This window comes from Alteromonas sp. G4i35, from assembly GCF_054960375.1.
This window is the reverse complement of sequence record NZ_JBHNZD010000006.1, coordinates 115,343-173,013: the sequence shown is the minus strand read 5'-3', so window position 1 is coordinate 173,013 and position 57,671 is coordinate 115,343. Positions and strand designations below refer to the sequence as shown.

Genomic DNA, 57,671 nt, shown 5'->3' with positions numbered 1-57,671 from the left:
CGGTGTTATTCTTTTTGATTTCACTAGCCTTAGGCATGGCGATTTCCTATTTTTGTTCTCTTCAGGCAATCCGCCCGAGGTCATCTGTAAAACTTCATTTTCAGCGATTTTTTCTTACTTAGGAAGTATTTTTACGTGGTTAGTTTTCGATTAACGCTTTAACGTTGGTTAGCGTGTCAGCTTCGGCGGCGGGTTTATCCCAACGAATACGGTGAATGCGAGGGAAGCGCAGCGCTACCCCCGATTTATGTCTTGAGGAAGGATGAACCGCGTCGAAAGCCACTTCTAACACCAGATCTTTCTTTACCTCCCGCACAGGGCCAAAGCGTCCCACTGCATTGCGCCGTACCCAGTTGTCTAGCTTCTTAAGTTCTTCGTCGGTAAATCCAGAATATGCTTTTCCTATTGGCAGAAGCTGGTCGTCTTCCCATGCACCGAACGTGTAATCGGAATAGAAGCTCGATCGTTTCCCGTGCCCTCGCTGCGCGTACATCATTACCGCATCAACCACCAGCGGGTCGCGCTTCCACTTGAACCATTGCCCTTTGGGACGGCCGGGGATGTACTTGCTATCTAAGCGCTTTATCATCAACCCTTCCACCGCGCGATTTTGACAAACGTGGGCATGAAGTTCACGAAGGCTTTTAGGAGAGCTCGCAGAAAGGGTTTCCGATAAAAACAAGCGCTTGCTTTTGTTATGGTTAAACCATTCGTGGAGCGCCTGGCGACGTTCCTTCAACGTTTTCTCAGTTAAATCTTTGCCATCTAGCACCAAGGCATCGTAGACAATAAGTCCAACAGGTGAAGACGCTTGCAGTGCTTTACTTGGCTTTTTCTTGTTGAGGCGTTGCTGAAGTGCATTGAATGTGTCGACATTCGGCTGTGAAGCCATAGCGTCATAAGCGTCGCCTTTTACGTTATGAATAACCAGTAGTTCGCCGTCTAACACCATATTTCCTTTTACCGTTTCAAGTAGGTCGGGAAAAGAATGGCTAATGTCATCTCCTGTGCGTGAGAAAAGCGCCTTATCCGGCGTCTCTTCATCTATTGTTTGCCCTTTTTTGTTATCGTTCTGGTCTTTTCTTGTGGTGCATTTACTGGCAAAAGGCTCCGATTTAACAGCAAGCTGAACGCGAATACCGTCGTACTTGTTTTCAATTTGCCACGTGTTTTCCGTAAAAGCATCAATATCGCTGTCCTCAATAGGGTGGGAGAGCATCACGGGGTGGAAAGTAACTGCATTTTCAATGTCAGGTTTGTCAGCTTTGCCTTCTAACCAAGCAAGCATGTCGGTGTAGGGTGGTGTAACCGCGTGCCACAGCGTCTCAATTTCTTTGATATCTTTATTGCCATAATCGGCTAATATTTGTTTAATGGAGCGAGCCGACACGCCTATGCGCAATCCGCGGGTGCCAAGTTTCAATAAAGCCCAGCGCTGTGCAGGGGTCATTATCGTCAGGTAGTTGGCTAGCGTTTCCGACACCTTCTGTTTACTCACAGACGCAAAGGTTTCTACGACTTCAGTAAGACTTGGAAGATTATCCGTAGGTTCACTGTAAGGCCATAAATGCGCCACGGTCTCGCTAACCTCTCCCACATAATCGTGGCTCATTGCAAAAAGCGCAGAGTCAGTGTGTTCGGTAATGAGCTTTTTCACAGTGTTACGCTTAAAAAAATCAAATCGCAACGTACCGGCCATAGCGGCTATAGCCCAGCCACGATCAGGGTCAGGTGTGTTGGCAATGTAATCAGCCATGAGTTGCGCTTTGGCTTTGTTTCCCGACGTGTAATAAAGTTGCTCAAGCAAATTACTAAATGCTTTCATTAGTCGCCTCCTTGCTCTTCTTCATCGTAGCCGACAAGCGATAATGCCCTAGCTTTGAACCCCATTTTTTCAGCTTGATACATTAACGCGTCTTCTCTACCGTGGGTCACCCATACTTCTTTGGGATTCACTTCTTCAATGGTTTGTAATAATTCTGGCCAATCGCAGTGATCGGAAATAATAAGCGGTAGTTCGGCATTTCTTTGCTTCGCACGGGCGCGAATTTGCATCCAGCCAGACGCCATAACAGGGCGCACATTGGGTAAGCTTCTCGACCACCTGTCGGCCAATGCCGAGGGGGGCGCTAATACAATCTCACCTGCCAGTGCTTTTTTATCTGCGACGTCGGATACAGGAATTAAAGCGCCTAGACTTATTCCAAGCTGTTCATATAAATCGCATAGCTTTAGCTGCGCACCATGTAAGTAGATGGGCTTTTCGTACCCCGCTTCACGTAGCGCTAAAATAACCCTCTGGCATTTCCCTAGGGCATACGCACCAACAAGGTGGCATCGTTCGGGAAAAACACGTAACGAGTGAAGGAGCTTATCTATTTCGTGCTCTATAGGTGGATGTTTAAATACAGGAAGGCCAAAAGTGGCCTCGGTAATCAATACATCGCAAGGGACAACTTCAAACGGCGGGCAGGTAGGATCGTGGCGACGTTTGTAGTCGCCGGAAACTACAACGCGATAACCTGCATATTCGATAAGAATTTGAGTAGAGCCTAAAATGTGTCCGGCGGGGAAAAAAGTGACCGCAACGTCATTAAATGTCACTGACTTACCTAGCGTTATGGCGTGTTGGTGTGTTGCCATTTCATCGCCGTAGCGGGTTTTCATAATGGCCAGTGTTTCTGCGCTGGCATAGACACTGTGGTGGCCTGCGCGAGCATGATCAGCGTGTCCGTGAGTGACCAGTGCTGTGGCCACTTCATTCATCGGGTCAATATAGAATTCACCCGGCTCGCAATACAGGCCAGTGTCGTCAGCTTTAAGCCATGTTGATGGATGCACTACACATAATTTCCACGAAATAAACAATGCTCTTACTACGTAGTGAGTACCTAAAATCGACCATTTGATATTCGTTCGTTGAGGATTTTTTCGAACTGTAAAGCGCTTAAGCACTTTGTTTGTCGCAGTAGATATGGACTTGGATACAGCTTCGGAAGAGGCACTTTAAAAGTCTCTCACATTACATGTGCGGTTGAATCAATGGAATACTTTCCTTGATGAGAAGTAACACTGATAAGGATGCTGTAGTCTTATAACGTGCTATTCGAGCTACCTATTGTACAACCTCAAGTTGTTGGGCTTCTGATGCTGTTGCCTCGAGCGTCGCTTCGGAGAGGTGTGGATTATTAAGTTTGAGTACGGTTCTCTCTGAAAGCTTCAGCGCTTTTTCAATATCTTTAAAACTAATGTACTTTTCAAATAACGCGGCGAAGCTTCCGTCTTGTCGAGCAATATTTAATCCCCGTTCTATGCGCTGCGCTAATTCAGGTTTCGATTGTGAAACGAAGAAGAACATGTAAGACGGGTAATACAATAAAACTGAAGGCTCTATGATAATGTCTGGGTCGTTTAGTGATTTCGCCTCTACCACCGCCTCATGAGCCGCACGTGGAAAGTAATCAATTCTACCAGCCTTTAAAAGCTCAATGATAATGTCGTAATTACTGGTTCCTAACGTAGTAAATCCGTTGTGCTCTAGAATCTGAAAATCGGGCCAGTCGTGACCTTGACCTGCAATAAATCGCTTTAGGTCAGGCGCGCTACGAACATTGTTAAACTCACGTAGAGTACTTTGGCGGATCAAAGAGACGCGATAGCCCATGATTCCGTTCAATAGAGGAACCCGCACCGGAATGGCTTGCTGTTCACGTAGTTTTGACGTCACTGTCCAAAAAACGTCAATTCCCCCTTCTTGGTTTAGTTGGCGCAGAACGCGTTCTTGCACCAAATTGCCGCTACTCTCTACGAGATATGTTGGTTTAATAGGGTCTTCTGTTTTGCTAAGCGCTAATTTAAGTAATGCAGAGTAATAGGCATGAGAGGCATAGTCGAGCTCACTACTTTCGACTATCTTAACTTCGTAACTGCTAGGGGGGAGCTGTGATGTTTGCGCACTGTCCAACACACTTCCAAAAGCTTGTTGACAGAAAAGGTGCCGAATTATCATCACCGCTACTATTGAAAATAGCCCTACTCGACGTTGATTTTGTATCATGCCTATTTACCTCAATGGCTAAGGAAAAGCCATTGGACCTGCTAACCTTTAACATTGAGTAAAGCTTAGCAGGCCTACTTATTTAGGTTACGTTTACCGTTCAGTATAGACACAATTTTCAAGATGCAAGCGACATGGCCTCAGGTGAGCTGCTCTACTTCATCATGTTTCAATTTTTGCTTTTTGTGAAAACTGCGCAAATACATTTTTCGCCATAGGGCTTCAAAGGGACCTTGGTTGAAGTGCTTAGTAATGGCGTTCGCCAAAATAACTTGTACTGCGGTAAAGGTAATGGTGACCAGAAGCAAATCAAGCAACGTTACGCTGTAAATAAAGTTTGGAAAATAAGCGGGCATGACGATGCGAAATAGCACAGCGAGTGCTATTGATTGGGTTAGGTAGAGCGTGAACGCAACTTTGCCGCAGTTTATAAGCGACTGATACCACCACGTCGAAGTATGTCTTATGTTTATCAATAGGTGAGCGTATACCAAAGCACAGAAAATGGCTGGAATGCTAGTGAACATGGGAATCACATCTAATGTTACCTGTTCGAATAAAAATTGCGGAAGTGCAGTAATGATGGATGTGACGATAGCAACCAATACTAACTTCTTAAATATCAGTGACGAGAAGCCGTGATTGAAAAAGCCTGCCCTATACAAATAAGCGCCAAACATCATAAGCCCCATAGACTGCCACAGCATAGTGAATGGCGCGACAATAACCGTAGACAGCATAAATGACGCTTGAATACCAAGTTGCGTTAAATAGCCGCTTTGCCACAAGGCGACTTCTTCGTTAAATGTTTCACTGGGTCGCGTTGGCAGTTCAGCCCCCATGTCGAACACAAACGCCATGACGAGCCCACCAACTAACATAATTGCGCTTCCCACAATAAGGTAATGAATACTTTTCTTTTTGAGTTCATCTTGAGGGAGCGTGAAGTGTTTTAAAATAAAAAATGCGCACAGGCTGTAATAAAGCAAAATGTCGCCGCTGAAAATAAATACGCCATGCAGTAGCCCAAATACAAACAGCCACTTAAGTCTGGCTTGTGAGAAATCTAAAAAATGGTGTCCGCGCTTTTCGCAGGACTCAAATTGAATTGCCAGACCTGCACCGAACAGCAAGCAGAACAGAGAACGAAATCGTCCATCCAAAAACAGCGTGTTAAAAAGTGAAATAACCGTGTCTGATAATAACGGCTCTTCAAAAAATGCATAGTTAGCGTAACCGTTTTGGTGAAACGTAATGTTCATGAATAAGATGCCAAGAATGGCTAAACCTCTAACGGCGTCTATTGAATGAATTCGCATGTACGGTCCTTGTAAGAAAATCGCTAATTCGTGAAGCATAAGAAGGTCAAAAACTCTGCGCTGAAGTTTACGCTAAGAAAATGCATAAGGTCGAAGTGAAAAATGTATCTAAACATTAAACGCGCTGAGGATGATTACATTGTGCATCTATCGTAAGGCGTGACAAGTAAACCTAACCAAGGTTTTGCCGTATAAGTGCTAAAAGTATTAACAAGAACCATCAATGACTCCACTTCCTTCAGTCTTTGCCCATTGGTTTGAACAAAAAGGCTGGCAACTACGCGATTATCAACACACCATGCTGGTGGAGAAAGACCAGCATGACTGTACATTATTGATTGCGCCAACCGGCGCTGGCAAAACCCTGTCGGGCTTTTTACCTAGCCTAGTCGAACTTGCAGAGACATTTGGTATGAGCGAGCTTGCTGAGGCATTCGGTACGAGTGAACTTGCAGAGATGTCGGAAAACGGGGAGCTTGTTAAGGAGACCGGAACCAGTGAACAAGCCGAAACAAAAGCAATAAACAAACAGGCAACAAAAGGAAAAGAAAAGGATGGGTTCAACGGCCTACATACCCTTTACATATCGCCGCTGAAAGCACTCACGCAAGATATTCATCGTAATTTGTTACAGCCCATTGAAGAGATGGCGCTGCCGATAACGGCAGAAACACGTACTGGCGACACGCCTTCTCATAAGCGCCAGCGTCAACGTAAAAAGCCGCCAAACATACTGCTTACCACACCAGAATCGCTCATGCTGATGTTGAGCTACGCCGATGCCGATAAGCTTTTTGGCAAGCTTAAACGCGTGATCATCGACGAAACGCACAGTTTAATGGCCAACAAGCGCGGAGACTTTCTTTCACTCGCCCTCGCGCGGTTAAGCGTTCTATCACCGCATTGTAAGCGTATTGGCTTATCAGCCACCGTCGCTTTTCCCGAAACGCTAGGTGCGTGGCTGGCTGGCAGTGACGGTGTAGCTAATATTGTAAAAGTGAAAGCGGGTGAAAAACCTAAGGTGGAAATGCTGCACTCTAAAGCGCGCATGCCTTTTGGCGGCTTTATGGCTCGCTACGCCATCGATGATATTTATCAGGCTATTGAAAACGCCAAAACCACGCTGGTTTTTGTGAATACGCGAGCTCAGTCAGAGCTGTTGTTTCAAATGTTGTGGGAGGCAAACAAGGCTGCGCTGCCCATTGCGCTTTATCACGGCAGCTTGAGCAAAGAGCAGCGTCGTAAGACCGAAGCCATGATGGCAAGCGGCATGCTGAGGGCAATTGTATGTACGTCGGCCTTGGAGTTAGGTATCGACTGGGGTGATGTAGACAAGGTCATACAAGTTGGCGCACCTAAAGGTGTAAGCAGGCTGCTGCAAAGGATAGGGCGAGCAAACCACAGGCTCGACGAGCCAAGTGAAGCGTTGCTCGTACCGGCAAACCGTTTTGAAGCGCTGGAATGTCAGGCGGCGATCTCCGCTATTGAAAAAGGGGAGCTAGACGGGGAAAGCCCACAGCCAGGGGCACTGGACATTGTCCCGCAATTTATATTGAACTGCTTGTGTAGTAGGGCTGATAGCCCAGATACCTTGTATAAAGAGATACTTACCGCCACGCCATACCAAGGACTCGATAGAGATGATTTCGACAAACTATGGCAATTTACCCAAGACGGGGGCAGTGCGCTTAATGCGTATGAAAGATATCAGCGGCTGACGAAAAACGACGATGGCACTTACTCGCCAGCGAATCGGCGGGTTATTCAACGGCACAGACAAAATATCGGCACAATCGTTGAAGCGGGTCGGCTTAAAGTAAAGCGTATACGAAGAGGAAATCAGGGCAAGATAATTGGTGAAGTAGAAGAGTATTTCGCTCAGCAGTTAACGCCCGGAGACACCTTCTATTTTGCAGGAGAAGTATTGCGTTTTGAGGCTATTCGCGACATGCAACTACACGCTAAGCCTGCAAAAGCAAAAGAGCCGAAAATACCAAGCTATGCGGGTGGCCAAATGCCGCTATCTACCTATTTGGCGGAAGGGGTACGGGCAATTTTGGCTACTCAGAAATCATGGAGAGCACTGCCTGCACAGGTACAAGAGTGGCTTAAACTTCAACAGGCGTTTTCTCAATTGCCTAGTCCTGACAACGTGCTTGTAGAACAATTTCCGTTTAGACAGGCGCACTATACCTTGTACTACACCTTCGACGGACGCAAAGCGAACCAAACCTTAGGTATGTTGCTAACGCGACGAATGGAAAAAATGGGCATTAAGCCTTTAAGCTTCAGCGTGACCGATTACGGATTATCGGTGGCTTCAGTAAACGCCATCACACAAGGGCAGCTCCAGCAGCTATTCCAACCAGATATTTTAGGGGACGAGTTAGAAGACTGGATGTTGCAGGCACCTATGCTTAAGCGCTCGTTCAGGCAAGTGGCGGTGGTGAGTGGGCTCACTGAACAGCGCTATCACGCCAGCCAAAAAACCATGAAGCAGGTCACGTTCTCCACGGACCTTATTTACGATACGTTGCGTGAACACGACCGCGACCATATCTTACTTAAAGTAGCTCGGGCCGATGCAGAACGTGAGCTACTTGATTTACGGCGACTCGCTAATTTACTTATCCGCTATGTAGATTCAGCGACATTAGTGAATCTTGAAAAGCCGTCGCCCATGGCCATTCCAATAGTGCTGGATGTGCGTAGTGAACAAGTGAAAGGCGCTGGCGCACAGGCTATCATCGAGCAAGCTAATTTATATGCCGAAGCTGAAACCATGTTAGATGAAGTGCGCGCATTGTTATCAGGGGCTAGCGTTGAATAACGTGAAGATAAACACGACCTTTAGGCTTCGCTTTCATATCTTGGCGATGCACTTCACGCCTGATACCTTGCTCAACTAACTAGAGCGGTCAGAATGCGGAGGCTACGAAGCGTAGTCCCGCAAAATTAACGAGCGGTTTCAAACCGATAATAAAAAATCACAAACGAAGAGCAAAAGAGGAAATTTTGGCAATAACTGACGCGTGGCTAACCGAAAAAGTAAGCCAGCGCCACATCACTATCACAAAATATGCAGACTACTTGTGGCTGTTAGACGCGCGCGGTGTGGCGTATTTACCCGCATGCGATTGGCTTGTAGTGTCTGATCTCCACTTAGAAAAAGGCAGTTATTTACGCAGTTATGCGAACCCGTTGCCGAGCTTGGATTCCACCGCTACGTTAACGCGATTAGAGAGCATCATCGATGATTACAAGCCACTGCGAGTAATCAGCTTAGGTGACAGCTTTCACGACAAACACAGCATGTCGCGCATGACCACTGAGGACCGTCAGCACTTATGTAGGCTTGTTGACAATGTGAACGAGTGGATGTGGGTAGAAGGTAATCATGACCCAGATTTACCCGACGGCATACCGGGTACGCCGTGTTTTGAAATAGTGTTAGATAATATGGTATTCAGGCACGAAGTAGAAACGAGTGAAACTCGTGCTCAGGTTATTGGCCATTATCACCCTAAAAAGCGCACAACCATCACCCGCCGCCGATACTCAGGCAAATGCTTTACTAACAACGAAAATGTATTTGTGATGCCAGCCTTTGGTCAGTTCACTGGTGGGCTGGATATAGATGAAGAGGTAATGCTAACGCTTCTGCCTAAACGCTCACGACAGGTATTCATGCTCTACGACAAGATTATATTTAAAGTGTAACCACCAAAATGGGGTCAGAGTACATTTCCACCGCGGCAGAATTAAAAAAGGGGTCAGAGTACATTTTGTGACATAGATTTGTCTTGGAAAATGTACTCTGACCCCATTATTTAGGTTAATCGCGCCAGCGCTTGGTTAGTTCGTCGTAGGCGTCTATGCGGCGGTCGCGGAAGTAAGGCCAAATGCGCTTCACCTGTTCGGTTCGCTCCATATCAAGCTCTACGGTTAGCGTGGTTTCACCTTCAGCTTCGGCTTTGGCCAAAATCTCACCTTGCGGGCCTGCTACAAAGCTTTGTCCCCAGAACTGAATACCTGGATCACCTTCAACAGGTGACGCTTCAAATCCAGTGCGGTTTGCCACGATGACTGGTACTGAGTTTGCCACAGCGTGAGAGCGTTGAATGGTTTCCCATGCACCGTGCTGACGGGTACGCTCTTCTTCTGTGTCAGTTAAATCCCAGCCGATTGCGGTAGGGTAGAACAACAAGTCCGCACCTGCCATCGCCATTAGGCGCGCCGCTTCTGGATACCACTGGTCCCAACACACCAATACGCCAAGTTTACCCACGCTGGTTTCAATAGGCGTGAAGCCCATATCGCCCGGTGTGAAGTAAAACTTCTCGTAAAAGCCTGGGTCATCAGGAATATGCATTTTACGATATTTGCCCGCAATTTCTTTACTGCGGTCGAACACGACTGCGGTGTTGTGATACAAACCTGAACCGCGCTTTTCAAATAAAGATGTCACCAACACGATATTGTGTTTTTCGGCTAGTTCACCAAAAAATTCTGTCGCAGGTCCAGGAATTGGTTCAGCCAAATCAAAGGCGTCAGTATCTTCTTGCTGGCAAAAATACAGGGTGCTGTGTAGTTCTTGAAGCAAAATACACTCGCATCCTTCAGCGGCTAATTTGGCAATTTGTTCGGCACTTTTATTCCAGTTCGTTGCTTTGTCGTTATCGGCAACGGCCTGTTGTACCAGACCCACTTTTAGCTTAGCTGGGCGCATGTAATGACACTCCTTTCTTTAAGGTGGTGATAATCGAATCTTTTAATGTATTTGTGGGAACCTGCATGGAAATGCAATGCAAGCTGCCGTATTGTCTTACGAGTACACTGCAATCGATTGGTTCAACAATATGATTGGGATGTGCTCTTTGTACAGTCTCAATGGCTTCTGCGTCTTCCTCTTCACCGTAAACAGGCAATAATATTGCGTTGTTACAAATCAAGTAATTTGCGTACGATGCCGGCAGGCGATCCCCTTCGTCATTTACAATATTAGGCAGCGGCAGATGAAACTGTTCATGCTCAGGCAGCTCAAGGGCGCACTCGTCGCACAACGCTTTCAACCCTTCAAAGTGACTGTCATTAGGACGGTTGTTACACGCCTGGATCACTAGGCCTTTGTTCGGCGTGAAACGCACTAATGTGTCGATGTGACCGTCAGTATCATCGCCTTCTAAATGACCATGCTGCAAAATAGTAACTTTGCTGCAGCCTAGCATATCTTTAAATGCATCTTCGTAAGCGCTTAGCGACATATCACCATTACGTTCAGGGTTAAGTAAACACTGGGCAGTACTTAATAGGTGTCCGTCTTCATCAATTTCCAGCGCGCCACCTTCAGCCACAATTGGGCTGCTGCGAAGTACAGATTTACACATGCTGGCAAGATAACGCTGATTCGCCAGATTATCTTCAGCGGCGTTAAACTTATTGCCCCAACCGTTAAAGCGAAATTCTACCGGCGAGCCATTGCCTTCACTGTCTTTACAAGTGATGAAGCCGTAGTCGCGCATCCATGTGTCGTTAAATGAGGCCGGAATAATAAGCACTCGAGCGTTCTCTGGTAAACGAGAATTAAGATCGTCTACGTCACTCGGCGCACATAATAAAATCACACCCGCATCGTTGCGGTTTACTGCAGCAATCACGTTCAGATACGTCGCTCTCGCGTCTTCTAACCATGGAGCCCAGTCGGTTTGCGCATGAGGCCACGCTAACATAACAGCATCAATGTTATGCCATTCAGGCGCCATAGTACGGTTGCCGTGCATAGTAAAATTCCAAATAGCTACGAAATAGGGTTCGGATTATAGCTATGCCTCAGCATGAGACCAAGGCAAATGGCGATGAAATTAATTGGCGGTGACGATTACTTTAAGCCATAGGGAAAACTGAAATGACAGAAAAAAGGGGCAGTCTTTATCTTAAATGCCGCCCACCGTTAAGATGAAGGGTTTGCCCTGTCACGTAGTCACTATCAAATAAATAGTTCACGGCTTTCACGGCCTCTTGCGCCCCCGGTACTATCTCTAACAGTGATTTTTCTAACGCTTTTTGCTTATAAGCTTCGTCATCACCCTCATTGAACATAAGCAAAGCTGGGGCAATGCTATTTACTTTTACCTTTGGTGCGAGCTTCTTAGCAAATGATAGGGTCAGGTTGTGCAGGGCTGCCTTACTTGCCGCATAAGCCATGTGTTTCTCGCTGCCTGTTTCTTGAACGTAGTCAGTCATATGAATAATGTCAGATTGAACGTCGCAATCACAAAGAGCCTTTTCAAGTGCCAAGTTTATGCGGTAAGGGGCAACAGCATGGACCAACATCATTCGTTCAATCAAGCTATGCTTGTCATGGTTATCTTTTTCTTGCGCCCAATCTGACGCGTTGTGGATCACCGCTCGATAGGTTTTACTGATTGCCTTAATCTCATCAATTGCTCGATCAATAGCCGCCTCAGTGCTAAAATCCGCCTGTAAGACTGTAGCACCTTTATCCTCAAGCATTGAAATACTTGGACGAAGTGTTCGATAAGTCACGACAACGTGGTGGCCCTGGTCAAGTAAACTATTGGCCATAGCTAAGCCTAAACGTTGACTTGCGCCTGTAATTAACACAGGTGAATTCAAGATGATGTCCTTCTTTCGTAAAAGGTAACGGTTTTATTATTCTGTGCCAAATGCACAGTCGGTAGCAATGACATTAAATAAAAGTCATGTTGCCAAGTAATCGATCTGTAACGAACTCATGCTCGTACAAGATCAAAAAAGAAGTAACTACGGATAAAGTAATGTTAGCAAAAGAAGCGGTAATTGTGCGCGACGCACTAGACCCCTCTATTTCAGAGCCAGCACAACGTGTACGAGAAGCATTAGAAGCCAAAGGTTTAGAAACACCTATGGTGGCTAATGGTCTTACTGACGAGCAAAAGCGCAAACGAATTGAAAGTGCTATGCGTGACGTAATGGACACGCTTGGCCTTGATCTAACTGACGACAGTTTGTGTGATACGCCCACGCGAATCGCTAAAATGTATGTTAATGAAATCTTCGGTGGATTGGACTACCGCAAATTTCCTAAGATTACTGCCATTGAAAACAAGATGCAGATTGACCAGCCTGTACAGGTATCTGATATAAGCCTGACCAGCACCTGCGAACACCACTTTGTTACTATTGATGGCACGGCAACCGTTTCTTATATTCCAAAAGATACAGTAATCGGCCTTTCAAAGATTAACCGTCTTGTGGGTTTCTTTGCTCAACGTCCACAGGTACAAGAGCGTTTAACTCAACAAGTGTTAGTTGCGTTGCAGACGTTGACCAATACTGAAGACGTAGCGGTGAGCATTAACGCCACGCACTATTGCGTTAAGGCGAGAGGGATCCGTGATACTAATTCATATACGAAGACGTCTGCGCTCGGCGGCCGTTTCCTCACTGATAATGAATTGAAACGAGAGTTCTTTCGGTAGTTGATGCTTGTTGAAATTCCTGCTTCGGAACTTTATTCAAGAACTTTAAAAGCCGCTCATGAAGCGGCTTTTTGTTTGCTAACATTTTGCTACGCTTTCCAATGCGCTTTATTTGATAACAAGCTCTGCATCCAGTGAATCGACAATCAAATTGATACGGCCACCAATACCATCGGCCGCCGTTAAACTGAGTACTTTATTGCAGCACCCACAAGATTCATACTGTTCGTGATACATGTCGCGAACTGTTTCTAACTGGAAGTCATTTATTGCGCCGCAATACGGGCACATGTATTCCAAAGCACTATCACTTTGCATCGTTTTATCCGTTACCATGTTAAACATATCCATATGACATAAGTCGAATCCCGCTGTGTAATACTTCTGCGTGAAGCAAGAAACAAACCACACACAACAAGAAGAGTGCTACTTCCGCGTCAATCAGTTTGAGAGCCAGTCAAACACAGGCCAAGCTACCAAAGTTATGCGGAAGCTACGTGAACTATCTATTCACTATAAAAAGTATAGTGGGTATTTATTGGTGTGCCTGTGAAAAAATGACTTATTCGATAAGTCACTGGCAGTAAAGATAATTAATTTGGCGACTAAGCCGCGGATAACTTGCTAACCACTTTTCAAACAGCAATTAGCAAGATATGACGAAAGCTCGAGCTCTAATCAGTAAGAAGCCACATTTGTTGAAAAGGCTCAAGCAATAGTGGTGATGCATTCATTTCGAAAGTTTCATCAGTTAACAAATCTCGGCCTGATGCGCCCTTTAGTGTTGCCAAAAGGCTACGCTGAATGGTCTGAGGGTGCTCACTGAAGTTACATATCACAAGCAGCTTGTGACCCTGTGTATTTTCCCGAAGAAAAGCAAAGCAATGATGGTTATCGGCATCTAAAATTTGGGTGCTAGACTGCCCGAAAATCGCATTCTGCTTTCTAATTGCTATCATTTTCCGCAATCCGTTAAACACGCGAAGGCTCGCAGTCTCTGTAGGGTTGGCAGGAGACGTGTTTCCTAGCGCCAATTCCGTATCTGCGCGGGTAACAGCAATTCGGTTTACCCATCTGTCGTCGTGCTTTTTGGTGTCATCAAATCGATAGCTGTAGTCATTAAGCTTGCCTACTTCATCACTTGAGTAAAGTAGCGGAATACCTCCAATGCTAAAGGTGATACCATAAAGCAGCATCATTCGTTTCACAGCGTCATCAATGCCTTTTGAATCGTTGGATTTAAGTGCGCCTTCTAGCCCACATAAAGAGGCCAGTGAACCACACACACGACAATCGCCGTTAGAAGGGTTTTCAGCAAACGGCACGCCGTTGGCAAAACTTCCTTCAAAACGACCGGTATAAAATTGATTAAGAAAATGGCGGTGATCGAATGCGTTAATACCCAGTTCGTTGGCTACCGCGTCGTCGAAGGTCCATCCGATATCGTCGTGGCATCGCACGTAGTTCACCCATGTGCAGTTCTCAGAAATAGAGAAGCTCTTTTTCATTGAGCGCGTAAGCAAACGGGTTTTACGCGTGGCTAACGAATTCCACAGCAGTGCCATTAGCAAAGGATTGTAGGATAGCTGACACTCATCTTTGTCGATGTACTTAAGTACTTCGTCAGGGTGCACGATGGCTTCTGACTTAAAGACCACGGCAGGCGCTACAATTTGTAAGCAACAGTTGAACGCTTGTATAAGTACGTGGGCCTTTTCCTGATTTTCGCAGTTAGTACCAAGCTCTTTCCAAATAAAGGCCAACGCATCTAAACGCAGTGCAGCGCTACCTATATTGGCCAGAAACAACATTTCAGACGTGATAGCGTTAAACACCTCAGGATTACTGTAGTTTAAATCCCATTGAAAGCTGTTAAATGTCGTCCATACCCATTTTTCTATCTGTTCATTAAAGGTAAAGCTACCTCTTCTTACCTGGGGAAATATTTCTCTTAAAGTATGTTCGTACTGATCGGGAATGGTTCTGTCATCGAAAAGGTAGTAGTAGTCTTGAAACTGCTTCTCACCTGCCAGTGCAGCTTTCGCCCAAGCGTGCTCGTCAGAGGTATGATTGAACACAAAGTCGAGAACAAGATTTATTCCCTCTTTCTGAAGTGCTGAAGCAAGCTTTACTAGGTCTTTAACTGTGCCTAGCGTTGGATTAACCTTGCGATAATCCGACACAGCATATCCTCCATCGCTATCCCCTTTGGGCGCATCGTATAAAGGCATTAAGTGCACATAGGTAACGCCTAAAGACTTAAAGTAGGGAATTTTGTCATGCAAGTCATTCAAAGTGGGGCCCATCAGGTCAACATAGCAGGCCATGCCGACTTGCTGTTCATCGCGATACCAAAGCGGGTTTTTTAACCTTTCATTATCAAGCTTTTTGAGGGCTGGTTTACGGTTTTTTAAACCGTCTCTTAATATTTCAACCAGTTTTTGTAAATGAAAGTAGCAGTCATACTGGTGCCCATAAACGTAGGTATATTTGTCAAAAAGACGAGGAAAATGTTCCTTCAAGCGACGCGTAAAAGTTGTTGCATCTTTCTTACTTAGGCCAGATAAATCGGTTGATGCCAAGATTCGGTCTAAACATACACCACTGTCAGCAGCATAGCTCATAGAAAACTCCAAAGTGCGACGCTTAGGTGCGTCATACAACCTATCCTAATTAACGGGTTTACAGGCTTTTTAAATTCTGTTAACTTTTATCTTAAACGATTAAGCTCATTTATCAAGTTTATTACATCGTTATTTTTGACCTACTGAATGCGTGCAATGATCAACGTGTTTTTGTGAAGTTTAGAAGGGCTGAACAAGGCCTTTCATACCGTGCTTGTGAGACAGACTATGCCCAATCATGATCCTAGTAGCAGAATTATCAGATGGCTAACCTACCTAATGTTTATGATGTTTGCGATGACGTCAGACTCGGTAGGCGAGATAATCAAAGAAGTGAAAGTGGCGTTCTCTGTCACCAATGCTCAAGCAAGCTTAATGCATTCACTCCCCATGTTAGGTATTGCCTTATCGGGTCTTTTCCTAGGTTTTTTGGCTGATAAGTTAGGCCGCAAGCCTACCATTATCATTGGTTTAGCGTTGTTTGGCCTTGCATGCTACAGCTTTTTAATTGCTAACGACTTTGTGTTGATTGTTAGTTTAATGAGCTTATCTGGCGTTGCCGTGGGCATCTTTAAAACAGGTGCGCTGGCGCTCATCGGTGATATTTCAACATCGACCAAACAGCACACAGCTACTATGAATGGGGCAGAAGCCTTCTTTGGCGTTGGCGCAATTATCGGGCCTCTTATTGTCGCTTATCTCATTCATCAAGGCGTTGCATGGCAGTGGCTTTATGTAATCGCCGGTGGTGTTTGTACGCTACTTATAATCGGTGCTTTGCTGGTGAAATACCCCGCTTACACTCGCGATACAGCCTCAGGTGAAAAGAAAGTATCGATAGCGCAGAGCTTAAGTTTAGTGAAAAACCCCTATGCTTTAGGATTTTCAGTAGGCGCGTTTTTATATGTCGCCGCAGAAAGCGCCATTTATGTGTGGATGCCGAGTTATTTAGTGTGCGACGCGACTACGCTTAAAGCGACCTATGATTGTTATACTGAAGGCTTCTCTCAGACCCTTGCAATATACTCGGTAACGGCATTCTTTATCCTTCGTGCTGCAGGGCGTTTCGTAGGCATCTGGATGATGTCTCACTTCAACTGGGCATTGGTTCTTATGGTGTTCACTGGTGCTATTGTACTGTGTTTCGGTCTTGGTCTGTGGGGCGGAAAACAGCTTGCGTTGTTTCTATTCCCGCTAACGGGCATTTTTATGTCAGTAATTTATCCTACCTTTAACTCAAAAGGCATAAGCTGTTTCCCAAAACATCAACACGGAAGCGTAGCCGGAGTAATCTTGTTCTTCACCGCAGCAGGTGCGGCTGCAGGGCCTTTCATCATGGGCCTGGTGAGCGACGCCAACGGTGGCGACGCCAAGTATGGCTTTATGGTAGCCACGGGTTTTGCTGCCGTGCTCTTTGTTGGCTTGGTGTATAACTACATTAAGAACCCTACCAAAGAACGTTTAGCGGAAATTGAGGCAAGCGAATACGCCAACTAAATGCAATGCTCGCTCTTTATTCCTTAAAACCGTAACGTGCCGGGCTTGCTCTCGGCACTGGTTTTTCCTCACGTTGTTGTTTAAGCTTCGGTTATTCCTATCAGTTTCTAGTCTAATCACGTTCCATGGATGAGTTAAAACAAGCGCAAGCCCTTTACGACACTCTTGTAGAATTTGCAGTGACCTACAGTTTCCAAATTGTAGGCGCCATCATTATTTTTCTGCTTGGCTGGTGGGTGGCCAATAAAATAGGCCACATGGTTGAAAACCTGATGGTCAGCAGAAATATCGATATTACGCTGAGCCGCTTTACCGGCGGTGCCAGCAAGCTAGTGGTATTGGGTATCGTAATAATTATAGCATTAGGTAATGTGGGCATTAGCGTAACCCCACTTATAGCCGCCGTAGGTGCTGTAGGTTTAGGTGCAGGTTTAGCTATTCAAGGTATGTTGGCCAATTATGCCGCTGGCTTTACCATAATTATTACCCGTCCTTTCGTTGTTGGCGACACTATCCGCGTGCGTGGTGTTGCAGGGGTGGTCGATCAAGTCATGTTGCCCTATACCATTCTTATTGACGAAGACAATGTTCACATCCAAATACCCAACAAACTGATAGTCGGTGAAATCTTGCATAATTCTGCAGAGAACATGTTGATTGAACTTGAAATTGGCGTTGCCTATTCCAGTAAGGTCGATGAGGTAATCGATGTGATTCGCAAGGCTGTTGAAACGGTAGATGGAGTCAGCGAAGAAAAGTCACCCGCCATTGGTGTAGATAATTTTGGCGACAGCAGTATTAACTTTGGTATTCGGGTTTGGGCGCCAGCTGTAAGGCATTTCGAAGTGCGCTATGCACTAAACCAAGCCATTTTTAATGCTCTTCAGCAGCATGATATTGAAATACCATTCCCGCAGCGGGAAGTCAGGATGCTCGACCAATAAAAGTTTGTATCGCTATTGATAAAAATGCCGAATAAGAGACCCCTTATTCGGCATTTTTCTATTACGGCTACGCGATTTTTAGATTTCGTATAGCTCTAGAGGTAAACCGTCAGGATCTTGGAAAAATGTAAAGCGTTTGCCGGTGTATTCATCGGTTCTCACTGGCTCGCATTCAACTCGCTTATTCGTTAGGTGGTTAATCATTTCATCAAGGTTGTCCACCTTGAACGCTAAGTGCCTAAGTCCTTGCGCTTCTGGGCGCGACGGTCTTTGCGGTGCCCCCGGAAACGAAAAAAGCTCAATCTGACTGCCATCAGGTAACGCGAGGTCACATTTGTAAGAGTCTCTGGCTTCACGGTAGTTTTCATCAATAATCGAGAAGCCCAACACGTCCGTGTAAAACGTCTTTGAGCGAGGGTAGTCACTACAAATGATAGCAACGTGGTGAAAGCCTTTCAGCATCTTAATTTCCTTAATATTTATGCTTACGGCATCTCTTGACCGCGAGCAGCCTCAAATAACTTGTACCAGTGCTCTCGACTTAAATGAACATCTTCAGCCTTTTGGCTTGCTTTAATTCTGTCAATATTGGTACTGCCCAAAACGGGCGCAATGTTGGCAGGATGTCGCATCAACCAGGCCAAAACAATCGCTTCAGGCGTAGTTTGATATTCACCTGCAAGTTGAGCCACTAAGTCTGCTGTTGCACGGTCATTACTATTTTCAACTTTTGCACCTGTGTATCTACCTTGTGCCAAGCTTCCCCATGCCTGAAGTTGCACGTTGTTCATCATGCAGTATTCAAGTGTGCCGGGCGCATAACCTGTATCGCGATTAGCAGCACTGTTGGTAGTAATGCCGTCTTCTAACCAGTCTCTAAAGCCAAGGCTCATTTCAAGTTGGTTGGCAACAATAGGTGTGGAAAGTGCAGACTGCAGGTAATTAATTTGGTGACCATGCATGTTTGAAACGCCAACATGCTTTATTTTACCTTGCTGCTGAAGCAGCTTCAGTGTACCGGCGACTTCGTCTAGCTCCATAAGTGGATCTGGACGATGCAGCAGCAGTATATCAAGCTGTTCTATTCCTAATCTAGAGAGAATGCCTTCAACCGACGTGTGAATGTGATTTGCTGAAAAGTCGTAACGCTTTGGTCCTAAATCATCCTCAAATCGTATTGCACATTTAGATTGGATAATCATTTTGTCTTTTAATTCGGGCGCTTGCTTGAGCGCTTCACCAAAAACCGTTTCGGCTTTGCCGAACGTATAAATATCAGCATGATCAAACACATTAATATCTAAACTCAGTACAGTATCGATGATGCTTCTTGCTTGGCTTATATCGGCTTTGGTTGCCGGTTTGTCGTTCCAACCGCCACCTAAGCCCATGCATCCATATATTAGGCGGCTTGCGTGTGGAAAGTGTGCATTCATGTCATTTTCTCCCTGTTTGAGAATATCGAGTGGGCAGGGCCTGTATTAGCTCAAGGCTTGTTTTAAAAGCACTGTAATATGGTCCAAGCGATAAGAAAAGTCTGATTAGGCGAGCGTATTTTTACTGTCGACCGTTAGCCTAGCTTGAAGGTTTATGGTGTTGCAGCACCGATAAAGATCATTTTTGCGATGTAGGCGTGTATTTAAATCAATCAGTGGGCTTTTTAAAAGCTGAGTTCAAGGAAAAGAGGGCATATGTTTAAGCAGTTAGTTTCAATGATTATGGCGGGTATGGTGTGTGTGGGCTTGTCTGGCTGTACTGGCGTACCTGACAAGGTAGTGCCGGTTGAAGGCTTTGAGCTTCCTCGTTATTTAGGGAAGTGGTATGAAATAGCGCGCTTTGACCATAGCTTCGAAGAAGGATTAAGCGAAGTTACGGCAACCTATAGCATGCGCGATGACGGAGGGGTCAAGGTAATTAATCGCGGTTTTTCAGTAGAAGAAAATGGATGGGATGAAGCCGAGGGCAAAGCGTATTTTGTAGAGTCTGAAACGACAGGGCATCTGAAAGTATCGTTCTTTGGCCCATTTTACGCCAGCTATGTAATTATGGAGCTAGATAAAGAAGGTTATCAATATGCTTTGATAACAGGCCCAGATAAAGACTACCTTTGGATTTTAGCGCGAACATCTTCTATTTCAGATGAAGTTCGCACCCGTTTACTAGAAAAAGCGACATCGGCTGGGTACGACGTTAGCAAGCTTATTTGGGTAGAGCACGGCGAAGAGAATTCATAGCCACTTTCGAGCGAGTTGTTCTGCGCGCAAAATGGGAATTGTGCTATTATTGCGCGCATCTTCCCCTCTGTTTGAATAAGTACTAAGAGAGACAAGGCATGCAAACGCTCACCATTACTACGCCAGACGATTGGCACCTTCACTTTCGCGATAACGAAATGCTAGCTGAAACAGTGCCTGCAACCGCACGTTGTTTCCAGCGCGCTATTGTTATGCCAAACCTTGTACCACCGGTGGTTAATGCTGAAATGGCCATGGCGTACAAAGGGCGAATTGAAGCTGCGCGACCTAAAGGTAGTAGCTTTGAGCCATTAATGACCTTATTCCTTACTAATCAAACTACACCTCAAGACATTATCGATGCAAAACAAGCGGGCGTAACTGCGTGTAAGCTATATCCTGCAGGAGCCACTACTAACTCAGATGCGGCTGTAAAAGGCATTCAGGCTTTATACCCTGTATTTCAAGCCATGCAAGAGCAAGGCTTATTGTTGCTAATTCATGGTGAGGTGACCGAACATCACATTGATATTTTTGACCGTGAAAAAGTGTTCATTGATACCCATTTAGGGCCTATCGTTGACGCATTCCCTAAGCTGAAAGTGGTGTTTGAGCATATTACAACAGCAGATGCCGCAAGCTTCGTAGCGGGCGCCAGCGAATTTGTTGGAGCCACCATTACCCCTCAGCACTTATTGTTAAATCGCAACGATTTACTGGTTGGCGGCGTACGCCCTCATAACTATTGCTTGCCAGTGCTAAAACGCAACACGCATCAAAAAGCGTTACGCGATATGGTGGCAAGCGGCAACAAAAAATTCTTCCTAGGCACCGACTCGGCACCTCATGCCAAGCATAAAAAAGAAAATGCTTGCGGCTGCGCGGGTTGTTATAGCGCATGGTCTGCAATTGAGCTTTATGCTGAAGTGTTCGAGCAGTTAGGAGCAATAGATAAGCTAGAAGGATTTGCTAGCCATTACGGTGCAGATTTTTATGGTTTACCACGAAATACGACTACAATGACATTAGTGAAAGAGTCGTGGACGGTGCCAGAACAAGTAACCCTAGCTGATGGCACCGATATGGTTCCATTTTATGCGGGGCAAAAGTTGCAGTGGAAATTAGAAAAGGCATTTCAAGCGTAGTTTTTGTTGTCATTGTCTGTTTATGTGCCCCGTGGAGTTCATCCACTTGGGCACAAGCATTCTCTTACTCTCACGCCCCCGATTTACCAAGTACCCTATCTCCCTCTGAGAAGCAGAGTATTCAATCTTATTCACTCACAGTGTTTAAAAATGCCTTATCAAAAAATGGCATTGATTTAACGCCTGCTACTGACACCATATCGAATAAAGCTGACGCCCTTATCAATTTGATCAGAGATGAAAATAACGAAGATAGTTATTTTTGGATCACGCCGCTATTTGCCTTTGAATGTGGAAATAATGTTCGATGTACGCCGAATGCGGGCAGTCAGGCAACGACAATAGCAGTGAGCTATATCGCACTGAGCAAAAGTGAAGGTTCTGCCGATTTTGCAGAGCGGTTGAGCGAACTGATTGCTCAATACAAAGGTTCAGACAACTTCACATTGCTTGCTAGCGCTATACGGGATGAACTGAAAGCATCTTTCCCGGCCACAACACTTACTTTTGGAACACTAAGCTTAGCAGGTGAGCTGCATGCTAATACCGACAATCTTTGGGTCATCGCCGACATTGTGCCACTTTTTTCAGAGGTGGGAGAGCGAGGAAAGCTTAAAGGTATTGCTGCAGACTTGGTCAGAGACATATTAGATGAGATGACGCTAAAGCAGAATATCCTTTCCGCGCCATGGGAACGTATTGCAAAGGAAGCAATGACCAAGTCTAACGTATTGGTATTCTCAGTAATTCGCACGAGTGAAAGAGAAAGCGTGTTTCACTGGGTAACGCCGGTATCAAGAAACCTTCATGGACTGTACGGCATCGATAAGCCCTATTTTGAATCCTTTGCCAACGTACCAAAGAACTTTAGGGTTGGTACCTTATTGGAAGACTATCGCTATAACGTTGCAATAGAGCATGGCTTCAAAGTAAAAGCCTATGATTCGTGGCAGGCATTAGTGGATGCACTGATCAACAACGAAATTGATACTATTTTCGGTTCTCAGGGGGCAATTGACTTTGGATGTAACCCAAAACAATTTAAATGTGAGACAATAACCCTATCGAGTAAGTACGACATTTCAACGGCCTACCTAGCACTGTCAAAGAAAGACACCTGTGTTTTGGTTTTAGAGAAGCTCAAGTTAGCGGCGGCCGGTGTGAAAATGAGTGACAAGTTTAATGAGCAGCTTTCTTCCTGGAGTGACATGGTGTCCCAAGAATACGGCATAGCTCATCATACCGAACATGGTGTAGTGCACCTTTGGAACCCAAATTAATGACAGTTGAAACAGTTAAGCATTTAGATATAAACCCAGCCATCGTAAAGGCGCTAGACTCACAAGGCATTTACCAACTCTCCCCTATACAGGCTCAATCACTTCCTGAGGCACTGCAAGGTAAGGATGTCATCGGCCAGGCGCAAACCGGTAGCGGCAAGACTCTGTGCTTTGTGATCCCTGCTTTACAGCACGTTGAAGTGAATGATTTTACCACGCAGGCAATCATACTTTGTCCAACCCGAGAGCTTGCTGATCAAGTGGCTCAACAGTGCCGTACAGCGGCTAAAAACATTGGAAATATTAAAGTAACTACCTTATGCGGTGGACAGCCTATGGGACCGCAAATTCAGTCACTTAAACATAGCCCTCATATTATTGTAGGCACGCCGGGTCGCGTAATGGACCATGTGGAAAAGCGTCGAATTGACTTAAGCAATGTAAAATTGCGTGTCCTCGATGAAGCCGATCGCATGTTAGATATGGGTTTTGAAGACGATTTACGTATTATTTTCGGTCAAACGCCGAAACAGGTGCAAACCCTGTTATTTTCTGCAACCTTTACAGAACAAATTGAGCGCGTAGCTAAGCAGTACCTGCACAACCCGGTAACCTGCAAGGTTGAGGCTCAAGAGAGTAAACCAGCCATCACGCAGTTGGGTTACAACGTACTGCCGCACACGCGTACTCAGGCGCTCAAAGCGGTACTTACCCACTATCAACCTAAAAACGCCATTGTATTTTGTAACCGCAAGACTCAGGTAAATGAAGTGGTTGAGGAGCTTATCGAGGATGGCTTCAGTGCCGCTGGGCTTCAGGGGGACATGGAACAGCATCAACGTACGTCGGTGCTTATGCAGTTTGCCAGCGATGCGCTACAAGTACTTGTTGCTACCGATGTAGCTGCGCGAGGACTGGACATTGACGATGTTGCCTGCGTAATTAATTACACGGTAAGTGAAGAGCCGGAAACTCATATTCACCGCATTGGTCGTACGGCACGTGCGGGCGCTCAGGGCATGGCGGTAACGCTAGTCAGTGATGACGAAGAACACTTTTTGCGAAAAATAGAAGTATTGCAAGAAAGCGATATTCCACTGAAAGGTGCGCAAAGCCTGCGTTTTCATAAAAACAAAATTACTCAGCCTGAATTTACCTGTATTTCACTAAGCGCGGGTAAAAAGGAAAAGCTTCGCCCAGGCGATCTGGTGGGGGCACTTACCAAAGATGCAGGTATTCCTGGCGACGACTTGGGTAAAATTAAAGTTCAGAACAGCATGAGTTTTGTCGCAGTAAAAACGCGAAGCGTGAAAAAAGCCATGGCGCACTTTAGAGAAGGAAAGATCAAAGGAAAACGTATTAGAGCCCGAAAGCTTTAATATGCGCTCTAAAATCTAAGTACTGACGTTATTCAATGGAAGGTGAGTGTGGTCGCTGAAACTGACTTGAGCGTGTTATTGAAAAATCTGAATCCTGTGGCGAGTAGTGAAAATTACGTTTTTACTACCTTGCCTGCTGACAGATTAACTAGTGCGTTAATTTCAGTAGCTAAGGGGATGTTTCAAGAACGCGAGGGCACAACCCTTATTCTTCCGGTTGCCGCAGCCGAGAAAGCTAATCTGCAGTTTGAAGGTTATTACCGCTGTATAACCTGTGAAGTGCATTCTAGTTTGGAAGCGGTAGGCATGACGGCAGCTATGTCCACCGCGCTGGGTGAGGCAGGAATTAGCGCCAACGTGGTGGCCGCTTATTATCACGACCACATTTTTGTGCCAGCTGAAAAAGCCGGTTTGGCGATAGACGTTTTAACTTCGCTGTCTAACTAGGCCTAACCCTTTTCTTCCTGTCTATTCTCTCTTCTCAAAAACGCATCAACAAGCCCCATGGTTAAGCAATATTGAGCTCCATAGTAAGTTGTCATTACCCAAAAGGTAGACAGTGGGAGCGGGGTTTTGAAAACCGACTGAGCGAGAATGGCATCTGATATCACAAAAAGTAACGCACCGGTTACGATTAGCTTGGTTTGAGCTATCCACACCGCGGTTAAGCCCATCAGTGTGATTACGCTAATGTATGCCACTACAGGGTAAAACAACGAACCTGATGCAGGCAGAATATGACCGGCCATCACTGCCGTAAAACTAACAATGGTAAGGCTAATTAGCCATTTCACATTGGGCGAAATAATATCGCTTGAGAGCACTTTGGGTTTGTGGCGATTTAGATTGGCAAAACACGCGGCATAAGATAAGTGCGCGAGAAAAAAGCACGCCAAGCCGGTAATAAAACTATCAGCAAAGGGCAAGGCCAGACTAACATCTCCGGCAAGACTAAAAAGTAACGCCGTCAACACCATGTATCGCGGCATGGCGCTAAGTTTTGTATAGGCGAAAACTGCCAGTACCACAATAGGCAGGGCTTTGGGTAAGAATTGCGCCACGTAGGGGGTAAGCGGCAGCGTCGCCAGGTAAATCAACGCTAAGCTGCTAAAGACAATAGTTGTTCTTACATTCATATTTAGCCTTTTTGAAACTGCTCGGTCATACACTTCAACACGACAAAAAAAGCCCCAGTCTGGTGAAGCAAACATGGGGCTTTAGCTATCGAATTTTATATGCGCTATTCAATGTGCGCGAATTACCAAATTTTTACGCGTTCTTCTGGTGGTAAATACAACGCATCTTCTTCGGTCACGTTAAACGCTTCGTAGAATTCAGGTACGTTGCGAACAGCACCGTTAGTGCGGAACTTCGTAGGTGAATGGGTATCGGTTTGTACTTGGCTGCGCAACGCCTCTTCGCGATATTTGCTTGCCCAAACCTGGCCGTAACCAATGAATACACGCTGGTCGCCAGTGAAACCGTCTAGTTCAGGGGCTTCTTCACCATCAAGAGACAGGTGGTAAGCTTTAAGTGCGATGCTGATGCCGCCAAGGTCGCCGATGTTTTCACCTAGGGTATATTCACCGTTTACGTGCAAGTCAGGCAGAACCTCAAACTGGTTATACTGTTCAATCAAGTTCGCAGTGCGTGCTTCAAACTCGCCGCGATCTTCATCAGTCCACCAGTTTCGCAGAACGCCGTCACCGTCGAAGGTTGACCCTGAATCATCAAAACCATGGCCAATTTCATGACCAATTACCGCGCCAATGCCACCGTAGTTAACCGCGTCTTCGGCGTTCATGTCAAAGAACGGAGGTTGAAGGATAGCCGCAGGGAATACAATTTCGTTTAGCGGTGGGTTGTAGTAAGCATTAACAGTTTGTGGTGTCATGCCCCATTCATGGGTCCACACTGGGCCGCCTTGTTTCTTAAGCATTTCTTCGTACAGCACGTCCGAAGAACGCTTAAGGTTTCCAAACAGGTCACTGGCATTAACTGTCAGCGCTGAATAGTCTCTCCACTGGTCTGGGTAACCAATTTTCACGGTAAACTTAGATAGCTTGTCTAGTGCTTGTGCACGGGTTTCATCTGTCATCCAATCAAGATTTTCGATACTTTCTTTGTAAGCTAACAACAGGTTATTAACCATTTCCATCATGCGATCTTTCGCTTCAGGCGGGAAGTGCTGTTTTACATAAACCTTACCGATCAGCTCGCCTACATGGGCATTTGAAAGGCTTACTGCACGACGCCATTGTGGCTGTTGCTCTTCAACACCGCGAAGCACTTTGCTGTAAAAATTGAAGTTTGCTTCATCAAGCTCGGCATTTAAGCGACTGGCTGAAGCATTTAACAAGCCCCACTTAAGGAACGTTTTCCAATCTTCCAGTGAGGTTTCTGCAATAACGCCATCAATGTTTTGCATGTAGTCTTTTTGCAGGATGCCTAGCGAAGGAATGTCGCTAATGTCTGCTTCAGTAAGATAAGCGTCCCAATCGAACTTAGGCATTAACGCTTTAAGTTCTTCAATTGTCAGCTTGTTATAGTTGGCAGCAAAGTTACGGGCCTGCTCTTTTTTCATATGTAGCTGAGCAATTTTAGTCTCAAGTGCGAACAGCATATCCGCACTTTCTTTAGGCGCGTCGAAACCCGCCAGCTCAAACATGGTTTGAATATGTTTAACGTAGGCATCGCGAATGGTTTGTGATGTTTCGTCGTCCTTGAAGTAGTACTCGCGCTCAGGAAGGCCTAAGCCCGACTGCCACGTGTACATCAAATATTCTTTTGGCGACTTAAGGTCAGGGTATTGAGTTAGGCTGAACGGCGTACCGTAGCCATAGCGAGCAGCATAAGCAAAATATTCAGCAAGGTCGGTGTAGTCTTCAATGGCATCAATCTTAGTTAACTCAGGCTTTAGCGGTGTCATACCAAGTTCGTTGCGGGTTTCCATGTCCATATAGGCACGGTAAAAATCACCGACTTTTTGCTCGTCGCTGCCCGCTTTAAAGTCGCCTTCGGCAGACGATTTTATAATATCCATAACGTGATCTTGTGCTTCATCGCGAAGGATCACGAAAGAACCGTAGCTCGATTTATCTGCCGGTATTTCAAAATTATCAAACCACTTGCCGTTTACGTAGCGGAAAAAGTCATCACCCGGGTCAACAGACAGATCCATATTTTCTTTAATGACACCTGAAGAAAGCTGTTGCTGAGCCTCTTCGGTAGCCGCGCTCTGTGTCTGTTGTTCTGTGGATGAATTTTGTGGGCTACAAGCCGTGAGGGCCAGTGCCACGCTTAAGCTTAAAACGCTACGTAACATGTCGAGTTTTCCTTTTCATTTTATTGGGCAACATTTGGGCTTGCCGCTTATTGTTTTAGTGCGTTGCGAAACCTGTGCATCCCTTCTAAAGAATGGTGTGGCGTATTGCGTGCACGCTTTTTACTAATTTTTAGCATGGCGGGGGGGATAGAAAAAGTGTTTATAGTGAAAATACACAGCTTGTAACAACTTGTAGGACTAATTTCGCTATAGTGTTTTTTCTCACACACTACAACATTCAAGGAACGGCGATGGACTTACATAACACCCCTTTCGATAGCGTATCACCCTGTGAGTACGCCGATGCGCTGCCAAGAGAGCAGTTCATGCACTATGCGATAAAACCGTTGTGGGAAGGCATGCCACGCATTGCGGGTCCAGCATTTACCGTTAAGTGTGAGCCGGGTGACCATCTTATGCTGCATGCGGCGATATATCGCGCAAGCCCCGGTGATATTATTGTTGTGGAAGCCGATGATAAATTCGCTGTTGCGGGCGGTAACGTCTGCGCGATAGCCCAGTCTCGCGGCATAAAAGGTTTCGTGATTGATGGTGTTATACGAGATCTTGCAGAAACCCGTGACAACAAATTTCCGGTATTTGCCAGGGGCGTTATACCCAAGCCAGGAGCCAAAAAGTGTATAGCCCCGTTAAATGAGCCTATTTCCTGTGCAGGTGTAACGGTTCACGCCGGAGATATCATTGTTGCAGACGAAGAGGGCATTGCAGTAATTCCAAGAGATGAGGCGCTAGCAGCCTATGACATTGCTCAAAAACGTGCCCAGAAAGACGGCTCTATGTCACTTGAACAATGGCAGGCTGAACATGTTGAAAAAGTAGAAAGCATACTCGCTAAATTAGGCTTTGCAGAGTGAAGGCTGACAGGAAATTAGCTTAGTGTTGAGTTGTTTTATGTGAGCTCTTCTCCAAATAATAATTTTCGCCAAGTATCAGCCTGTGCCAAATATTAGCTAATGTTAAACGAGCTTTGCGGCAAAAAAACACCGCAAAGTTCAACACACTTTCAGTTATCGTGTAGAATTGTGACCTAAGCATTTTGGGGCATACGTAAACGTGCTCTGTCACTGAATAACTAACGAGTTCTACATGTTTTCATTTTTTGAAAAGCTGACCCAGCCTTTCCCTGACACGCCGCCTACCCAACCACCAACAGGTATCGTTGCATTTTGTAAGTACTACACAAAAGGCATGTGGGGCGTAATCCTTACTGTTTCCGTGCTAAGTGCCATTGTTGCCATGTTAGAAGTGGCGCTGTTTGGCTTTTTAGGGCAGTTAGTTGACTGGTTCTCTGATCAAAACCGAGCCACGTTTTTAGCGGATCAAAAATTTACCCTCATTGGCATGGGTTTAACCGTTCTCGTTTTTATTCCATTGTTTATTTTGTTGCGCTCGTTGTTTTCTCGTCAGTCTCTGATGGGGAACTATCCCATGCGCATTAGATGGCAGGCTCACCGCTATTTGCTTGGCCAAAGTTTAACCTTCTTCCACGACGAGTTTGCCGGCCGTGTTGCTACCAAGGTGATGCAGACAGCGCTATCGGTACGAGAAACCGTGACCAAGGTTCTCGATTTGCTGGTGTACATCAGTGTTTATTTTATCTCTATGGTAGTGCTTATTTTCAGCACTGACTGGCGCTTAGCCATGCCGCTTATCGTGTGGTTTTTTGTGTATATCGGTATCTTGAAGGTGCTGGTACCTAAACTAAAAGAAGTCTCGCAAAAGCAAGCCGACGCGCGCTCATTAATGACTGGGCGTATTGTCGATAGCTATACCAATATCACAACGGTGAAGCTGTTTTCACATAGTCGCCGCGAAGCGGATTACGCAAAAGAAAGTATGGATGGTTTTCTTAAGACGGTTTACCCGCAAATGCGTTTGGTTACCGTGTTGGAATTCTGCGTGGAAATGGCTAACGCCATTCTTATTTTCACCATTGGTGCGCTATCTGTGTATTTGTGGATGGAAAACATCGCGAGCCCGGGCGATATCGCCATTGCTATTAGTCTGTGTTTGCGACTAAACGGTATGTCGCACTGGGTTATGTGGGAAGTATCAGGTTTGTTCGAAAACTTAGGCACGGTGCAGGATGGCATGAATACACTAGCGCAGCCTATTGCAGTAAAAGACAAGCCAAAAGCCGATGCGTTAAAGGTAAATGGCGGCGGGATTAATTTCGATAATGTGCATTTTTCCTATTCAGGTGCAGACAACAAACCTATTGATGTGTTCACTAACTTGGATTTAGCCATTAAGCCTGGAGAAAAAGTGGGCTTAGTGGGGCGCTCTGGGGCAGGTAAATCGACCCTGGTTAATTTGCTCATGCGTTTTTACGACACCCAAAGTGGTCGCATTGTCATTGATGGTCAAGATATCACTGAAGTAGGCCAAGAAACCCTTCGCGCCAAAGTCAGCATGGTGACACAAGATACTTCACTGATGCACCGCTCGGTACGCGACAATATCCTTTACGGTCGAACGGATGCGACAGAAGAAGATATGATACGTGCGGCCAAACAGGCCGAAGCGCACGACTTTATTCTTACGCTTACCGATAGTCACGGTAGAACAGGGTACGACGCGCATGTAGGTGAGCGAGGTGTTAAGCTTTCAGGCGGTCAGCGCCAGCGCATTGCTATTGCGCGAGTGTTACTGAAAGACGCGCCTGTATTAGTGCTGGACGAAGCCACATCAGCGCTAGATTCAGAAGTTGAAGCGGCAATTCAAGCCTGTCTGGATAAAGTGATGGAAGGCAAAACCGTGTTGGCTATTGCGCATCGACTGTCGACCATTGCGCAAATGGACAGGTTACTTGTTCTGGATAAGGGCAATATTGTAGAGCAGGGAACCCATACCGAGCTTATTGCGCACAATGGCATATATGCCAAGCTTTGGGCGCACCAAACGGGCGGATTTATAGGCGTTGAATAGGCAAGGCGCGAATTAGCCTTCAATCGCAGATGGGATGGATAAACCGCTTGTATCTTGAAAGTGGTTAAGTATAATACGCGTCCCTCCCTTGCGATACCGCACTTTCCTTAGAAAAGACGCACAACTCACAAGGGCAGTGTAAGTAAATTTTGTCTTATCGACACCACAGGGGTGTAGTTCGAATTGGTAGAACAGCGGTCTCCAAAACCGATGGTTGGGGGTTCGAGTCCCTCCACCCCTGCCAAATTTACTTAAACTAAGAATTTTTAAGTTGCGCATTTTTTAGATGCGTAAAACAACGACGCTGTAGTGCTAGGATCGTAACATGAGCGAAAAGACGGAAAATCAGTCCAATGCATTGGACATGTTTAAATGGGTAGTGGTTTTTGCACTACTTGCCGGTTTAGTAACCGCTAATACAATGTACGGTGAGATCTCGGTACTATACCGTGCCATCGCAATTGTTGTAGTTGTTGGTATAGCTGGTTTCATCGCGGCAACTACCGAAAAAGGTAGCACCTTCTTGAGCTTCGCTAAAGAGTCTCGCACAGAAGTTCGCAAGGTTGTGTGGCCAACTCGCCAAGAGGCGAACCAAACTACACTTATCGTGCTTGCAGCGACGTTAATTATGGCACTAATTTTATGGGGACTAGACGGCATCATCGTTCGTGTAGTTGGCTTTATTACAGGAATAGGAGCATAACCGTATGTCTGAAGAAGAAGCAGTAAAGAAAAGATGGTACGTAGTTCAAGCCTATTCACAATATGAGTCTCGCGTTAAGAAGACCCTGCTTGAATACATCAAGATGCACAACATGGAAGACTACTTCGGTCAGGTACTAGTACCAACAGAAGAAGTAGTAGAAATGCGTGCTGGTCAAAAGCGTAAGTCTGAGCGTAAGTTCTACCCAGGTTATGTATTGGTAGAAATGGCGATGACTGAAGAGTCATGGCACTTAGTGAAAAGCGTACCTCGCGTACTTGGTTTTATCGGCGGCACATCTGACCGTCCTATGCCCATCACGCAGAAAGAAGCTGACGCTATCTTAAATCGTCTTGAAGAAAACGTTGATAAGCCAAGACCAAAGACGCTGTTCGAGCCAGGCGAAGTTATTCGCGTTATCGATGGCCCATTTGCAGACTTCAACGGTGTGGTAGAAGAAGTAGACTACGAAAAGAGCCGCGTAAAAGTATCGGTGCTTATCTTCGGTCGTTCTACTCCAGTAGACTTAGAATTTGGTCAGGTAGAAAAAGGCTAAGCCTATTCAAGCTACCGTATAGTATTTTTAAAAAGCCCCGTTTGACGGGGCTTTTTTGTATCTAGATAACGATAAAAGTAGAGCGGTGAACATTTATAAAAATTTGCATGTTACTACAACGTAGCATCCTCTTGACCTAAATAAGCCAGAAATAACAGCTAATAAGCGAAAGAAACATAAACATAAACTGCAATATTGTTGCGGTTTTTTCAGAGACTTTATCGCTCTTTGTAAAAGAGTCCCAAAATCTGACACCCAGCGCACGTTTTAAGATTAGATTCATTCCACAAATTACCATGACCCAAATGAACACCGTTCCGATATCTACCATTTTAAATTTGACCTTCACTCATCTGTTGTTTCTAAGCCCTCTAGATCCGACGCCAAATTTGCTATAGCGCCCGAAACTAACCCACCACCTACGGATGTTGCGAGAGAGCTGAAACCTTTAACCGGACTTAAAGCGCCTGCACCCATTCCGGCAAGTGTTCCTGTAGCGATGGTACTGAACGATGCGTTACGCCCGCCACCAATAATTGCCCCGTAGAAACCACCTATGCCACCGGCTATTGCGCCTAAAGCATTGGCCCAAAGTGCACCAGAAACATTTGAGATCTCATGATTGTTTAATTCTGTAGGTTTTTCCATTGTTTGATTATCCTTTCAAAATAAATGATGGGCTTCACACAGTGTGCGTAAAGCCAACATAACTCTGATTCACTTTGCCTATGAAAAATACTGACCTTTCGATGGTTTTTTATTCTAAATAGCCCTTGCATAGTAATTAATCACCTTATATAATGCGCGCCCTTTTAAACGGAAACGGGAAGCCGATTGAGCAAATAATCTCTGTATTTGCGAGGCGTTAGACCCAAACAAGAGAGCATGTAAAATGGCTAAAAAAGTAAGCGGTATTATCAAGCTTCAGGTTGCAGCAGGCGCTGCTAACCCAAGTCCACCAGTTGGTCCTGCACTAGGTCAACACGGTGTAAACATCATGGAATTCTGTAAGGCTTTCAACGCGAAAACAGAAAGCCTTGAGAAAGGCGCTCCAGTACCAGTAGAAATTACTGTATACGAAGATCGCTCTTTCACATTCGAAACTAAGACTCCTCCTGCGTCTTACCTGCTTAAGAAAGCAGCGGGCATCAAGAGTGGTTCTGGCCGTCCTAACACTGAAAAAGTGGGTAAAGTTACTCGCGCTCAGTTGGAAGAGATTGCTAAAACTAAAGAGCCAGACCTTACTGCAGCTGATCTAGATGCAGCGGTACGCACTATCGCGGGTTCTGCTCGCTCAATGGGCTTGAACGTAGAGGACTAATCGAATGGCTAAATTAACTAAACGCGCTCGCGTAATCCGCGACAAAGTTGACTCTACTAAAGAGTACGAAATCAACGAAGCAGTAGCGCTTCTTAAAGAACTAGCAACAGCTAAGTTCGCAGAAAGCGTAGACGTATCTGTTAACCTTGGTATCGATGCGAAGAAATCTGACCAAAACGTTCGTGGTGCAACTGTACTACCTAACGGTACTGGTAAAGACGTTCGCGTTGCAGTATTCACTCAAGGTGCAAATGCTGAAGCAGCTAAAGAAGCTGGTGCAGACATCGTTGGTATGGACGACTTAGCTGAGCAAGTTAAGAAAGGCGAAATGAACTTTGACGTAGTAGTTGCTAGCCCAGACGCGATGCGTGTTGTTGGTCAACTAGGTCAAATCTTAGGTCCACGCGGCCTTATGCCTAACCCAAAAACTGGCACTGTAACGCCTGACGTTGCAACGGCAGTTAAGAACGCTAAAGCTGGTCAGGTACGCTACCGTAACGATAAGAACGGTATCATCCACGCTAGCATCGGTAAAATTGCGTTCGAAGCGAACCAAATTCAAGAAAACCTTGAAGCGCTACTTGAAGCATTGAAGAAAGCTAAGCCTTCTTCTGCGAAAGGTACATACATCAAGAAGATCAGCCTAAGCACTACAATGGGTGCTGGTGTTGCTCTTGATAAGGCTTCTGTAGGTCTTTAATTTCGCTGAGCTTAGGCTCATCGAAATCTCTTAAAGGTTATGGGTTGGAGCTGTGACAATTAGCAGTGCTAATAAGCAGCTCCCGTCCTAGACCGCAGGTGCGGTGTGGTGAAAGAGGTAAGAGAACTTTCACAGTCAACACACTGCTTAATACAACAACCTGCGCAGACGGTGGTTTGACTCAGACTCTCTGGGGTAACAAACACCGTAGAGCGGTATCAACCATGAGGGTTGGTATCAATCTGTGAACCCTGACGGCGTAAGCGGGTAACCGTAAACAATGTCAGATACAAAGAGGTGAACTCAGTGGCACTAGGTTTAGCAGCAAAAAAAGAGATCGTAGCAGAAGTTTCTGAAGTTGCGTCTCGCGCTCTATCCGTAGCCGTTGCTGAATACCGTGGGATGGAAGTTGCAGAACTGACTGACCTACGTGTTAAAGCTCGTGAGCAAGGCGTATACCTAAAGGTTGTACGTAATACTCTTGCAAAGCGTGCTCTAGCAGACAGTCAATTTGCAGACTTAGACAGCGCCTTAACTGGTCCGCTTATCTATGGTTTCTCTATCGACGCACCAGGCGGTGCGGCACGTCTTTTCAAAGACTTCGGTAAGACTAACGATAAGCTAAAAGTTACAGCACTATCTATTGGTAGCGGTCTTCTTGGTCCAGAGAAATTGGACGCAGTTGCAGCACTACCTACCCGCGATGAAGCGCTTGCGAAACTACTTGCAACCTTCAAAGCACCAGTTGGGAAATTCGTTCAAACAATCAACGAAGTTCCTGGCAAGTTTGTGCGCGTATTGGCGGCGGTCAAAGACACCAAGTAATTGGCGTTTTTGGCATATTGATTTTTTTAACATTTTATACCCAGGAGTTTAGAGAACATGGCTCTAACTAAAGAAGATATCTTAAACGCAATCGCTGAAATGCCAGTAATGGAACTGGTTGAACTAATCGAAGCGGCTGAAGAAAAATTCAACGTATCTGCTGCAGCTGCTGTTGCTGTTGCTGGTCCAGCTGCTGGCGGTGACGCTGCTGCTGCAGAAGAAAAGACTGAATTCGACGTTGTAATGACTTCATTCGGTGGCAACAAAGTTGCAGTTATCAAAGCAGTTCGCGGCGCGACTGGCCTAGGTCTTAAAGAAGCTAAAGAAGTAGTTGAGTCTGCTCCTAAAGCTATCAAAGAAGGCGTAAGCAAAGATGAAGCTGAAGCACTTAAGAAAGAGCTTGAAGAAGCTGGTGCAGAAGTAGAAATCAAGTAATCTGACATAGTCAGATTATTGCCTGAGACGGCAAGGCTGGTGGTTTTTTAAACCACCAGCCTTTTTGCGCTGTATAGTGTGTAGAATCTAACCCTTGGTTACACTACTTAAAGCGCCATTCGGAAATACCCATAAAAAGCATAAAAATCCAACAAGTTAACTAATAATTGGTTAAATTTTGTTGTATGCTGGTGTATCTGCCCGAAAAAGGGTTGTGGAAGTTTGTTGCTTAGTGCGCCATTTGAAACGTAGCTTTTAGCCCATAGCACGCGTTTTAAAGCATTTTGCAGCAGGTTGGGTCATAAATCAGCAGGCTGAGGAACCCATGGTTTACTCTTATAGCGAAAAGAAACGTATCCGTAAGGATTTTGGCAAACGCCCACAGGTATTGGAAATTCCATACCTTCTTTCAATTCAGCTTGATTCTTTCAAAAAGTTTATTGAGATCGATGCAGATGCTCAATACGGTTTGGAAGCAGCATTTCGTTCCGTTTTTCCAATTAAAAGCTACTCAGGTAGTTCAGAGCTTCAGTATGTAAGCTACCGCCTGGGAGAGCCCGTTTTCGACGTTAAAGAATGTCAAATTCGCGGCGTAACTTTCTCTGCTCCGTTAAGAGTAAAACTACGGTTAGTGTTGTTCGATAAAGACGCTGCGCCAGGTACCGTAAAAGATATTAAAGAACAAGAAGTGTACATGGGCGAGATCCCATTGATGACTGAGAACGGTACGTTCGTTATCAATGGTACAGAGCGTGTTATCGTGTCACAGCTACACCGTTCACCTGGTGTATTCTTTGATCACGACAAAGGTAAAACCCACTCGTCAGGTAAAGTGCTTTATAACGCACGTGTAATTCCTTACCGTGGTTCGTGGTTAGACTTCGAGTTTGACCCGAAAGATAACCTATTCGTACGTATCGACCGTCGTCGTAAGTTGCCTGCAACGATTATCTTACGCGCACTTGAAATGACGTCTGAAGAAATCCTAGATACTTTCTTCGACAAAGTAAGCGTACGTATCGACAAAGACAAACTAATGATGGAAGTGGTTCCAGATCGCCTACGTGGTGAGACGGCTGCTTTTGACATCATTGACGGTGAAGGCAACGTTGTTGTTGAAACGGGTCGTCGTATTTCTGCGCGCCACACGCGTGCACTAGAAAAAGCCGGTCTTACAGAACTTGAAGTTCCAGCCGATTACCTAATTGGCCGTGTTTACGCAGCTACTTATGTAAACGAAGACACAGGCGAAGTGATTGTAAGCGCGAACGACGAACTAACCCTTGAAAACCTAGCGGCACTTAGCCAAGCGGGCATCAAAGAGTTCGAAACGCTTTACATCAACGAGCTAGATCACGGTTCATACATTTCAGATACGCTACGTATCGATTCTTCAACTAACCGCCTTGAAGCACTAGTTGAAATCTACCGTATGATGCGTCCTGGTGAGCCACCAACGAAAGATGCAGCTGAAACCTTGTTCGATAACTTGTTCTTCTCTGATGAACGTTACGACCTATCTTCTGTTGGCCGCATGAAGTTCAACCGCCGTCTTGGCCGTGAAGAACTTATTGGTGCTGGTACACTAGATAAAGAAGACATTATTTCTGTAATGAAGCAGCTAATAATGATTCGTGACGGTAAAGACGAAGTAGATGACATCGATCACCTAGGTAACCGTCGTATCCGTTCTGTAGGTGAAATGGCAGAAAACCAATTCCGCGTTGGTCTTGTACGTGTTGAGCGTGCAGTTAAAGAGCGTCTAAGCTTAGGCGACCTAGACAACGTGATGCCACAAGATCTTATTAACGCTAAGCCTATCTCGGCTGCGGTTAAAGAGTTCTTCGGTTCATCTCAGCTTTCTCAGTTCATGGACCAAAACAACCCGCTATCAGAAGTAACGCATAAGCGTCGTATTTCTGCATTAGGCCCGGGTGGTCTTACACGTGAACGTGCAGGCTTCGAAGTTCGAGACGTACACCCGACTCACTACGGTCGTCTATGTCCAATCGAAACGCCGGAAGGCCCGAACATCGGTCTAATTAACTCATTGGCAAGCTTCGCGCGTACCAATGACTTCGGTTTCCTAGAAACGCCGTTCCGTCGCATTGTAGACGGTGTCGTAACAGACGAAATCGATTACTTATCTGCAATTGAAGAAGGTCAATTCGCAATCGCTCAGGCAAACATCGCGTTGACTGAAGCTGGCGAGTTGGTTGACGACCTAATTCCATGTCGTCACCGCGGTGAAACTACCTTGATGCCGAAAGAAGACATCAAGTACATGGACGTTTCACCTCAGCAAATCGTTTCAATTGCTGCAAGCATTATCCCATTCCTAGAGCACGATGATGCGAACCGTGCACTTATGGGTGCGAACATGCAACGTCAGGCAGTACCTACACTACGCGCTGATAAGCCGCTAGTTGGTACCGGTATGGAAAGAACTATCGCGGTTGACTCAGGTGTTACTGTAGTTGCTAAGCGCGGTGGTGTGGTTGATTACGTAGATGCCAGCCGTATCGTTATTAAAGTAGACGAAGATGAAATGCTTCCAGGTGAAGCAGGTATCGATATCTACAACCTGACTAAGTACACTCGTTCTAACCAAAACACGTGTATCAATCAGAAGCCTACTTGTAGTGTTGGCGACCCGATTGTTGCAGGCGACGTGCTAGCTGATGGTCCTTCAACAGACCTAGGTGACCTTGCACTTGGTCAGAACATGCGTATCGCGTTCATGCCGTGGAATGGTTACAACTTTGAGGATTCAATCCTTATTTCTGAGCGTGTAGCGCAGGAAGACCGTTTTACTACTATCCACATTCAAGAGCTTAGCTGTATCGCTCGTGATACTAAGCTTGGGCCAGAAGAAATTTCTTCTGATATCCCGAACGTGGGTGAATCTGCACTAAGCAAGCTTGATGAGTCAGGTGTTGTTTACATTGGTGCGGAAGTGAAAGGCGGTGACATCCTTGTAGGTAAAGTAACGCCTAAAGGTGAAACGCAGCTTACGCCAGAAGAAAAACTACTACGTGCAATCTTCGGTGAGAAAGCGTCTGACGTTAAAGATACGTCTCTACGTGTACCTAACTCTGTTCACGGTACGGTAATCGACGTTCAAGTATTTACCCGTGACGGTGTAGAGAAAGACAAGCGTGCGCTAGAAATTGAAGATATGCAGCTACGTCAGGTTAAGAAAGACCTTACTGACGAGTTCGAAATTCTTGCAGACGGTATCTTTGCACGTGCACAAACTGCACTTCTACGTGCTGGTGTTGACCAAGCTAAGCTTGACAGCCTGCCGCGTGAAAAGTGGTTTGAAATCGCACTTAACAGTGAAGATGCACAGCTAGAGCTAGACCAAATCGCTGATCAGCATGCTGAAATCAAACTTGATTTCGATAAGAAGTTTGAAGGTAAGCGTCGCAAGATCACTCAAGGCGATGACCTAGCCCCTGGCGTGCTTAAGATCGTTAAGGTTTACCTTGCGGTTAAGCGTCACATCCAACCGGGTGATAAAATGGCCGGTCGTCACGGTAACAAAGGTGTTATCTCGACTATCCAGCCTGTAGAAGACATGCCATACGATGCTAACGGTACGCCGGTAGATATCGTTCTTAACCCACTAGGTGTACCGTCTCGTATGAACATCGGTCAGATCCTAGAAACGCACTTGGGTATGGCTGCACACGGTCTTGGTGTGAAGATTGATCGCATGATTAAAGAGCAGCGTGAGCTGGCTGAACTACGTGAGTTCTTGAAGAAGGTGTACGAGCTTGGTGAGAATCACCAAGAAGTTGACATCGATAGCTTCACAGACCACGAAGTACGTCGTCTAGCTGAAAACCTTCGTAAGGGTGTTCCAGTAGCAACGCCTGTATTCGACGGTGCACGTGAATCTGAAATCAAAGAAATGCTGAAGCTTGCTGATATTCCAGAAAGCGGTCAGATTTCATTGTTCGACGGTCGTACCGGTCGCGAGTTTGAGCGTCCAGTTACGGTTGGTTACATGTACATGCTGAAACTGAACCACTTAGTAGACGACAAAATGCACGCGCGTTCTACTGGTTCTTACAGCCTTGTTACACAGCAGCCTCTTGGTGGTAAAGCACAGTTCGGTGGTCAGCGCTTCGGTGAGATGGAAGTGTGGGCACTTGAAGCATACGGTGCAGCATATACCCTTCAGGAAATGCTTACTGTTAAGTCAGACGACGTTAACGGCCGTACCAAGATGTACAAGAACATCGTCGATGGCGACCACAGAATGGAACCTGGCATGCCAGAGTCATTCAACGTACTACTTAAAGAAATTCGCTCGTTGGGTATCAACATCGAGCTTGAAGAAAAGTAATACGGCGTTAGCCACGTAATGTTATGAGATGGCCCGGCGCTTGCGCCGGGCTCTAGAGACTGACTCCGCTGGGAGAGTAATGTGAAAGACTTATTAAAGTTTCTAAAGCAACAAAACAAGACTGAAGAATTCGATAATATTCGAATCGGTCTGTCTTCACCTGACATGATCCGTTCATGGTCATTCGGTGAAGTTAAAAAGCCTGAAACAATTAACTACCGTACGTTCAAGCCTGAGCGTGACGGTCTGTTCTGTGCGCGTATCTTTGGTCCGGTTAAAGACTACGAGTGTCTTTGCGGTAAGTACAAGCGCCTTAAGCACCGTGGTGTTATCTGTGAGAAGTGTGGCGTTGAAGTTACACTGACTAAAGTACGTCGTGAGCGTATGGGTCACATCGAGCTAGCTAGCCCGGTAGCACACATCTGGTTCCTGAAATCACTTCCGTCTCGTATCGGCCTAATGCTAGATATGACACTTCGTGATATTGAACGTGTACTTTACTTTGAATCATACGTGGTTACAGAGCCAGGTATGACTACGCTTGAGCGCAGCCAACTTCTTAACGAAGAAGAATACTTGGATGCACTTGAAGAGCACGGTGATGAGTTTGAAGCGAAGATGGGTGCTGAAGCAGTATTCGATCTTCTTACAGCACTAGACGTAGACGCAGACGTTGCGGCTATGCGTGAAGAGCTGCCTTCAATCAACTCTGAAACTAAGCGTAAGAAAATTACTAAGCGTCTTAAGTTGCTTGAGTCATTCCAACAGTCTGGTAACAAGCCAGAGTGGATGATCATGACGGTTCTTCCGGTACTTCCACCAGATTTACGTCCTCTAGTACCACTAGATGGCGGCCGTTTTGCAACGTCTGACCTTAACGACCTATATCGTCGTGTTATTAACCGTAACAACCGTCTTAAGCGTCTTCTAGACCTAGCTGCTCCAGACATCATCGTACGCAACGAAAAGCGTATGCTTCAAGAGTCTGTAGATGCGCTTCTAGATAACGGACGTCGTGGTCGTGCGATTACCGGTTCTAACAAGCGTCCACTTAAGTCGCTTGCAGACATGATCAAAGGTAAGCAAGGTCGTTTCCGTCAAAACCTTCTTGGTAAGCGTGTTGACTATTCAGGCCGTTCTGTAATTACCGTTGGTCCTACGCTACGTCTTCACCAGTGTGGTCTTCCTAAGAAGATGGCACTTGAGCTATTTAAGCCTTTTATCTACGGTAAGCTTGAAGGTCGTGGTCTTGCGACAACAATTAAAGCAGCTAAGAAGCTTGTAGAGCGCGAAGCACCAGAGGTTTGGGACGTACTAGACGACGTTATCCGCGAACACCCGGTACTACTTAACCGTGCACCTACACTTCACCGTTTGGGTATCCAAGCATTCGAACCAACACTAATCGAAGGTAAAGCGATTCAGCTTCACCCGCTAGTGTGTGCGGCGTACAACGCCGACTTCGATGGTGACCAAATGGCGGTACACGTTCCGTTGACAATCGAAGCACAGCTAGAAGCACGTGCACTTATGATGTCAACGAACAACATTCTGTCACCTGCGAACGGTGAGCCAATTATCGTACCTTCACAGGACGTTGTATTGGGTCTTTACTACCTAACGCGTGACAAAGTAAACGGCTTAGGCGAAGGCATGGTATTTACCAGCCCGAATGAAGCAGAAAAAGCATACCGTACAGGTAATGCTGAGCTTCACTCTCGCGTTAAAGTACGTATTACAGAATACGACATCGATGAAGATGGCAACAAAACTGAGAAAGTTACGCTAACTGACACGACTGTTGGTCGTGCGATTTTCTCATTGATCCTTCCAAAGGGTCTGCCGTTTGAAATCATCAACCAAGCGATGGGCAAGAAGCAAATTTCAAAACTATTGAATGCTTGTTACCGTACGCTAGGTCTGAAAGACACAGTAATTGCTGCTGACCAAATCATGTATACCGGTTTCCACTACGCGATGATCGCGGGTGCGTCTGTTGGTATCGACGATATGGTTATCCCTGCTGCTAAGAAAGACATCATCGACGCAGCAGAAGCAGAAGTTATCGAAATTCAGGAACAGTTCCAAAACGGTCTTGTTACCGCGGGTGAGCGTTACAACAAAGTTATCGATATCTGGTCAAATGCCAACGAAAAAGTTGCTAAGGCCATGATGGATAACCTTAAGACTGACATCGTAATTAACCGCGATGGCGAAGAAGAAGAGCAATCATCATTTAACTCAGTTTACATGATGGCCGACTCGGGTGCTCGTGGTAGTGCCGCTCAGATTCGTCAGCTAGCTGGTATGCGTGGTCTGATGGCTAAGCCAGATGGCTCAATCATCGAAACCCCAATTACGGCGAACTTCCGTGAAGGTCTGAACGTACTACAGTACTTCATCTCAACTCACGGTGCTCGTAAAGGTCTTGCGGATACTGCACTTAAGACAGCTAACTCGGGTTACCTAACGCGTCGTCTAGTAGACGTTGCACAAGACTTGGTAATCACTAACGACGACTGTGGCACATTCGAAGGTGTTCAAATGACACCACTAATCGAAGGTGGTGACGTTGTTGAGCCACTACGCGAGCGTGTACTAGGTCGTGTGGTAGCAGAAGATGTACTTAAGCCAGGTACTAACGAAGTACTAGTAGAGCGTAACGTTCTTCTAGACGAAGCGTTAGTAGACATGCTTGAAGCTAACTCAGTTGACCAAATCATGGTTCGCTCGGTAATCACTTGTGACAACGACTTCGGTGTTTGTGCTAAGTGTTACGGTCGTGACCTTGCACGTGGTCACATGGTGGGTAGCGGTGAATCGGTTGGTGTTATTGCAGCACAGTCAATCGGTGAGCCAGGTACACAGCTTACCATGCGTACGTTCCACATCGGTGGTGCGGCATCAAGAGCATCTGCTGAGAACAGCGTACAAGTTAAGACGGCGGGTAGCCTTAAGCTACACAACGCGAAGTTCGTACGTAACTCTGACGGCAAAGTGGTTATCGTTTCTCGTTCAACAGAACTTACTGTTATCGACGAGCAAGGCCGTGAGAAAGAGCGCTATAAAGTACCTTACGGTGCTGTACTTAGCGTGGATGACGGTGCAACTATTGCAGCTGGCGACGTTGTTGCTAACTGGGATCCGCATAGTCACCCAATCATCACTGAACGTGCAGCTAAGATCAGCTTCGCAGACATTGATGACTCTAACACTGAAATGCAGCAAGACGAGCTTACTGGTCTAACCCGTATCGTTGTTAAAGACCTTGCGAAAGTAAACTCTAAAGAGCCTAAGCTAATTCTTGAAAGCGACGAGTTCGGTCTTCAAGAAATTCGTCTTCCAAGCTTCACAACCATCGAAGCGAAAGAAGGCAAAGTGGCTAACGAAGGTGACGTGCTAGCACGTATTCCTCAAGAAAGCTCGAAGACTCGTGATATCACGGGTGGTCTACCGCGCGTTGCGGACCTATTTGAAGCTCGTAAGCCTAAAGAGCCTGCAATCCTTGCAGAAATCTCAGGTACTATCGGCTTCGGTAAAGAGACCAAAGGTAAGAAGCGTCTTGTAATTACACCTGCTGAGGGTGACGCATACGAAGAGATGATTCCTAAGTGGCGTCAGCTTAACGTATTCGAAGGTGAGAAAGTGGAAAAAGGCGAAGTTATCGCTGATGGTCCAGAGTCTCCACACGATATCCTACGTCTACGTGGTATCTCAGCTGTAGCAAACTACATCGTGAACGAAGTTCAGGAAGTTTACCGTCTACAGGGTGTTAAGATTAACGATAAGCACATTGAAGTAGTTATCCGTCAGATGCTACGCAAGTGCATTATCACTAATCCAGGCGATACGCAGTTCCTTGAAGGCGAACAGGTTGAAGTATCGAACGTTAAAGTGGCTAACCGTGAAATTGAAAAACACGGCAAGATCCCAGCGCAGTACGAAACACAGCTGCTTGGTATCACTAAAGCGTCACTGTCTACTGAGTCATTTATCTCAGCGGCATCGTTCCAAGAAACAACACGTGTTCTAACTGAAGCTGCGGTTCAAGGTAAAGAAGATGACCTACGCGGTCTGAAAGAAAACGTAATCGTTGGTCGACTAATTCCAGCGGGTACAGGTTTCGCTTACCACGAACGCCGTGCACAACGTCGCAAAGAGCAAATCGAAGAAATGTCAGTTTCTGCTGCTGAAGCAGAACAGGCACTAACCGAAGCGCTTAATGCTGGTGCAGACGAAGATACTGCCGAATAAGGCAAGATCATAGGAGTACGTTAACGTACTCCTAACAATTTGGCAGTCATGTTGTACAGATTGCAGATAAATTAACTGCTTAACCTTTGTACACCTTGACAGTCAGAGCGATGATCTTTAATATTCCGCGACCCGATTTTGGATAGCCAATAAGTGGCTCGATAAACGGTCGCGGTTTTTTGTATCAGCGCTCAGTGAATGTTGACGAGCACAATATTCACAAACAAGAGCGATTAAACAATTAATCGCATTAATATGGACCCAATCACAGTGATTGGGTTTTCGTAGTTTTTAATCAGGAGCTAGTTAATGGCAACAGTTAACCAGTTAGTGCGCAAGCCGCGTAGAAAGCCCGTTGAAAAAAGCAACGTAGCTGCTCTACAAGCTTGTCCACAAAGACGTGGTGTATGTACTCGTGTATATACTACTACGCCTAAGAAACCAAACTCTGCACTACGTAAAGTATGTCGTGTACGTCTAACTAACGGTTTTGAAGTTTCTTCATACATCGGTGGTGAAGGTCACAACCTACAAGAGCACAGTGTAGTACTTATCCGTGGTGGTCGTGTTAAAGATCTACCAGGTGTTCGTTATCACACAGTTCGCGGTACTCTTGACTGCGCAGGTGTAAACGATCGTAAACAAGCCCGTTCTAAGTACGGCGCGAAGAAGCCTAAGTCATAACGGTTCTCCGTTAGTAAGGCCAAACTGAAGTTTAAGAGTTTTGGGTTTTCCCTGAATTCATACGGAGAATAGAAAATGCCAAGAAGAAGAGTCGTAGGTCAACGTAAAATCCTACCAGAGCCAAAATTTGGTTCACAACTGCTTGCGAAATTCATGAATGTCGTAATGCTCGACGGCAAAAAGTCAGTCGCTGAAAAAATCGTTTACGGTGCGCTTGATATTGTTGCTGAAAAAACCGGCAAAGCACACCTAGATATCTTCGAGGAAGCGCTTGATAACATCCGCCCAACAGTAGAGGTTAAGTCTCGTCGTGTTGGTGGTTCTACTTATCAGGTTCCAGTTGAAGTACGTCCAGTTCGTCGTAACGCGCTAGGTATGCGTTGGATGGTTGAAGCTGCACGTAAACGTGGCGAAAAGTCTATGGCACAACGCCTAGCGGCTGAAATGCTAGACGCAGCAGATAATAAAGGTTCAGCGGTTAAGAAACGTGAAGACGTTCACCGTATGGCCGAAGCAAACAAAGCGTTTGCTCACTACCGTTGGTAATCAACGTTATTTAACTGAGAGAGATTTATGCCTCGTAAGACCTCGATTGAGCGTTATCGCAATATTGGTATTGTGGCTCACGTGGACGCGGGTAAAACCACGACCACAGAGCGTGTTCTGTTTTATACAGGACTGTCTCACAAAATCGGTGAAGTGCACGATGGTGCTGCTACCATGGACTGGATGGAGCAAGAGCAGGAGCGTGGTATTACTATCACGTCTGCTGCAACGACTTGTTTCTGGTCTGGTATGGAGCAACAGTTCGATCAACACAGGATCAACATCATCGACACCCCTGGACACGTTGACTTTACTATCGAAGTAGAGCGTTCATTGCGTGTACTAGACGGTGCAGTTGTTGTTTTCTGTGGGTCTTCTGGGGTAGAACCTCAATCAGAGACAGTCTGGCGACAGGCTGACAAATATCAAGTGCCACGCCTTGTGTTCGTTAATAAGATGGACCGGGCTGGCGCTGATTTTGAACGTGTTGTGGGTCAAATCCGCAAGCGTTTAGGCGCAAACTGTGTTCCGATTCAAATCAACATGGGCGCTGAAGAGAATTTTCATGGCGTCATCGACCTTGTGAAGATGAAAGCCATCAACTGGAATGAAGAAGACATGGGTATGACATTTACCTATGAAGACATTCCGGCTGAATATTTAGATACCGCTGAGCAGTACCGTACCGAAATGATCGAAGCGGCTGCAGAAGCATCTGATGAGCTAATGAATAAATACTTGGAAGGTGAAGAGCTTTCTGAGGAAGAAATTCGTTCAGGCCTTCGTCAGCGTACGCTGAACAACGAAATTGTTCTTGCCACCTGTGGCAGTGCCTTCAAAAACAAAGGTGTTCAGGCAGTACTAGACTCTGTTATTCATTATCTTCCGTCTCCAACAGAAGTTAAGGCCATCACTGGTGTACTTGACGACAAAGACGAGACAGAAGCAGAGCGTCATTCAAGCGACGATGAGCCGTTCTCAGCGCTAGCATTTAAAATAGCGACCGACCCATTTGTGGGTACGCTAACCTTCTTCCGTTGTTACTCTGGTGTAGTAAACACGGGTGATACGGTTTACAACCCTGTTAAGGGCAAGCGTGAGCGCTTTGGTCGTATTGTGCAAATGCACGCGAAAGACCGTGAAGAAATTAAAGAAGTACGCGCAGGTGACATCGCTGCGGCCATTGGCCTTAAAGATGTAACAACCGGTGATACGCTTTGTGACCCTAACCATGTTATTACGCTAGAGCGTATGGAGTTCCCAGAGCCGGTAATTTCAATTGCGGTTGAGCCTAAGTCGCAAGCTGACCAAGAGAAAATGGGCATAGCCCTAAGCAAGCTTGCAGCTGAAGATCCGTCATTCAAAGTGAAAACTGACGACGAGACAGGCCAGACGATTATCTCAGGTATGGGTGAACTTCACCTTGATATCATTGTCGACCGCATGAAGCGCGAATTTAAAGTTGAATGTAACGTAGGTAACCCTCAGGTTGCTTATCGTGAAACCCTTCGTAAATCTGTTGAAGTTGAAGGGAAGTTCGTTCGTCAGTCAGGCGGCCGCGGCCAATTTGGTCATGTATGGCTGCGCATTGAGCCTCAAGAAGAAGGTTCAGGCTACGAATTTGTGAACGAAATCGTCGGTGGTGTGGTACCAAAAGAGTTCATTCCAGCGGTCGATAAAGGAATTCAGGAGCAGATGCGAAGTGGTGTTCTTGCAGGGTATCCGGTACTTGATGTAAAGGTTACGCTGTTTGACGGTTCATACCACGATGTTGACTCTTCTGAAATGGCGTTTAAGATCGCCGGCTCTATGGGTTTCAAAAAAGGCGCCGCAGAAGCAAATCCGGTGTTACTTGAACCCACAATGAAAGTTGAAGTGACTACTCCAGAAGACTGGATGGGTGATGTAGTTGGTGACATTAATCGTCGCCGCGGCATGATCGAAGGTATGGAAGATGGCGTCGCAGGTGTTAAAATAATACGTGCTAAAGTGCCGCTTTCAGAAATGTTTGGCTACGCAACTGACTTGCGTTCACAAACACAAGGTCGTGCTTCATACTCAATGGAGTTCTTCAATTATTCTGAGGCGCCGAACAATGTGGCGCAGGCTATTATTGAATCTAGAATTTAATCTAAATGAAGGTTCGGTCCGGTCTATTGGTGGGTCGGACTTTTAACTTAGGAAACGAGAAAAATGGCAAAAGAAAAGTTTGAACGTACGAAACCCCACGTAAACGTGGGTACAATCGGCCACGTTGACCACGGTAAAACTACGCTAACTGCAGCAATCACTACAGTTCTTTCAAAGACTTACGGTGGTAACGCACAGGCTTTCGATCAAATCGATAACGCACCTGAAGAAAAAGCACGTGGTATCACCATCTCTACTTCACACGTAGAATACGATACTCCTACTCGTCACTACGCACACGTAGACTGCCCAGGACACGCTGATTACGTTAAAAACATGATCACTGGTGCTGCTCAGATGGACGGTGGTATCCTAGTAGTAGCTGCGACTGATGGCCCTATGCCACAAACTCGTGAGCACATCCTACTTGGTCGTCAGGTTGGTATTCCTTACATCATCGTATTCATGAACAAGTGTGACATGGTTGACGATGAAGAGCTTCTAGAGCTAGTAGAAATGGAAGTTCGTGAACTTCTTAACGAATACGAATTCCCAGGTGATGACCTACCAGTTATCCAAGGTTCAGCTCTTAAGGCGCTTGAAGGCGACGCAGAGTGGGAAAAGAAAATCATCGAGCTTGGTGAAGCGCTTGATTCATACATCCCAGAGCCAGAGCGTGCAATCGACAAGCCGTTCATTCTTCCAATCGAAGACGTATTCTCAATCTCAGGCCGTGGTACAGTTGTAACGGGTCGTGTTGAGCAAGGTATCATCAAGGTTGGTGAAGAAGTAGAAATCGTAGGTATCAAAGATACTACTAAGACTACTTGTACTGGTGTTGAGATGTTCCGTAAGCTTCTTGACGAAGGCCGTGCAGGTGAGAACGTTGGTGTTCTTTTACGTGGTACTAAGCGTGATGAAGTTGAGCGTGGTCAAGTACTAGCTAAGCCTGGTTCAATCACTCCACACGTTAACTTCGAAGCAGAAGTATACGTACTATCTAAAGATGAAGGTGGCCGTCATACTCCATTCTTCAAAGGCTACCGTCCACAGTTCTACTTCCGTACAACTGACGTAACTGGTGCTGTAGAGCTTCCAGAAGGCGTAGAAATGGTAATGCCTGGTGACAACCTTAAATTCAAAGTTGAGCTAATTGCTCCGATTGCGATGGAAGAAGGTCTTCGTTTCGCAATCCGTGAAGGTGGTCGTACAGTAGGTGCTGGTGTTGTATCTAAGATCCTAGACTAATCTAGACTTAGCAACACAAGCCAAAAAAAGCGCACTTAGGTGCGCTTTTTTTATGCCTGCGATTTAGTTCGTGATTGTTGTGCCCTCTGAAACACGCCGTAAAGCCATCCTTGCTTTTATGTAAGAGCTCCGATACCGCATCCCTGCGGTGTCAGGTTCAGAGAGCGATTTCCCTCTGTAATAGACATAAAAAAGCTAGGACTATGCCTAGCTTTGATATTTAGGTCGGTAGCAACAAGGGGGGTTACATTTGCTCGACTTTGTAGCCTTTCGCTTTTAATAAGGCGATAACACTGTCATCGCCAACTAGGTGGCCAGCACCGACTAAGACAAATTCTTGGTCATCATCTCCAAACATGGCTTCGATTTGAGGTAGCCAGTTTTGGTTGCGCTTAGTAAAAACATCGTCGTACGAAGCGGGAGACTCACGTTTGAATGTGTCTACCACCACTTCATCGATTTTCTGAGTATTCCCTTCTCTCCATGCTTTTATGGTGCTTTTAAGCATGTCTTTTAGCTCTGGTAGCGTTTCCAAAGTTTCAGAAATGAGGCGGTCTTCTTCACCGGCTCCCATATTGGCAAGCATACTGATTTGAAAATCTAACGATTCCAGATATTCACTGGCTTTTCCGTCGCGAGCAGCTAACTGCATGAAGTAGGCATCTACACCTTGTCCAGCTAACTGAGAGCGTTGTGCTTCCATAGCTACCAGCATTGATGCAACCATGCCTGGCTTAAATTGCGCTAACTGATCGGCTGTTGCGCCAAAGTTGGCTAAATAAACATTGAGAGCCTGATAGGTCTCTTCTGATACATCATCTTTAAGCGACTTACCGTCTTTGTAAGCTAGCCCAGCCATCATTTTTTGCTGACCTTCAATATCCGTTGGGGCAGGCATTTTTACTTCAAAAACTAATGTGTCACTTTTTTCATAGGTTTCAGTGAACGTAGCGGGCAATGGAAATTCAGAGATTGGCAGAATATGTATTGTACCACCTACATAAACTGCATCATCGCCTTTCGACACTTTCCAAACCGAGGTCTGGTCGTGCTCTACATTTCCTGCAAAGGCTGTTGCCGAAATAGCGAAACTTGCCGCCATTGCCCATTTACGAAGGGGTATTCTTTTCATTGTATATATCCTTATTAACTATTCTACCAAGATGTCTTAGAGTGTATTGGCTACATGCAGCTTAATTCTTCCTGTCTGCCCCCAAAACACACTGCGCTCGACTAGTATTTCCAATCATATCAGATGCACAACCAAGTAAGGACTGATCTTCAATACAGATTTTATTACTCTTTGTTGTGTCACTTTGATGTAGAACCACTATACCTGCGGTAACACGCCGCGGTCGCGAACATTTCAACTCTCGCTGAGTGAGTAATTATCTCTGCGGACTGGTATAAACTATATGTTAAAGCTTCGGGCGAGTGAATACGTTACGCTATGCACTCCATATTCGGTGTAGGCTGGTAGGATTCATACATTCTTGGCACCAACTCGCTGTTTATTAACTTTAACACTTCAAAAATAATGTCAAAACCTAACGAACCAAAAACACAGACCGTTAGTGATGCTCTTAAGCATGCTATCGAAAAATTTCCGACGACACCTATCGCAGAGGTTAAGGCAACGGTACCTCAAGATGCTGCTAGTTGGCGGGACCTCGTGCAGCAACGAAATGCGCAGCAAAAGAAAAAAATAAAGAACATGCGTAAACAATTAGGTGTCAGTGTGGAATTACTGGAAATAGCCGGCGTAACAGTTCGTAAGCTCACACCGAAAGAGGTGTCACCGCATTTTGAAAACCATGTTTATATAGACGTGCATGGGGGCGCCTATGTATTTTTTGGTGGCTTACCGAGTATTGAAGAAGGGTTATTGATTGCATCACGGTTAGGAATAACCGTATTGAGTGTAGATTACGCTATGCCGCCACATGCCCCAGCACCTGCCGCGCTTTGTGATTTAAAAGCTGTATACCTAGCGCTTTTAGATAGCGTTGACAGTCGTCGCATACTCGTTGGAGGGACATCCGCAGGCGCCGGGCTGGTTCTTGCACTTGTACAGTCACTGGCCGCCGAGAGTATAAGCCTTCCTTGCGCTATCTATACAGGCACACCATGGGTAGACTTAACGCAGGCAGGGGATAGTCGACAAGTTAATGAAGGTGCTGATCGTGTGCTGGTTACCTACGAAGGGCTACTACAATCTGCGGCAGCGCTTTACGCTGGAACTATCGACTTATCACACCCTAGTGTTTCGCCTATTTATGGCGACTTTACTTCGTTTCCGCCTGTTTTCATCGTGGCAGGAACACGCGATCTATTTTTAAGCGATGCAGTCCGTCTGCATAGAAAAATTCGCGATTTCAACGGTACGAGTCAACTTGAGATTGTGGAAGGGCTGTCTCATGCGGAATACCTCATTGCCCATGAAACTCCAGAGTCTTATATGACTTATGATGAACTAAGGGCATTTTTCTTACAGCATCTCTAGCTCAATTCTACAAAACCATACTGTTACAAAACATCTTTAGCCAATGAAAAAGAAAGCCATATAAGCTTGTGCTTATTCTTAATCAACCCGCGTTTTATCAGTTCTGACTGTCAGTTTAGTGTAAATTTGTAAAAGCATATGCAAATAATAATAATTTGCATTTAGTTTGATCTCTCTGTATTTTACTCGGTGCCAAAATTCAACTCGGTACATTTAGGCATTTAATCACACACTTAAAAGCACTAAAGGGACTTCTTTTTCATGAAGAAAATGAATACAAAAAAAAGCGCACTAGCGCTGACAGTCACCGCAGCAATACCATTTGGAACCGCACTCGCTCAACAAGAGAATACCGCAGTTCAAGAGTTAGAAACCACTAAGGTTCAAGCTACCGAAGAAGCGGGTTATAAAGTTGACGAAACCTCTTCAGTAAAGCTAACGCAACCCATCGCGAATACCCCTCGTTCGATCAACGTGATTTCAGAGCGCCTTCTTGAAGATCAGGGGATTACCAACTTAAACGATGCGCTTCGAAACGTTGCAGGCGTATCAACGTTTGGTGGTGGTGAAGGTGGTGGCGGTGTCGTGTCTGCCAGCGACAAGGTCACCATTCGTGGTTTTGATGCACGCTCAAATATCTATGTAGACGGTATTCGCGATATAGCCGGTTACAGCCGCGATACCTTCAACTACGAAGCTGTAGAAGTTATCAAGGGCGGAAGCGGCTCGTTAGACGGCCGCTCTACCGGTGGTGGTAGCGTTAACCTGGCAACTAAACGTGCGCGACTTGAGGATTTTGGTGCAGTGTCAGGTCGCTATGACTCCTTCGAAAACGCACGTGTAACACTGGATTACAATAAGAAGCTTTCTGAGAATGTTGCCGGCCGTTTAAACCTGTTATACAGCGATGGCGGTGACTTCTTTGACAATGGCGTTGAGGAATACCAAACCACTGGTGTGGCGGGCTCATTACTTTATAAAGTGAATGAAGCAACAGACATAAACCTTGATGTATTTGTGATGGAGCAGGATAACGTTCCGGTGCTTGGTCTTCCCTTCCTAACTTCAGCGGCTGCAGAAGCTACAGGTCAGCCCGAAGGACCGATAGATTCGGGTTTATGGGACGAATATTACAGTGTGCCGGGCCGTGACTTCGAAGAAGTGTCGACACAAATGTACACCTTAGTTATCAATCACAAAGTAAACGACGTGGTAACGCTTCGTAGCCAAACCCGTTTTGGTAGCAACGAAAAAGAGTCAGTAATTGGTCGTCCGTGGTGGAATTCAGGTGAAGAAGCTAACCTATTGAATGCTGAGCGCTTGCAAGCATTGGACGAAGAGACTGATTTATTTGTATCACAACTAGACGCAATTCTTTCACTTGAATCAGGGGCTTTGAAGCATCGAGTTGTGCTGGGTGCAGAAGTAGCAGAAGAAGAGCGTACCAGTTTTGGTGTGACAGCAAATTACACCTATGTCGATGGGCAAGGCAATGTGTTGGAAGCTCCCACCATTAACCCGTTCGACTTGCAAAACAACGTGTTTGTAACAGGTGGCACAACGCGTAGCGGCAATGACACTTCGGGCGATGCGAGCACGGTAGCCTTATATCTTCTAGATACCATCAAAGTCGGTGAGCACCTTCAAGTAGACATTAACGCGCGTTATGACGATTTTGATATCTCCGGTTCTGCGTGTGGTCGACGTAGCGGTTGTTTCGATGGGCTCGACGCTCAAGACAGCTACTTTAGCTACGGTGCAGCGGTGAGCTATATGCCTACAGAGAACGGTAATATTTACCTAAGTCACAGTAATTCTAAGCAGCCGCCCGGCGTAGCGTTAGCGCTATCAACCAACGCAGCACAAAATGCGGTAAGGCCTGAAAATGCAGTAACCACTGAACTTGGTGTGAAATGGCAGTTCTTTAACGACCAGCTACTTGTTAGCGGTGCTGTGTTTGAAACTACGAAAGACGTGGTCGATTCACAAAATATTGAAGACGGTGTCACAGTGTATTCGCTAGCGGGTGAGCAAGAGTCTAAAGGCTATGAAGTCAGTGTTACAGGTATGCTAACGGACTCACTATCAATCTCTGCAAACTATGCGAGTTTAGATACTGAAGTTACCCAGGACACGACAGCGGATTCTATCGGTAACGGTCTACAAGCGTCGCCAGATGATACGGCTAACATTTGGGTTAACTATGCTGCAATGGATAACAAACTGAATGTGGGCGGTGGTATCTATTACAACTCTGGTGAAACCTACTGGCGCAGAAATACGGCTTATTTCACGGTCGATTCTTACACTACGCTTTTCCTAATGGCATCTTATCAAGTGACAGAGGATCTAAAGCTTCAGTTAAACGTTGATAACTTAACAGATGAAGAGTACGTGGTAGATTACAGCGCTAAAGGGCACTTCCGTCCAGGGAACCCTCGAAGTGTAGCTGTCTTTGTTAACTATACTTTCTAATTGAGTATTCGTTATTATAAAACCAGTCTTAGGTAAAAAGACCTCTGGCTGGTTTTTTATATTTTACTCGCTTTGCCACAATGGGAACATCATGCTGGTTAGAATTGAGAACTTCCTTACCAAACAAGAAGTCACCGATGCGGTGTCGCTTCTTGAGAAAGCCGATTGGGTTGATGGCGCTGTAACAGCGGGGCATTTAGCGTTACATGCTAAGAAAAACCTGCAGTTGCCTGAAGATTCTCCCACGGCACGTCAGCTCGGAGATTTCATTTTGAGCTTGATGGGTCAGTCGCAGCATATTCTTGCAGCAGGATTACCAAACAAAATATACCCTCCCATGTTCAACTGCTATCAGAGTGAAGGAGAGTTTGGCGATCATATCGACAATACCATTAGGCGAGTGGCAGGAACTGCTGTAAAGGTTCGTACGGATATCTCAATGACGGTTTTTCTTAGTGAGCCCGAAGAATATGAAGGGGGAGAACTCGTAATCCAAGATACCTATGGAGAACAACGTGTAAAGTTCGCTGCGGGCGATATGGTGATGTATCCCTCGACCAGCTTACATAGAGTGACGCCAGTTACAAAAGGCCGTCGACTCGCGTCCTTTTTTCGGATGCAGAGTTTAGTAAGAAGTGCTGAACAACGCCGTATTCTGTACGACTTAGATATGAGTATTCAGGCACTTAGCGCCGAGACGCCTAATAACGCTGAAATTGTCAGGCTTTCGGGTGTGTATCACAATCTGTTAAGACAGTGGAGTGAAACCTAAGCTTAAAGACCTGCAAGTAATGCGTGTTTGCGCGGTGAAATTTTCTAAGAAATTGACTAAGCTGTGGGCCATAAACAGTGCTTATTTATTTCTTCTATGGAGCCTACGCCGCAAAGCGCCATTGTCATTTCAAGCTCGTCTCTCAACAATCGAATAGTGTGAGCAACACCTAATGCCCCCGCCGTGGCTAACCCGTACATCAGAGGCCGACCAATAAGCACGGCGTTAGCACCCAGTGCCATGAGCTTTACCACATCAGCGCCTCTGCGCACACCGCTGTCGGCCAGTACCATCATTTCATCACCAACCGTTTGGCGAATAATAGGAAGCATTTCTACCGGTGAAGGCACGCTGTCCAAAGCACGGCCGCCGTGATTCGACACTACAATACCCGCTACGCCAAGTTCCGCTGCTTTTTGAGCGTCCAGTGGATTAAGAATACCTTTCAACACAATGGGCAATGACGTGTGTTGCTGGATAAAAGCAATATCTTCCCATATAGGAGCCTGTGCCATAAGCCCTTGAAATACCACGCTCTTGCCTTCTCCAGGGGGTGCTAAGGGAGGAGGCGTATCTATATTGACCGCGCGCACATTTGGAGGGAGCGAAAATTCAGTTCTCTGCTCACGGTTTCGCAAGCCGTTAATTGGCGCATCGATGGTGATTACCAATGCTGAAAACTGAAAGTGCTCTGCTTTTTGTATGAGTTCTAGAGTTTGTGAACGGGTAGGTTGAACATAGAGTTGAAACCAGCGGGGGCTTTCCACCTGATTAGATATATCTTCAAAGGAGCAACTGGCTAGTGTGCTCATCACCCATAAGCCGCCTTGAGCTTGTGTTGCCATCGCCGTCGCAATCTCACCATCGGGATGCGCTAACGCTTGATAAGCAACAGGCCCTGAAATTATAGGGTGTTCAAACTGCTGCCCTAACAAGGTGGTTTTAGTTCCCCCCAGTTTGACATCTTTCAAAGCGCGGGGAAGTAAACACAGGTCGTCTAGTTTTTCTCGATTTCTTCGCATCGACAATTCATCTGCAGAGCCACCGGCAATATACGCCCACGATTGTGGAGTTAGTCGCTCCCGAGCCAGGTTCTCGTAATCAGACAGTGCTGCAAGGGTTTTAGGAATTGTATTTAGCGGTGTTTTAAGCATATTCGTCAGTTTTATGTAAAGAAAGTAAAAAGCCTTTCAATATTAATTAAATTGCAAATGATAATAATTGTCATTAAGATGCAGTGCGATTTGAGCACGATTAGCCACTTCTTGCAAATAAGAAGAGAAATAAAGCGATGAAAATTCCCTATGACAGACAGGGGATGCAAGTTTCTACGGATAGTCTCACTTTTGGGCATTCTTTCTTGGAATAACAATAATCACACCAATTGCCCTAACTCAAATAGTTAGTGCTTTGCTCATGTTTGGCGTTAGAGCCATTTATGAAGTTAAGCCGCGCGTAACAAGACACAACATTTTGAAATGGCGAGCCACTGGCTGGCCAACACTCAACACATTAAGGATTATCAAATGCCTGTAAATGGTAAGCGCATTATTTTGTTAGGAACCCTGTTTCCCATGTTGTCAGCGGGTGTGCTGGCGCAAAGCGAAGAGATAGAAACGCTCGACACCACCGTTGTGCAATCTGCGTCTGAAGAGCTGAAGCAAGCCCAAGGCGTGTCTATCATTACGGAAGAAGATTTCAAACGTCGTCCTGTCACTAACGATATTGCTGAAATTGTAAGAACCATGCCGGGTATCAACCTTACAGGTAACTCAAGCTTAGGACAGTATGGCAACAAACGTCAAATCGACATTCGCGGAATGGGTCCAGAAAATACGCTTATTTTAATTGACGGCAAGCCAGTGTTGTCGCGTAACTCTGTAAAAATGGGCCGTTCAGGCGAGCGAAACACACAGGGCGACAGCAACTGGGTTCCAGCTGAAGCGATTGAGAGCATTGAAGTTATTCGTGGTCCAGCAGCGGCTCGCTATGGCTCTGGCGCATCAGGTGGTGTTATCAATATTATCACTAAGTCTCCTGATGAAGCTTCTACCTCTATCACCGCTCAGACCGAGCTTTCTTCAAATAAATACGAAGGCGACAACCGTCGTTTTAACCTAGTAACAAGTGCGCCTTTATCTGAGCGCTTCTCTCACCGCACTATTGTTAACTACAACGAACAGGACGCTGACGACCCACGCGTAAATTTAGACGCAACAGACGTAACAACGGGCCGCGGCGGTACAGCAAAAGCGGTAGGTGCAGGACGTGAAGGTGTTGAAAACATCGACGTGCGTACTCTTGTTCGATTCGACCAAGATGAAATTAATCGCTGGGACTTTGAAGCAGCCTATAGCCGCCAAGGCAACCGCTATGCCGGTGACAATGCATTTCAAGGCGTAAGCTACCCCGTTGATGAAAACGGCAACGTCATCATACCTGAACCTGAAGACCTGGCAGAAACTGATGCTCAGAGCCTAATTGGTGAAGAAACACTAGTAATGCACCGTCGTACGTTCGGCGTAACACACAACGGCGAATATGACTTCGGCGACTCATTTAGCTACATCCAATACGAAAGCACGTCTAACAGCCGTTTAGGTGAAGGTGCGGCCGGTGGAACTGAAGGGCGTATTAATAGCCTTGAAATGACCACCATCAAGTTAGAGAACATTACCGCAAAGACCGAGTGGAATGTGCCTTTAACGTTAGGCGGCTTCAATCAAACCGCAACGTTTGGTGCGGAATACCGCAAAGAGACCCTAGACGATTCAGTTAGCAATCAGCTTTCTCTGAACGTGGTTGATGACGGCACTATTCCTGGTGTAGAGACTGACCCAGAAAATCGTCCATCTGAAACCGACGCCACGCTTGTAGGTGTGTATGTTGAAGACAACATCATGCTAACGGATTCAATCACGCTTACGCCTGGACTGCGTTTTGATGATCACAGCAAAGCGGGTACAAACCTTAGCCCGAGCTTGAATGCATCATGGCAGGCATCGCCTAATATTGTGGTTCAAGGTGGTATTAGCCGTGCTTTTAAAGCACCAAATCTCTATCAATTAAACCCTAACTACGTGTACTACACACGAGGTAATGGTTGCCCAGTTGACTTCTCTAACCTAGGTGGCGGGTGTCACATTCTAGGAAACCCTGACCTAGAGCACGAAACCTCAGTAAACAAAGAAATTGGTGTTAACTACACCAACGAAGAGGGTTTGAACGCGGGTATTACTTACTTCCACAACGACTATAAAGACAAAATTGGCACCGGTAATGTACCGCCAGAGTATGTGTTACCTGGCGAAGAAGGTGGCGAGGCAAACGTTCAGGTATTCCAGTGGTTTAACGTTCCTGAAGCGGTTATTTCTGGCCTTGAAGGTAACTTGTTGTTCCCTGTAACCAGCACTATTGAGTGGTCGACCAACTTTACCGTGATGCTTGAGTCAGAGGATAAATCTACTGGCCAGCCATTATCTATCGTTCCTGACTACACAGTGAACTCGCTAATAAGCTGGCAAGCCACCGATGCACTTGAGCTTGTGCTTAGCGCTCAACACTATGGTGAGACAGAAAGCCCTACGGCCAGCGTTAATTCGGGCGCCGTTATCGAAGCTGATGATCGCGAAGCCTATACCATCACCAACATTAACGCCATTTACGCGTTCGACGAAAACTTAAGCTTCAACGTGTCGGTTAAGAACTTGTTTAACGAAAGCGTTAAGCGTGAAGGTACACAAGCATCTAACGCAGGGGCGAATACTTTCAATGAACCAGAAAGAAGCTTCTTGTTGTCTGCTACTTACCAGTTCTAATACTTAGCAAGCAGTAACAAGACATTAAAAATGCCGGCCTCGATAGCGATATCGACGTGCCGGCAATCTCATTAATTCAGCTAAGAGATGTAAGGGATTTGAATGAAAGTTAA

The 57,671-nt window shown here is 45.8% G+C and carries 46 protein-coding genes and 1 tRNA gene (2 of these 47 running past the window's edge); 30 read left to right on the top strand and 17 right to left on the bottom strand.

The annotated features are described in order from the left end of the window. The 5 genes from efpL to ACFI6L_RS05345 all read right to left on the bottom strand — a co-directional run. Positions 1-37: the 5' portion of an elongation factor P-like protein EfpL gene (gene efpL / locus ACFI6L_RS05365; RefSeq protein ID WP_014951071.1), read on the bottom strand. It extends 539 nt beyond the left edge of the window; only the first 37 of its 576 coding nucleotides appear in the window; the start codon lies at positions 35-37; the stop codon falls past the left edge of the window. A 102-nt stretch (positions 38-139) separates the two neighbouring features. Next, positions 140-1,825, bottom strand: coding sequence for a cisplatin damage response ATP-dependent DNA ligase (locus tag ACFI6L_RS05360; protein WP_462573562.1), 1,686 nt, complete (start codon positions 1,823-1,825; stop codon positions 140-142). Next, positions 1,825-2,841 (bottom strand): ligase-associated DNA damage response exonuclease, encoded by a 1,017-nt coding sequence (locus ACFI6L_RS05355; protein ID WP_069945257.1) that lies wholly within the window; start codon positions 2,839-2,841, stop codon positions 1,825-1,827. Before ACFI6L_RS05355 ends, ACFI6L_RS05360 begins: the two co-directional genes overlap by 1 nt. Before the next feature lie 274 nt (positions 2,842-3,115). Next, positions 3,116-4,057 (bottom strand): transporter substrate-binding domain-containing protein, encoded by a 942-nt coding sequence (locus ACFI6L_RS05350; RefSeq protein WP_232375966.1) that lies wholly within the window; start codon positions 4,055-4,057, stop codon positions 3,116-3,118. A gap of 140 nt (positions 4,058-4,197) precedes the next feature. Then, positions 4,198-5,376: a DUF418 domain-containing protein gene (locus ACFI6L_RS05345; protein WP_061486722.1), complete on the bottom strand. Its 1,179-nt coding sequence runs from the start codon at positions 5,374-5,376 to the stop codon at positions 4,198-4,200. 223 nt (positions 5,377-5,599) lie between these two features. Between ACFI6L_RS05345 and ACFI6L_RS05340 the strand changes: the two genes are divergently transcribed. Continuing rightward, on the top strand, positions 5,600-8,206 hold the full coding sequence (locus ACFI6L_RS05340) for a ligase-associated DNA damage response DEXH box helicase (protein WP_282763185.1): 2,607 nt from the start codon (positions 5,600-5,602) through the stop codon (positions 8,204-8,206). A gap of 185 nt (positions 8,207-8,391) precedes the next feature. Then, the gene (pdeM, locus tag ACFI6L_RS05335; RefSeq protein WP_069945103.1) at positions 8,392-9,096 is read left to right on the top strand and encodes a ligase-associated DNA damage response endonuclease PdeM; all 705 of its coding nucleotides are present in this window, start codon (positions 8,392-8,394) and stop codon (positions 9,094-9,096) included. A 115-nt stretch (positions 9,097-9,211) separates the two neighbouring features. On the opposite strand, the gene ACFI6L_RS05330 is transcribed toward pdeM, so the two are convergent. The 3 genes from ACFI6L_RS05330 to folM all read right to left on the bottom strand — a co-directional run bounded on the left by ACFI6L_RS05330 (position 9,212) and on the right by folM (position 12,012). Next, the gene (locus tag ACFI6L_RS05330) at positions 9,212-10,105 is read right to left on the bottom strand and encodes a carbon-nitrogen hydrolase (protein WP_039229281.1); all 894 of its coding nucleotides are present in this window, start codon (positions 10,103-10,105) and stop codon (positions 9,212-9,214) included. After that, positions 10,092-11,156: an agmatine deiminase family protein gene (locus ACFI6L_RS05325; RefSeq protein ID WP_462573561.1), complete on the bottom strand. Its 1,065-nt coding sequence runs from the start codon at positions 11,154-11,156 to the stop codon at positions 10,092-10,094. The genes ACFI6L_RS05330 and ACFI6L_RS05325 overlap by 14 nt, the downstream gene beginning before the upstream one ends. A gap of 148 nt (positions 11,157-11,304) precedes the next feature. Next, positions 11,305-12,012, bottom strand: coding sequence for a dihydromonapterin reductase (gene folM, locus ACFI6L_RS05320; protein WP_049588769.1), 708 nt, complete (start codon positions 12,010-12,012; stop codon positions 11,305-11,307). Between the two features lie 161 nt (positions 12,013-12,173). Here folM and folE point away from each other — a divergent pair, with 161 nt between their 5' ends. Next, the gene (gene folE, locus ACFI6L_RS05315) at positions 12,174-12,857 is read left to right on the top strand and encodes a GTP cyclohydrolase I FolE (protein WP_014951061.1); all 684 of its coding nucleotides are present in this window, start codon (positions 12,174-12,176) and stop codon (positions 12,855-12,857) included. Between the two features lie 108 nt (positions 12,858-12,965). On the opposite strand, the gene ACFI6L_RS05310 is transcribed toward folE, so the two are convergent. Further along, on the bottom strand, positions 12,966-13,208 hold the full coding sequence (locus tag ACFI6L_RS05310; RefSeq protein WP_462573560.1) for a hypothetical protein: 243 nt from the start codon (positions 13,206-13,208) through the stop codon (positions 12,966-12,968). Between the two features lie 323 nt (positions 13,209-13,531). Further along, positions 13,532-15,481: an alpha-amylase family glycosyl hydrolase gene (locus ACFI6L_RS05305; protein WP_462573559.1), complete on the bottom strand. Its 1,950-nt coding sequence runs from the start codon at positions 15,479-15,481 to the stop codon at positions 13,532-13,534. A 279-nt stretch (positions 15,482-15,760) separates the two neighbouring features. Here ACFI6L_RS05305 and ACFI6L_RS05300 point away from each other — a divergent pair, with 279 nt between their 5' ends. Both ACFI6L_RS05300 and ACFI6L_RS05295 read left to right on the top strand, forming a co-directional pair. Then, positions 15,761-16,978 (top strand): MFS transporter, encoded by a 1,218-nt coding sequence (locus ACFI6L_RS05300; RefSeq protein WP_014980533.1) that lies wholly within the window; start codon positions 15,761-15,763, stop codon positions 16,976-16,978. A gap of 125 nt (positions 16,979-17,103) precedes the next feature. Further along, positions 17,104-17,922, top strand: a complete 819-nt coding sequence (locus ACFI6L_RS05295) for a mechanosensitive ion channel family protein (RefSeq protein WP_014977631.1) — start codon at positions 17,104-17,106, stop codon at positions 17,920-17,922. A gap of 78 nt (positions 17,923-18,000) precedes the next feature. Here ACFI6L_RS05295 and gloA2 read toward each other — a convergent pair whose 3' ends face one another. Then, complete coding sequence (gene gloA2, locus ACFI6L_RS05290) at positions 18,001-18,384, bottom strand: SMU1112c/YaeR family gloxylase I-like metalloprotein (protein ID WP_014951056.1); 384 nt, start codon at positions 18,382-18,384, stop codon at positions 18,001-18,003. A gap of 23 nt (positions 18,385-18,407) precedes the next feature. Continuing rightward, positions 18,408-19,358, bottom strand: coding sequence for an aldo/keto reductase (locus tag ACFI6L_RS05285; RefSeq protein ID WP_061486714.1), 951 nt, complete (start codon positions 19,356-19,358; stop codon positions 18,408-18,410). Between the two features lie 255 nt (positions 19,359-19,613). Here ACFI6L_RS05285 and ACFI6L_RS05280 point away from each other — a divergent pair, with 255 nt between their 5' ends. The 5 genes from ACFI6L_RS05280 to ACFI6L_RS05260 all read left to right on the top strand — a co-directional run bounded on the left by ACFI6L_RS05280 (position 19,614) and on the right by ACFI6L_RS05260 (position 24,407). Further along, positions 19,614-20,156, top strand: a complete 543-nt coding sequence (locus ACFI6L_RS05280) for a lipocalin family protein (RefSeq protein WP_462573558.1) — start codon at positions 19,614-19,616, stop codon at positions 20,154-20,156. A 98-nt stretch (positions 20,157-20,254) separates the two neighbouring features. Next, a complete protein-coding gene (gene pyrC, locus ACFI6L_RS05275; RefSeq protein ID WP_342324373.1) occupies positions 20,255-21,301 on the top strand; it encodes a dihydroorotase in 1,047 nt (348 codons plus the stop codon). Then, a complete protein-coding gene (locus ACFI6L_RS05270) occupies positions 21,271-22,581 on the top strand; it encodes a substrate-binding periplasmic protein (protein ID WP_342324375.1) in 1,311 nt (436 codons plus the stop codon). Before pyrC ends, ACFI6L_RS05270 begins: the two co-directional genes overlap by 31 nt. Beyond that, positions 22,581-23,960 carry an ATP-dependent RNA helicase DbpA gene (dbpA, locus tag ACFI6L_RS05265; protein ID WP_462573557.1) on the top strand — a complete coding sequence of 460 codons (1,380 nt, stop codon included), beginning with the start codon at positions 22,581-22,583 and terminating at the stop codon, positions 23,958-23,960. Before ACFI6L_RS05270 ends, dbpA begins: the two co-directional genes overlap by 1 nt. Before the next feature lie 48 nt (positions 23,961-24,008). After that, complete coding sequence (locus ACFI6L_RS05260; RefSeq protein WP_462573556.1) at positions 24,009-24,407, top strand: ACT domain-containing protein; 399 nt, start codon at positions 24,009-24,011, stop codon at positions 24,405-24,407. 2 nt (positions 24,408-24,409) lie between these two features. On the opposite strand, the gene ACFI6L_RS05255 is transcribed toward ACFI6L_RS05260, so the two are convergent. Then, a complete protein-coding gene (locus ACFI6L_RS05255; protein WP_462573555.1) occupies positions 24,410-25,096 on the bottom strand; it encodes a lysoplasmalogenase in 687 nt (228 codons plus the stop codon). A 122-nt stretch (positions 25,097-25,218) separates the two neighbouring features. Beyond that, the gene (locus ACFI6L_RS05250) at positions 25,219-27,285 is read right to left on the bottom strand and encodes a M13 family metallopeptidase (protein ID WP_069945095.1); all 2,067 of its coding nucleotides are present in this window, start codon (positions 27,283-27,285) and stop codon (positions 25,219-25,221) included. A 251-nt stretch (positions 27,286-27,536) separates the two neighbouring features. Between ACFI6L_RS05250 and ACFI6L_RS05245 the strand changes: the two genes are divergently transcribed. From ACFI6L_RS05245 to nusG, 5 genes are all read left to right on the top strand, one after another. Continuing rightward, positions 27,537-28,160, top strand: a complete 624-nt coding sequence (locus tag ACFI6L_RS05245; RefSeq protein ID WP_462573554.1) for an RraA family protein — start codon at positions 27,537-27,539, stop codon at positions 28,158-28,160. A 232-nt stretch (positions 28,161-28,392) separates the two neighbouring features. Further along, positions 28,393-30,234, top strand: a complete 1,842-nt coding sequence (locus ACFI6L_RS05240; RefSeq protein ID WP_462573553.1) for an ABC transporter ATP-binding protein — start codon at positions 28,393-28,395, stop codon at positions 30,232-30,234. A gap of 167 nt (positions 30,235-30,401) precedes the next feature. Continuing rightward, positions 30,402-30,478 (top strand) — tRNA-Trp (locus ACFI6L_RS05235). 81 nt (positions 30,479-30,559) lie between these two features. Beyond that, a complete protein-coding gene (secE, locus tag ACFI6L_RS05230; RefSeq protein ID WP_014951045.1) occupies positions 30,560-30,937 on the top strand; it encodes a preprotein translocase subunit SecE in 378 nt (125 codons plus the stop codon). Between the two features lie 4 nt (positions 30,938-30,941). Then, a complete protein-coding gene (nusG, locus tag ACFI6L_RS05225; RefSeq protein ID WP_014951044.1) occupies positions 30,942-31,493 on the top strand; it encodes a transcription termination/antitermination protein NusG in 552 nt (183 codons plus the stop codon). A 345-nt stretch (positions 31,494-31,838) separates the two neighbouring features. On the opposite strand, the gene ACFI6L_RS05220 is transcribed toward nusG, so the two are convergent. After that, a complete protein-coding gene (locus tag ACFI6L_RS05220) occupies positions 31,839-32,141 on the bottom strand; it encodes a hypothetical protein (RefSeq protein ID WP_061096048.1) in 303 nt (100 codons plus the stop codon). A 244-nt stretch (positions 32,142-32,385) separates the two neighbouring features. Here ACFI6L_RS05220 and rplK point away from each other — a divergent pair, with 244 nt between their 5' ends. The 10 genes from rplK to tuf all read left to right on the top strand — a co-directional run bounded on the left by rplK (position 32,386) and on the right by tuf (position 47,990). Beyond that, positions 32,386-32,814 carry a 50S ribosomal protein L11 gene (gene rplK, locus ACFI6L_RS05215; protein WP_014951043.1) on the top strand — a complete coding sequence of 143 codons (429 nt, stop codon included), beginning with the start codon at positions 32,386-32,388 and terminating at the stop codon, positions 32,812-32,814. 4 nt (positions 32,815-32,818) lie between these two features. Continuing rightward, positions 32,819-33,514 (top strand): 50S ribosomal protein L1, encoded by a 696-nt coding sequence (rplA, locus tag ACFI6L_RS05210; protein ID WP_014980521.1) that lies wholly within the window; start codon positions 32,819-32,821, stop codon positions 33,512-33,514. A 306-nt stretch (positions 33,515-33,820) separates the two neighbouring features. Further along, positions 33,821-34,339 carry a 50S ribosomal protein L10 gene (gene rplJ / locus ACFI6L_RS05205; protein ID WP_014951041.1) on the top strand — a complete coding sequence of 173 codons (519 nt, stop codon included), beginning with the start codon at positions 33,821-33,823 and terminating at the stop codon, positions 34,337-34,339. 57 nt (positions 34,340-34,396) lie between these two features. Beyond that, positions 34,397-34,774: a 50S ribosomal protein L7/L12 gene (gene rplL / locus ACFI6L_RS05200; RefSeq protein ID WP_015068303.1), complete on the top strand. Its 378-nt coding sequence runs from the start codon at positions 34,397-34,399 to the stop codon at positions 34,772-34,774. 325 nt (positions 34,775-35,099) lie between these two features. After that, a complete protein-coding gene (rpoB, locus tag ACFI6L_RS05195) occupies positions 35,100-39,128 on the top strand; it encodes a DNA-directed RNA polymerase subunit beta (protein ID WP_462573552.1) in 4,029 nt (1,342 codons plus the stop codon). 81 nt (positions 39,129-39,209) lie between these two features. After that, on the top strand, positions 39,210-43,382 hold the full coding sequence (rpoC, locus tag ACFI6L_RS05190; protein WP_071816177.1) for a DNA-directed RNA polymerase subunit beta': 4,173 nt from the start codon (positions 39,210-39,212) through the stop codon (positions 43,380-43,382). 309 nt (positions 43,383-43,691) lie between these two features. Continuing rightward, positions 43,692-44,066, top strand: coding sequence for a 30S ribosomal protein S12 (gene rpsL, locus ACFI6L_RS05185; protein WP_014951037.1), 375 nt, complete (start codon positions 43,692-43,694; stop codon positions 44,064-44,066). Between the two features lie 75 nt (positions 44,067-44,141). Then, the gene (rpsG, locus tag ACFI6L_RS05180) at positions 44,142-44,612 is read left to right on the top strand and encodes a 30S ribosomal protein S7 (RefSeq protein ID WP_014951036.1); all 471 of its coding nucleotides are present in this window, start codon (positions 44,142-44,144) and stop codon (positions 44,610-44,612) included. Between the two features lie 27 nt (positions 44,613-44,639). Continuing rightward, positions 44,640-46,742, top strand: a complete 2,103-nt coding sequence (fusA, locus tag ACFI6L_RS05175; RefSeq protein ID WP_014951035.1) for an elongation factor G — start codon at positions 44,640-44,642, stop codon at positions 46,740-46,742. A gap of 63 nt (positions 46,743-46,805) precedes the next feature. Then, positions 46,806-47,990, top strand: a complete 1,185-nt coding sequence (gene tuf, locus ACFI6L_RS05170; protein ID WP_014977498.1) for an elongation factor Tu — start codon at positions 46,806-46,808, stop codon at positions 47,988-47,990. A 244-nt stretch (positions 47,991-48,234) separates the two neighbouring features. Here the strand turns inward: tuf and ACFI6L_RS05165 are convergent, their stop codons facing one another. Further along, complete coding sequence (locus ACFI6L_RS05165) at positions 48,235-49,122, bottom strand: TraB/GumN family protein (RefSeq protein WP_069945090.1); 888 nt, start codon at positions 49,120-49,122, stop codon at positions 48,235-48,237. Between the two features lie 405 nt (positions 49,123-49,527). Here ACFI6L_RS05165 and ACFI6L_RS05160 point away from each other — a divergent pair, with 405 nt between their 5' ends. The 3 genes from ACFI6L_RS05160 to ACFI6L_RS05150 all read left to right on the top strand — a co-directional run bounded on the left by ACFI6L_RS05160 (position 49,528) and on the right by ACFI6L_RS05150 (position 53,740). After that, positions 49,528-50,493 (top strand): alpha/beta hydrolase fold domain-containing protein, encoded by a 966-nt coding sequence (locus ACFI6L_RS05160; RefSeq protein ID WP_462573551.1) that lies wholly within the window; start codon positions 49,528-49,530, stop codon positions 50,491-50,493. A gap of 261 nt (positions 50,494-50,754) precedes the next feature. Beyond that, entirely contained in the window at positions 50,755-52,968 is a 2,214-nt protein-coding gene (locus tag ACFI6L_RS05155; protein WP_462573550.1) for a TonB-dependent receptor, read from the top strand. Between the two features lie 91 nt (positions 52,969-53,059). Next, positions 53,060-53,740: a Fe2+-dependent dioxygenase gene (locus ACFI6L_RS05150; protein WP_462573549.1), complete on the top strand. Its 681-nt coding sequence runs from the start codon at positions 53,060-53,062 to the stop codon at positions 53,738-53,740. 56 nt (positions 53,741-53,796) lie between these two features. Here the strand turns inward: ACFI6L_RS05150 and ACFI6L_RS05145 are convergent, their stop codons facing one another. After that, positions 53,797-54,894, bottom strand: coding sequence for an alpha-hydroxy acid oxidase (locus tag ACFI6L_RS05145; protein WP_462573548.1), 1,098 nt, complete (start codon positions 54,892-54,894; stop codon positions 53,797-53,799). Positions 54,895-55,266: 372 nt separating this feature from the next. Here ACFI6L_RS05145 and ACFI6L_RS05140 point away from each other — a divergent pair, with 372 nt between their 5' ends. Continuing rightward, positions 55,267-57,558: a FepA family TonB-dependent siderophore receptor gene (locus ACFI6L_RS05140; RefSeq protein WP_462573547.1), complete on the top strand. Its 2,292-nt coding sequence runs from the start codon at positions 55,267-55,269 to the stop codon at positions 57,556-57,558. Positions 57,559-57,660: 102 nt separating this feature from the next. Next, a protein-coding gene (locus tag ACFI6L_RS05135) for a DUF3450 family protein (protein ID WP_427270401.1) crosses the window boundary here: on the top strand, positions 57,661-57,671 show its 5' portion. The gene runs 766 nt beyond the window's last position; only the first 11 of its 777 coding nucleotides appear in the window; the start codon lies at positions 57,661-57,663; the stop codon falls past the right edge of the window.

Coding starts and splice junctions, on each gene's coding strand:
- ACFI6L_RS05360 (WP_462573562.1), bottom strand. CDS start 1,825: ATGAAAGCATTTAGTAATTTGCTTGAGCAACTTTATTACACGTCGGGA.
- ACFI6L_RS05350 (WP_232375966.1), bottom strand. CDS start 4,057: ATGATACAAAATCAACGTCGAGTAGGGCTATTTTCAATAGTAGCGGTG.
- ACFI6L_RS05345 (WP_061486722.1), bottom strand. CDS start 5,376: ATGCGAATTCATTCAATAGACGCCGTTAGAGGTTTAGCCATTCTTGGC.
- ACFI6L_RS05340 (WP_282763185.1), top strand. CDS start 5,600: ATGACTCCACTTCCTTCAGTCTTTGCCCATTGGTTTGAACAAAAAGGC.
- ACFI6L_RS05330 (WP_039229281.1), bottom strand. CDS start 10,105: ATGCGCCCAGCTAAGCTAAAAGTGGGTCTGGTACAACAGGCCGTTGCC.
- ACFI6L_RS05325 (WP_462573561.1), bottom strand. CDS start 11,156: ATGCACGGCAACCGTACTATGGCGCCTGAATGGCATAACATTGATGCT.
- folE (WP_014951061.1), top strand. CDS start 12,174: ATGTTAGCAAAAGAAGCGGTAATTGTGCGCGACGCACTAGACCCCTCT.
- ACFI6L_RS05310 (WP_462573560.1), bottom strand. CDS start 13,208: ATGGATATGTTTAACATGGTAACGGATAAAACGATGCAAAGTGATAGT.
- ACFI6L_RS05305 (WP_462573559.1), bottom strand. CDS start 15,481: ATGAGCTATGCTGCTGACAGTGGTGTATGTTTAGACCGAATCTTGGCA.
- ACFI6L_RS05300 (WP_014980533.1), top strand. CDS start 15,761: ATGTTTATGATGTTTGCGATGACGTCAGACTCGGTAGGCGAGATAATC.
- ACFI6L_RS05295 (WP_014977631.1), top strand. CDS start 17,104: ATGGATGAGTTAAAACAAGCGCAAGCCCTTTACGACACTCTTGTAGAA.
- gloA2 (WP_014951056.1), bottom strand. CDS start 18,384: ATGCTGAAAGGCTTTCACCACGTTGCTATCATTTGTAGTGACTACCCT.
- ACFI6L_RS05285 (WP_061486714.1), bottom strand. CDS start 19,358: ATGAATGCACACTTTCCACACGCAAGCCGCCTAATATATGGATGCATG.
- ACFI6L_RS05280 (WP_462573558.1), top strand. CDS start 19,614: ATGTTTAAGCAGTTAGTTTCAATGATTATGGCGGGTATGGTGTGTGTG.
- pyrC (WP_342324373.1), top strand. CDS start 20,255: ATGCAAACGCTCACCATTACTACGCCAGACGATTGGCACCTTCACTTT.
- dbpA (WP_462573557.1), top strand. CDS start 22,581: ATGACAGTTGAAACAGTTAAGCATTTAGATATAAACCCAGCCATCGTA.
- ACFI6L_RS05255 (WP_462573555.1), bottom strand. CDS start 25,096: ATGAATGTAAGAACAACTATTGTCTTTAGCAGCTTAGCGTTGATTTAC.
- ACFI6L_RS05250 (WP_069945095.1), bottom strand. CDS start 27,285: ATGTTACGTAGCGTTTTAAGCTTAAGCGTGGCACTGGCCCTCACGGCT.
- ACFI6L_RS05245 (WP_462573554.1), top strand. CDS start 27,537: ATGGACTTACATAACACCCCTTTCGATAGCGTATCACCCTGTGAGTAC.
- ACFI6L_RS05240 (WP_462573553.1), top strand. CDS start 28,393: ATGTTTTCATTTTTTGAAAAGCTGACCCAGCCTTTCCCTGACACGCCG.
- secE (WP_014951045.1), top strand. CDS start 30,560: ATGAGCGAAAAGACGGAAAATCAGTCCAATGCATTGGACATGTTTAAA.
- nusG (WP_014951044.1), top strand. CDS start 30,942: ATGTCTGAAGAAGAAGCAGTAAAGAAAAGATGGTACGTAGTTCAAGCC.
- ACFI6L_RS05220 (WP_061096048.1), bottom strand. CDS start 32,141: ATGGAAAAACCTACAGAATTAAACAATCATGAGATCTCAAATGTTTCT.
- rplK (WP_014951043.1), top strand. CDS start 32,386: ATGGCTAAAAAAGTAAGCGGTATTATCAAGCTTCAGGTTGCAGCAGGC.
- rplA (WP_014980521.1), top strand. CDS start 32,819: ATGGCTAAATTAACTAAACGCGCTCGCGTAATCCGCGACAAAGTTGAC.
- rplL (WP_015068303.1), top strand. CDS start 34,397: ATGGCTCTAACTAAAGAAGATATCTTAAACGCAATCGCTGAAATGCCA.
- rpoB (WP_462573552.1), top strand. CDS start 35,100: ATGGTTTACTCTTATAGCGAAAAGAAACGTATCCGTAAGGATTTTGGC.
- rpsL (WP_014951037.1), top strand. CDS start 43,692: ATGGCAACAGTTAACCAGTTAGTGCGCAAGCCGCGTAGAAAGCCCGTT.
- rpsG (WP_014951036.1), top strand. CDS start 44,142: ATGCCAAGAAGAAGAGTCGTAGGTCAACGTAAAATCCTACCAGAGCCA.
- fusA (WP_014951035.1), top strand. CDS start 44,640: ATGCCTCGTAAGACCTCGATTGAGCGTTATCGCAATATTGGTATTGTG.
- tuf (WP_014977498.1), top strand. CDS start 46,806: ATGGCAAAAGAAAAGTTTGAACGTACGAAACCCCACGTAAACGTGGGT.
- ACFI6L_RS05165 (WP_069945090.1), bottom strand. CDS start 49,122: ATGAAAAGAATACCCCTTCGTAAATGGGCAATGGCGGCAAGTTTCGCT.
- ACFI6L_RS05160 (WP_462573551.1), top strand. CDS start 49,528: ATGTCAAAACCTAACGAACCAAAAACACAGACCGTTAGTGATGCTCTT.
- ACFI6L_RS05155 (WP_462573550.1), top strand. CDS start 50,755: ATGAAGAAAATGAATACAAAAAAAAGCGCACTAGCGCTGACAGTCACC.
- ACFI6L_RS05150 (WP_462573549.1), top strand. CDS start 53,060: ATGCTGGTTAGAATTGAGAACTTCCTTACCAAACAAGAAGTCACCGAT.
- ACFI6L_RS05145 (WP_462573548.1), bottom strand. CDS start 54,894: ATGCTTAAAACACCGCTAAATACAATTCCTAAAACCCTTGCAGCACTG.
- ACFI6L_RS05140 (WP_462573547.1), top strand. CDS start 55,267: ATGCCTGTAAATGGTAAGCGCATTATTTTGTTAGGAACCCTGTTTCCC.